Origin of the sequence: Bradyrhizobium sp. HKCCYLS2038 (genome assembly GCF_051167655.1) — a bacterium.
Classification (GTDB): domain Bacteria; phylum Pseudomonadota; class Alphaproteobacteria; order Rhizobiales; family Xanthobacteraceae; genus Bradyrhizobium.
This window is the reverse complement of the sequence record NZ_JBNPTM010000016.1, coordinates 1-56,489: the sequence shown is the minus strand read 5'-3', so window position 1 is coordinate 56,489 and position 56,489 is coordinate 1. Positions and strand designations below refer to the sequence as shown.

Here is a 56,489-nt window from a genome sequence, read left to right as displayed (position 1 = left end):
GGTGAAGTCATTGATCAGACTCGTTCGCCAGTCGACCACGGTGCCGAAGACGTCGAACACCAGCGCCTTCACGGCACAATCATCCCCGGTCATTTGCAACCCCTTGCTTTATTCGTTGACGCACTCAGGGAACCAGCACCAATCTCCCGCGCGGGCCGCGCCATGATGCCGGCTAGTAATCCGCCCGCTCCATCTTTCTCTGCAATTGCTGGACACGCAATCAACATGTCGAACCTGAGTGCGATCAAAGCCATCGCCCTGCTGCAGGATCCCAGAGAGATTAATCTGGAAGGGCTCGTTGACGTACTCCGGGCTCGATATCCCGATCAGGCGTGGAGCCTGATCGCGGACGCCGGCACCAAGCGCATCCGATGCGGAGAGCAAGCCGTCGTTTTGGTGACCGACGACTGGCCGCAGGCGCTCGCCAGCGGTGTCGTCGAACGTGCTGAGGCCTTCTCGCCTGGCGTTGCCGAGGATCTGAAGCGCCATCGCGCCATCGCCTTCGTCGCATTGACGGACGACGACGCAAGCCGATTGGACCAGGCGCGGATCGTGACCGCCGTCGTGGCAGGATTGATCGCTGTGCTGGGCAACGTCTGTGGCGTGCTCGTCAACGGCATCGTCGCTCGATCCCCCACGATGTGGCTCGAGAGGTCGCAGAGCGCTTTCGCACCGTACCCCAATTATCCGTTCCTTCTCTGGGTGGACCTCGTTCCGATTGAACAAACGCCGGATGCACTCGTAGCCGCCACCATGGGTCTCACGGCATTCCAGGGGCGCGAGATCGAGTTCGAAGTGCCCGGAATCACGGGCCATACGGCCCTCAAGCACCTCGGCGGGGCGACCGGTTATGTGCTCCAGCATGGCGACCAGATCAAGGACGGACAGACGATCGGTTCGACGGCCTCGGAGCGCTTCGAGATTCGCGAACGGACGTCCCGGTTCTTTGTCGGGCCCGTCCTGCGAATCGGTCCGGATCTTCCTGGCGGCCTCTTCAAGGCCTATGACCTCATCCCGGCAGAGATGGCACGCCACTATTCGGTGCTACAAACATTGGGCAAGCTCGGACTGTTCAATCCCACCGATCCCGCAAATCGCGTGGCCCTGCAACCCAGCCGATACGAGTCCGAGCAGCGGCTGGAGTCCTACGACTCCGGGATCAAGGACGCGCTGTCCCATATCGAGGATACGGATCAGCCTGCCGCTCAGAATGCATTGCAACTGCTGGCGCAAGGGAATGCACAGGCCGCCCGCGAGGCCATGATCCCGACCAGTGACCAGCTCCGCCACCTGCTCGCGACCATGAAGTTCGCCCTTATGAAAGGCGACCTGTTCATGTTCATACCGAAACAGTCCGCCGCCAAGCCATGGTACCTGCGATGGCTCGGCGGCTGAACTCTTCAGGTCGAGCGCCAGACTCAGTCGAGGTGGAACTTCTCCAGCTGGCGGTGCTCGGCGCGGATGTAGCGCACGGTGCCGGTGACGGAGCGCATCACGACGGTCTCGGTCTCGATGACGCCGTCCTTGCGGAACTTGACGCCGGAGAGCAGCGAGCCGGTGGTGACGCCGGTGGCCGCGAACAGGCAGTCGCCGCGGGCCATGTCCTCGATGCCGTAGATCATCTTGGGATCGCCGACGCCCATCTTGTGGGCGCGCTCGCGCTTCTCCTCGGTGTCGAGGATCAGGCGGCACTGCATCTGGCCGCCGATGCAGCGCAGCGCCACCGCGGCCAGCACACCCTCGGGGGCGCCGCCCGTGCCGAGATACATGTCGACGCCGGTGTTGTCGGGATCGGCGCAGTGGATCACGCCGGCGACGTCGCCATCGGTGATCAGCCGCACGGCCGCGCCGGTCGAGCGCACGCCCTGGATGATGTCGGCATGGCGGGGACGGTCGAGCACCAGCACGGTGATCGCGGAGGGATCGACGCCCTTGGCCTTGGCGAGACGGCGGACGTTGTCAGCCGGCGTGGCGTCGAGATCGACCACGCCCTTGGCATAGCCGGGACCGATCGCGAGCTTCTGCATGTAGACGTCCGGGGCGTGCAGCAGCGTGCCTTCATCGGCCATCGCCATCGTGGCGATCGAGCCGGGCATGTTCTTGGCGCACAGCGTGGTGCCCTCGAGCGGGTCGACGGCGATGTCGACCTTGGGGCCGGCGTTGAGGCCGACCTTCTCGCCGATGTAGAGCATCGGCGCTTCGTCGCGCTCGCCCTCGCCGATCACGACCGTGCCCTCGATCGGCAGCTTGTTGAGCTCGCGGCGCATGGCGTCGACCGCAGCCTGGTCGGCCGGCTTCTCCTGGCCGTGCCCGCGCAGCCGCGCCGCCGAGACCGCCGCCCGCTCGGTCACACGCACCAGCTCCAGGGTCAGGATGCGCTCGAGCAGCAGCTGTTGCGGGACGGAAATCTGCGTCGACATCGGTCAACTCCTCAAGACGTCATGGCGGACACCCGCCTTCAAAATCTACCGCTCGCACGGCGCCTCCAACGGCAGCCTGCGGGTCGGGCGGTCGGCCCGAATGGCCGGTCCTCGCCCCTCGACTCTCCCGGTTTGAGCATGAACCTAACCCAAACGCCACGCGTTTGTTTGAGTAGGGACAACCGGTTCCCCGGGCATCACAGGCTAATTCTTCTCGATCCGGATGACCTGGGGCTTGCCGCTGATGACCTTGTCGCGCTGCACGGCCTGCAGCGCGCGATACACCGCGTCCTCGTGGGTCGCGTAGGTGATCAGGATGACCGGCACCGGCCCGCCCTTGGCGCCGGATTTGCCCGGCTCGCTGCCGTTGGGATGGCGCTGGACGATCGATTCGATCGAGATCTTCTGCTCGGCCAGCCGGGTCGCGATGGTCGCGGCCGTCCCGGCGTGGTCGCGCGCCATCAGGCGGATGTAGTAGCCGCCCTCGTGCCGCTCCATCGGCGCCTTCTCGGTCGCCTGCAGCTTCTCGACCGGCCGCCCGAACGGCGCCGCGCGGATGCCGCGGGCCACGTCGGCGATGTCGGCGACGACCGCGGACGCCGTGGCGGCGCCGCCTGCCCCCGGACCGACCAGCGTCAGCGGCGGAATGCCGTCGCCATCGATCGTGACCGCGTTGGTGACGCCCATCACCTGCGCGATCGAGGACGATTTCGGCACCATCGTCGGATGCACGCGCTGCTCGATGCCCTTGGCGGTGCGCACGGCGACGCCGAGCAGCTTGACGCGGTAGCCGAGTTCGGCAGCCGCCTTCAGGTCCTCGGGCGCGATCGAGGAGATGCCTTCGACATAGATCGATTTCTCGGCCACCTGGGTGCCGAAGGCGAGGCTGGCGAGGATCGCGAGCTTCTGCGCGGTGTCGTGGCCGTGGATGTCGAACGACGGGTCGGCCTCGGCGTAGCCAAGGCGCTGCGCGTCCTTCAGGCACTCGTCGAACGACAGCCCCTCCTGCTCCATGCGGGTCAGGATGTAGTTGCAGGTGCCGTTGAGGATGCCATAGACGCGGCTGATGCCGGTGCCGGCGAGGCCCTCGCGCAGCGTCTTGATCACCGGGATGGCGGCGCCGACGGCGGCCTCGAAGTTCAACGCGGCGCCGTGCTTCTCGGCCGCCTTGGCGAGCTTGAGCCCGTGCTTGGCGATCAGCGCCTTGTTCGCGGTCACGACCGACTTGCCGGCCTTCAGCGCGGTGTCGATCGCCGACAGCGCCGGATCGCCGGCGCCGCCCATCAGCTCGACGAGGCAGTCCACCTCCGGATCCGAGGCAAGCGCCAGCGCGTCCTTGGCCCATGTCACACCGGACAGATCGATGCCGCGCTTCTTGGCCTTCGACCGCGCCGTGACGGCCACGACCTTGACCGGACGCCCTGTCCGCTCCGTGAGCACGCGCCCCTGACGCTCGATGAGACGAACGACCTCGACACCCACGGTGCCGAGGCCCGCGATGCCCACTCTCAGGGGTGCGACCATGGAATCAAAGAACCTGTCGAAAGGAAAGTAGCGGAGGGTTTAGCGCCGGTTGGCGATGGGAACGACGTTGTGCAACGTTTCGATGCCGCTTTCAAGGAAGCGGCGGACGCCGCGCGCGGCCTGGCGGATGCGCTGCTCGTTCTCGACCATCGCGATGCGGACGAAGCCCTCGCCATGCTCGCCGAAGCCGACGCCGGGCGACACCGCGACGCCGCACTTCTCGACCATCAGGGTCGCGAACTGCATGCTGCCGAGGCTCTTGAACTTCTCGGGCAGCGGCGTCCAGGCGAACATCGACGCCTCCGGCGACGGGATGTCCCAGCCGGCGCGACCGAACGACTCGACCAGCGTGTCGCGGCGTTTGCGATAGACGTCACGCATCTCGCGGATGCAGTCGTCAGGGCCGTTCAGGGCGGCGGTGGCCGCGACCTGCACCGGCGTGAACGCGCCGTAGTCGAGATAGGACTTCACCCGCGCGAGCGCTGCGATGATGCGCTCGTTGCCGACGGCAAAGCCCATGCGCCAGCCGGCCATCGAATAGGTCTTCGACATCGAAGTGAACTCGACCGCGACATCCATCGCGCCCGGCACCTGCAGCACCGACGGCGGCGGGTTCTTGTCGTCGAAATAGACCTCCGCATAAGCGAGGTCCGACAGGATCAGGATCTCGTGCTTCTTCGCGAATGCGACGAGGTCGCGATAGAAGTCGAGGCTCGCGACATAGGCGGTCGGATTGCTCGGATAGCAGACGATCAGCGCCAGCGGCTTCGGGATGGAGTGGATGATAGCGCGCTCGGCCGCCTCGAAGAATTGCGGCGTCGGCTCGGCCGGCACCGAGCGGATCACGCCGCCCGCCATAAGGAAGCCGAAGGCGTGGATCGGGTAGCTCGGATTGGGACAGAGAATGACGTCACCCGGCGCGGTGATCGCCTGCGCGACGTTGGCAAACCCTTCCTTGGAACCAAGCGTCGCCACGATCTGGGTATCGGGGTTGAGCTTCACCCCGAAACGGCGATCGTAATACGCCGCCTGCGCCCGGCGCAGGCCGACGATGCCGCGCGAGGCGGAGTAACGGTCGGTGCGCGGCTTGCCCAAGGTCTCCTTGAGCTTCTCGAGCACATGCGCCGGTGCCGGCAGGTCCGGATTGCCCATGCCGAGATCGATGATGTCGGCGCCGGCGTTCCGCGCGGCCGCCTTGGCCCGGTTGACCTGCTCGAACACGTAAGGCGGCAGACGGCGGATGCGGTAGAAATCTTCCATGGGTCTCTCGGCTCCGACAACCGGCGGCGGATTCACCGGCAGCGCTGGCGCGGTGGCGCCCCTGCCCTGAAATCCACGCTAAAACATGAACTTAGCACGGCCTTACGGCCTGGTTGGCGACGACACTCTGCGGTGCGGTTGATTCCGGTGTTTTATCATGGACACCGCGCCGCGCCAGACAATTACGTCCAATCCGGCCCTTACCGCTGTCTCGTGGCCGGTCCCGCCGAGGCCTGGCGGTCGCGGGCGGCTTTCAGCTCGGTTTCGATCCTGGCGCGCTCCTCCGGCGAGATGACCGGCCTGTCGCGGTCGCGCGGCACGTCGTTCACGGGAAGATATTCGCCCGGCTCCTTGGGCCGGACGACCGCCTCTACATCCTGGGACTGCATGTCAGCAACCGGCAGCGAGCAGCCGGACAGCGCGAGCGAGCTGCCAAGCACGACGCCCGCCGCCGCAAGGGCGCGCGCACGCGTCTTCCAGACTCGGCTCACCGACGTCACGCGAAAGTCCCCACCCCACCAGCCGATCAATCGCAACGCGACGCATTTTGCCGCAGCACAACCATTTGTCACCCGAAACGTTGGTGGGGTGAACAGGAATCTCGCCTGGATCCGGGGAGCGCGTGCATTATGTCCGGCGTGAGAGGCTTTTTCGCAACGCAGCACGGCGGATACCGAATTAACCGCGAACGCGCGGATTGTTGATCTCGCGCGGTGACGAAACGGTTTCGACAAGATAGTGTAAGAAGGCCATGACCGACGTTTCGAACAACACCACCCAATCAACAAAATCATTCGACGCCGAAGCCTTCGCGACGAACGTCGCGCGAGCGATGGAAACCAGCGGCAAGGCTCTCGCGGCCTATCTGAAGCCCCGGGAGACCGGCGAGGTTCAGGATCGGCCGCCGGCCGAGCTCAGCGAGGTCGTCAAATCCTTCACGGCCGTCGCCGACTATTGGCTGTCGGACAAGGACCGCGCCAGCGACATCCAGAACAAGATCGCCAAGGGCTATCTTGACCTGTGGGGCTCGGCCGCGCGACGTCTCGCGGGCGAGGAGGCGCCGCCGGCGATCTCGCCGTCGCCGCGCGACAAGCGCTTCGCCGATCCGGAATGGAAGTCGAACCAGTTCTTCGATTTCGTCATGCAGGCCTACCTGCTGACGACGCAATGGGCACAGGACCTCGTCCACAACGCCGAGGGACTCGATCCGCACACGCGCAAGAAAGCCGAGTTCTACGTCAACCAGATCACCAACGCGCTGTCGCCGTCCAACTTCGTCCTGACCAATCCGGAGGTGCTCCGCCAGACGGTCGCGTCGAGCGGCAGCAACCTCGTACGCGGCATGCAGATGCTCGCGGAGGACATCGAGGCCGGCAAGGGCAACCTGAAGATCCGCCAGTCCGATCCGGCCAATCTGGAGGTCGGCGTCAACATGGCGATGACGCCGGGCAAGGTGATCTTCCAGAACGACATGATGCAGCTGATCCAGTACACGCCGTCGACGGAGAACGTGCTGCGCACGCCGCTCCTGATCGTGCCGCCCTGGATCAACAAGTTCTACATTCTCGATCTGCGCCCGGAAAAATCCTTCATCAAATGGTGCGTCGATCAGGGCCTCACGGTGTTCGTGATCTCCTGGGTCAATCCCGACAAGTCGTTGGGGACCAAGACCTGGGAAGACTACATGAAGGAAGGCCCGCTCACCGCGATGGACGTCATCGAGAAGGTGACGGGCGAGATGAAGGTGCACACGATGGGCTATTGCGTCGGCGGCACCATGCTGGCGACGACGCTGGCCTGGCTCGCCGACAAGCGCCGCCAGCGCGTGACCTCGGCCACCTTCCTCGCGGCGCAGGTCGATTTCACCCACGCCGGCGATCTGCTGGTGTTCGTCGACGAGACGCAGATCTCCGCGCTCGAGCGCGACATGCAGGCCGCCGGGGTGCTCGAAGGCAGCAAGATGGCGATGGCCTTCAACATGCTGCGCTCCAACGACCTGATCTGGTCCTATGTCGTCAACAACTACCTGAAGGGCCAGCCGCCCTCCGCATTCGACCTGCTGCACTGGAATTCGGACGCGACGCGGATGTCGGCGGCCAACCATTCCTATTACCTGCGCAACTGCTATCTCGAGAACCGGCTGTCGACCGGAACCATGGTGCTCGACAACACGCTGCTCGACCTCTCCAAGGTGAAGGTGCCGGTCTACAATCTGGCCACGCGCGAGGACCACATCGCTCCGCCCGACTCCGTGCTGTACGGCTCGCAGTTCTTCGGCGGTCCGGTGAAGTATGTGCTGTCCGGCTCGGGTCACATTGCCGGCGTCGTCAACCCGCCCTCGTCAGGCAAATACCAGTACTGGCTCAACGACCAGATCCACGACATCTCACTGAAGGACTGGATCAAGGGCGCCCAGGAGCACAAGGGCTCGTGGTGGCCCGACTGGCGCGCGTGGCTTGGCGAGCTCGATCCGGAAGAGGTTCCCGCGCGGAGCGTCGGAAGCGAGGCCTATCCACCGCTCGAGGATGCTCCGGGGTCCTATGTGCGCGTCCGTGCGTAGCATGATCTGCCGCGATTGATTATAACCGCTCCGTCCCGCCGGGACGGGACGGACATCAGTTGAGGGGATCTCGATGACGCGCGAATTGTTCTGGCTGACGCTGACGGTCATTCTGACCGGCCTGCTGTGGGTTCCCTACATCCTGAACCGCTGCCAGGTCCGCGGCCTCACCGGCGCCATGGCCAACCCGTCGCGCAACGACAAGCCGCACGCGGCCTGGGCGAGCCGGCTGATGTTCGCGCACGACAACGCGGTCGAGAACCTCGTCATCTTCGCGCCCCTCGTCCTGATCCTGAACGCGATCGACTACTCGACCAAATGGACCGTGCTCGCCTGCGCCGTGTACTTCTGGTCGCGCGTCGCCCACGTCATCGTCTATGCGATCGGCCTGCCCGTGTTCCGCACGCTGGCCTTCGTGGTCGGCTTCATCGCCCAGGCAGTGCTGGCGCTGGCGATCTTCGGCTGGCTGTAGTCAGCTCCTAGGGCAGGTTATCGCGCAGGAAGATGTCGATGCGGATGCGCTCCTGATCGGGGCTGATCGGCTCGCCCGAGCAGTGCGCGAGCAGGACGCGCGCCGCGGACCGCGCCTCATGGCCGGGATCCTGGTTGATGATGGCGTCCAGCGTGCCGCGCACCAGGAAGCGCCGCGTGTACTGGGTCAGCTCGTGGGTGATCCACACCACCTCGCGCGCCCGGCCCGACGCCTCCAGGGCGTCGGCGATGCCCCGGTTGCCGGCGCCGCAGCAATAGATGCCGCGCAGATCGGCCTGGCGCGCCAGCAGCGCAGCGGTGAGTTCGCGAGTCAGTTCGCTGTCGTCACGGCCTTCGATCACCGGCAACGCGCGCAGGCCCGGATATTCGCTCGACAGGATCTGGTTGAAGCCGAACTGCCGCTCGGCGTGATCGCGCAGCGACAGCGATCCTGCGATGACGGCGACGGTGCCATCACGCCCACCGAGATAGCGTCCCATCAGCGTGGCCGCCGTCCGCCCGGCGGCTAGGTTGTCGATCCCGACGTAATGCAGGCGGCGCGAACTCGGGGCGTCGGACACCAGCGTCACCACGGCGACGCCGCGCGCGACAAGCTCATCGATTGCGGCCCGCACCCGCGGATGATCCAGCGCGATCACGGCGACGCCCTGATAGGCCGGCGACAGCGTCTCCAACGTGCCGGCCAGGACGGCCGGATCGAACACGTCGACATGAAGGATGTCGATGAAGCCACGCTGGCCGGCCAGCCACTCCGCGGTGCGTTGGACCTGCTCGGTCAGATTGGTCATGAAGCTGTTGCCGCCGGTCGGCAGCACGAATGCGAAGCGAAAGCTCTGCCCGCGCGCGAGACGCGCGGCCGCCACGTCGGCGCGGTAGCCTAGCTTGGCGACGGCCGCCTCGACGCGCGCGACGGTCTTGGCGCGCACGCCTTCGCGCCGGTTGATGACGCGGTCGACGGTGGCAAGCGACACGCCCGCCGTCCGCGCCACATCCTCGAGCGTGGCGCGCACGGGCAGCGGTGTCTCTGCGCCCGTCACGCGCGCGCGGCCCATAGCATGCCGCGGGTCATCAGGGTGCGGATCTCCGGAACATCGAGCTCGTAGGCGCGATGGCCGAGCGACGAATAGAACACCCGGCCCTCACCAAAGCGCTTCTTCCACACCACCGGCATCACGACACCTTCGATCCAGGGTGCGTGCTCGCCGCTGAAGGTCGTGGTCGCCAACACCTCGTTGGCCGGGTCGACATGCATGTAGTACTGCTCGGACCGATGCTCGAAACTCTTCAGGCCCTTCATGATGGGATCGTCCGGCTTGGTCAAGTCGACCTTGTAGTCGATGATGTTGCCGGGATGCGCGACCCACTGGCCGCCGCAGAGGAATTGATAATCCACCGAATCCCGGAAGGCGTCGCACATGCCGCCATGGTGGCCGGCAAGCCCGACCCCGGCGCGCACCGCCGCGCACAGATTGAGCGCTTCCGCCTTTTCAATCTTAGACATCGTGTAGATCGGGATGATCAGCGACAGATCATGAATCGCGGGATCGGCGAACGCGGCCGTCGTGGTCTCGATCCGCACGTCGAAGCCTTCGGCCTTCAGCCAGCCTCGGATCATCGAGGCACAGAGATCGGGATCGTGTCCGGGCCAGCCGCCCCATACAATCATTGCCTTGCGCATGTCTCTGCCCTCAGTCGATCTGTCCGGTGTCGCGTCCGACGGGCAGCATCGCTGGCCGTTCGACGCGGCTCTCGATTTTGATGCGCCGGCCTTCGTTGGCGGAGGTCTGGAATGCCTCCATCACCTCCAGCACATGGAAGGCGAGCGCGCCGCTGGCGCGATGCGGCCGGTCGTTCAGGATGGCGGTTGCCATGTCGGCGACGCCGATGGAGCGGAATTCGCCGTCGACATGGCCATGCGTCAGCGGCACCGTTTCCCACTCGCCGCCAGTCTTGGCGACTTGCACCTCGCCGCCGAACCGGTTGGGGTCCGGCACCAGCATGCTGCCCTTGTCGCCGTAGATCTCGATCGGCGCGTGCCGGTGCTTTGGCACGTCGAAGCTCATCGTGACCGACACGACCGCCCCGCTTTCGAACTCGAGTGTCCCCGACACGTGAGTGGCAACCTCGACCGGAATCAGCGCGCCGTTCATCGGCTCGCTGGTGACGAGGCGCTCGGAGCGCGGGCGCGCCGTCGAGCCCATGACGCTGGCGACGGGCCCGAGCAATTGCACGAGATCGGTGATGTAATACGGCCCCATGTCCAGCATCGGCCCGCCGCCACGCAGATAATAGAAGCCGGGCGCCGGATGCCAGCGCTCATGGCCGGGGCAGCCGAAGAAGACGCTGCCCGCGACAGGCGTGCCGATCGCGCCGTCGTCGATCAGCTTGCGCGCGGTCTGATGGCCGCCGCCGAGGAAAGTGTCGGGCGCACAGCCGACGCGCAGGTTCTTCTGCGCGGCCAACTCGATCACCTTGCGCGCCTCGGTGACGTCGATGCCGAGCGGCTTCTCAGAATGGACGTGCTTGCCGGCATTCAGCACCGCCAGGCTCACGTCGGTATGGGCGAGCGGCACGGTGAGATTGACGACGATCTCGACGTCGTCGCGCTTGAGGAGTTGATCGACCCGCATGCCAGGCAGGCCAAACGCCGCGCCCTGACGCTCGGCCGCGTCACTGCGCATGTCGGCGAGCGCCTTCACCTCCAGCACCGGGAAGCGCTGCGCCGCCTTCAGATAGGCCGTGCTGATGACGCCGCAGCCGATGATGCCTATGCCTACTCGTCTCATGGTGGTCTCCGTGATGTCCAGTTCATCCCTTGACCGCGCCCGACGTGAGGCCGGCGACGATGTGCTTCTGCGCAAGCAGGAAGAGGATGATGGTGGGCAGGATGGTCAGGGTGATGAAGGCGAGGATCAGGTGCCACTCGGACGAATACTCGCCCTGATAGACCATGATGCCGAGCGGCCATGGATACAGCGCATCGGTGTTGAGCATGACCAGCGGCAGCAGATAGGCGTTCCAGCTGTTGACGAAGGTGATGGTGCCGACGGTCGCCAGGATCGGGCGCGACAGCGGCAGCGTCACGTAGCGGAAGAATTTGACGTAGCTGCAGCCGTCGACCAGCGCCGCCTCGAGCAGCTCGTAGGGAATGTCCTTGAAGAACCGCCGCAGCAGCAGCACGCTCATGGCGAGGCTGAAGGCGACCTGCGGTAGCGCGACCCCGAAATAGGTGTCGAGCAGACCGAAATCGCGCACCCTGATGAACAGCGGTAGCACCGCGGTCGCCGCCGGAAACAGCAGCCCCAGCGTCAGATAGCTCAGAAGCATCGAGCTGCCGAAGAAGCGGACATGGGCGAAGGTGAACGCCGCCATCGAGGCGACGATCAGCGTCAAGAACACCGTCAAGGTCGAGATGATCAGCGAGTTGCGCAGCAGCTGCCAGTAGCGGCCGGACAACAGGATGTCGGCATAGTTCTGCCATTCCCAGTGCCGCGGCAGGCCGAACGGGTTGACCCGCAACTCGCCGAGCGACTTGAAGCCGCCGAGCAGGGTCGCCAGCAGCGGCACCAGCACGAACACAGCGACGATGAACAGGAACGCCGCCTTGAACAGCATAGCGGGATCGAATGGCGCCCTGGCGGTGTCGGCCCTATTCATCGCGCATGAACCATCGCTTGTAGGTGAAGGCAAAGGTCACGCAGATCACGAACAGGATGACGCCGATGGCACTGCCGTAACCGACCCGCATGCGCGAGATGCCGTTGTTGTAGAGGAAGCTCACCATGGTGTTGGAGGAATCGGCCGGGCCACCACGCGTCAGCGGCATCACCAGGTCGAACAGCTGCAGCGAGCCGATGATGGCAAAGAACACCGAGAGCCGGATGGTCGGATAGAGCAAGGGGATGACGATATGACGCAGGCTTTGCGTTCGCGTCGCGCCGTCAATCCGCGCCGCCTCGATCAGGCTCCTGTCGATGCTCTGCAGCGCCGCAATGAACAGCATCATGTGGAAGCCGAAATACTTCCAGACGATCACGATCAGCACCGCCAGCATCGCCGTGTCGGTCGAGGCCAACAGGTACGGCGGCTCGGCGCCGAAGCTGCGCCAGATCGAGGCGACCAGACCGTAGTCGCCGTCGTAGACGAAGCTGAAGATCAACCCGGTCGCGATCTCCGCGAGAATGTACGGCATGAAGAACAGCATGCGCAGCGCCACGGCGCCGCGAAACCGTTCCGCGAGCATCAAGGCCAGCGTCAATGCCAGCGGCAGCTGCACGCACAGCGAGACCGCGATGATCAGCCCATTATTGCGCAGCGCCAGCCAGAACGCCCGTGTCTCCAGCACGAACCGGTAGTTGTCGAAGCCGATCCAGTTGGTCGGACTGCCGAAGCCGTTCCAGTTGAAGCCGGAGTACCAGGCGGCCTCACCGATCGGCAGCACCACGAACAGCGTGAACAGCAGCAGCGCCGGCGGCAGGAACAGGACCAGGACGGTGAAACGGCCATCCCAGCTCGGCCCACGGCCCGCGCGCGCGGCAACCGGCGGCCGCGCGACACGGATCGCCGGCGAACTCGCGAGCGGACGCGCCACGTCAGTTGCCCTGCTTGCGCGCCGCCTCGATCGCCTTCGCCGCGTCCTGCGGGCTCATGCTGCCGCCTGCGATCTCGGCGCTCACGTCATTGACGACGCGCCCGACCGAGGGACCGAGGCTCTGATCATAGAAGTTCTGGTGATAGTTCGACTTCGCCAGGTTGGACGCGATCAGCTTCATGAAGCCGTTGGTGAGGCCGGTCTCGGCGCCCTGCACCACCGGAATGATGAAGCTTCCCGCCGCCAGCCGCGTCTGCACGTCCTTCGAGATAAAGTACTTCAGGAAGTCGACCGCCTCCTTCGGCGACCCCTTGGTGACCAGCCAGCCGGTGATGCCGCCCAGCGTGTCCGTCGGCTCACCCTTGCCGCCCGGCACGGTGGGGAAATCGAACCAGCAGACCTTATCCTCGGTCAAACCGACCTTGTCGGCCGCAAGCGCCCGCTGCAGATTGTAGATCGAGCTGATCGCGAGCGTCATCGCGGCTTTACCGTCGCCAAAATAGCCGACGGACGGCGAATATTTTGACCCGAGGAAGCCGCTCTGGAACGGCTGCAGATCGACGAGCTGCTTGAACAGTTCGCCGGATCTCTGGAAGACGTCGCCGGCAAAACCGCCATTCTCACCGCGCAGCGCCGCCTCAAAGGCAGGCTTTCCGCCGACGCGCACAGCGAGATGCGTCCAGTAGAAGTGCAGCGGCCATTTGTCGGCGCCGCCGACCACGATCGGTGTCACGCCAGCCGCCTTCAACGTCTTCACTGCCGCCAGCAGATCGTCCCAGGTCTTGATCGCTGCCGGATCGACCTTCGCCTTGGCCATCAGGTCCTTGTTGCAGACAAATCCGACCTGCGAGAGCGAGACCGGCAGGCCGTAGACGTGGCCGTTGTCCGTAAAGGCCGCCAGCGCGGCCGGCGTGATGCTGTCGCTGTAGCCCTTGACCTGGTCGGTGATGTCTTCGAGGACGCCGGCCTCGATCTGCGCCTTCAGCACACCTCCGGCCCAGCTGTAGATGATGTTCGGCCGGTCCTTGGATTGCAGGATGGTCGGCAGCTTGGCCTTGTAGGCTTCGTTCTCGAGGAACTGCATCTCGACCTTCACGCCCGGATGCGACGCCTCATAGGCGCGAGCGACCTCCTCCCAGATCTTCACCTGCGCGGGATTGACCTCGATGTGCAGCCATTTGACCGTGGTGTCGGCACTGGCGGCATTGGTCCAGAGCAGGCATGCGGCCGCGGCGAGGCCCAGCTTCGCTAGCAGTCTCATCACAATCCTCCCGATGATCTTCTTTTGTTGCGGTAATCTTGTCCTCAAAATCTGAGGTACGCAACTAAAATTCCGACCTATACACCTCAGGTTGGAGCGGCTAGGGTTTGAGCGCGCGTTGGGCGGCGCGTCGCGGCCCACAAAAACAAAACTGGGGAGATGCTCATGGCCGCCACCTATTCCGACCTCGCCGGCAAGGTCGTCCTCGTCACCGGCGGCGCCTCGGGGATCGGCGCCGCGATCGTGCGGCGCTTTGCGCAGCAAAAATCCAACGTCGTCTTCTTCGATATCAAGGACGAGGAGGGCCGAGCGCTGCAACGCGAGCTGTCCGATCAAGGTCTCAGCGCGCATTTCCAGAATGTCGACCTCACCGACACTGCAGCGCTACGGGCTGGCGTCGTCGAGGCGCGCAACAGGCACGGCGCGATCAGCATCCTCGTCAACAATGCCGCCAATGACGAGCGCCACAGCACCGAAGAAATGACGCCCGAATATTGGGACGACCGCATCGCGGTGAACCTGAAGCACCAGTTCTTCGCAGCGCAAGCCGTGCTGCCGGACATGAAGGCCGCGAACGCCGGCGTGATCATCAACTACGGTTCGATCTCATGGATGGCCGGACAAGGCGGCATGGCCGCCTACACCGCCAGCAAGTCCGGCGTGATCGGCCTCACCCGCTCGCTGGCGCGCGATTTCGGCCCCTACAACATCCGCGTGAACGCGATCGCACCGGGATGGATCATGACCCAGCGCCAGCTGGACAAATGGATGACGCCGGAAGGTGAGGCAGAGCTGATGCGGCGGCAATGCCTGAAGCGAAAGCTCGTGCCCGACGAGCTGGCGAAGTTCACCGTCTTCCTCGCCTCCGACGAGGCCTCGGCCTGCACCTCGCAGCACTATGTCGTGGACGGCGGCTGGGTGTGAGCTGTCGGGACTGACGTCGGCTCAACCAGCCATCGCCCTCCGCGGTGCTCAGCCGTCGAGAGCATCGATGAGCGTTTCATCAACCAGCGGCCGCAGGCTGAAATCGTCCTTCAGGCGCGTGCGGCCATACCATTCGAGCAAGGTCACCTCCTTGCCGAGGTAGCGCTGCATCGCGAGACCGAACAGTGGGTGATCCTTGTTGGCGATGGCGAAGCTCTTGCGGTCGAGATCGCGACCCTGCTCCCACATCGCCTCGATCTCATCCAGGAACCCAGCGAGCATGGTCTTGAGGCGCGCCTCGACCTCGTTGACGGCGGCGAGATCGATGCCGGCCTCGACCAGATGGCCCTTGACGTCGTCGAGCTCCTCGTTGAGCGCGAGCCAAGCGATGTCGCGCTCGCGCAGGAACGACAGGCTGCGATGGATGCGCAGATACCAGGGGCACTTGACCTTGACCATGTCGCCGCTGGCGAACTGGATGACGTAGCCTTCCCTGCCCTCCATGTCGGCCAGCGACTCGATGGCGGCTGCGAGTGTCAGTCCATCGAAGCGATGCACCAGTGCGATGCCATGCTTTTGGATCAGCTCATGCACCGCATGGCCGGGATCGAGCATGACATAGCGGCCGGTCAAATTGTCGCGCACATGCAGCAGCCGCAGCTGCGGCTGCTGCTGCGCCACCACGATCCGGGCGTCCGGATGGGTGAGCTCGAAGATCGCCGTCAGCCCGTTGCGCGCGACCTCATGCGCGAAGGCCGATATGCCGGCATGCACCGGATCGTCCAGCAAATGCTTGGCCAGCTTGACCACGTCCGAATTGAAGGACTTCTTCGACCGCCATGTCAGCTCGCCATCGACCCAGGCCGTGGCGAGCATGCTGCCGTCCAGCTTGTCGTAGATGGCGACGATATCGTCGCGCGAGACGAGACGGTCGGGCGCCAGCCACTCCTTTTCGCCGACGTTAAAGAACTTGTGCAGCGGACGGGACACGACGTGGCCGGCGCGATCGAACGCGATGCCGCGGCACTCCAGCGCCTCCGGTGAATCGAAGGTCTTGGAATCCATGAACAGGTAGCAGCCCAGCGTGATGCCGTTGGGCTGTGCGAGAAAACGGATCTCCTTCTTGCCGGCAACCGCGGGCTCGACGTCGGAAATATGTCGGATGGTCTTGAACATCACGGACACCTGCAATCAATGAAACGGGCAGCGCTGTCAGGTGCAGCGCGCCTTGAAATCGGCTGCGACCAGCTTCGCCATGACCTCGTTGAGATGCACCTGGTCGCGCGTCTCGATGACCAGTTCGAGCAAGGTCGCCTTCGCCGGCAGCGCGGAGAAGGTGCGCTGGTGCGACACCTCGATGATGTTCGCGCCCGCCTCGGCCAGCAGGGCCGAGACCGCGGCAAGCTGCCCGGGACGATCGACGATATCGATCGACAATTGTGTCAGTCGCCCCTCACGCGCGAGCTCGCGCGTCAGCACCGAGGCGATCAGCCTTGTGTCGATGTTGCCGCCGCTCAGCACCAGCCCAACATTGCGCCCGGCGAACTCTGCGGGATGCGCGAGCACCGCGGCCAGACCGACCGCGCCGGCGCCTTCGACCACGGTTTTCTCGATCGAGATCAGCGTGGCCAGCGCGCGCTCGATCTGCGGCTCGGTGACGAGCAGAATGCGGTCGACGAGGTGGCGGATGATCTCGGTGGTGATGCGGCCCGGCGATTTCACCGCGATGCCCTCGGCCAGCGTATCGCCGCGCATCGGCAGCTGCGTATCGCGGACAGCGTTGTACATCGACGGATAGAGCTCGGCCTGCACGCCGATGATCCGCAAGCCGGGCTTCAGCGCACGCGCCGCCACGGCGATGCCGGAGATCAGTCCGCCGCCGCCGATCGGCACCACCAGCGTGTCGAGCTCCGGGACAACCGCCAGCATCTCCAGCGCGACCGTGCCCTGCCCTGCGATGATCAGCGGATCGTCGTAAGGGTGGATCAAGGTCATGGCATGAGCCGCGCCGTGCTGGCGCGCGAAGGCGCCGGCCTCCTCCAAGGTCGCGCCCGACATGATGACCTCGGCGCCGTGCCGGCGGGTGTTCTCCACCTTCACCATCGGCGTGCCCACCGGCATCACGATGGTCGCGGGAATGCCGAGGCGCCGGGCGTTATAGGCCACGCCCTGCGCGTGGTTGCCGGCGGACATCGCGATCACGCCGCGCTCGCGCTGCTCAGACGAGAGCGCATTCAGCCGGTTGAGTGCGCCGCGCTCCTTGAACGAGGAGGTGAACTGCAGGTTTTCGAATTTGAGCCAGATGTTGCAGCCGCAGATCTCGCCAAGCGTCCGGCTCTGATTGCAGGCCGTCGCGAGCACCGCGCCGCCGATGGTCTCGGCGGCCGCACGCACGTCGTTCACGGTCACGGGCAGCGCATTCAGGTCATAAGTGGTCATGGCTGTGCCCATCTTCGGCATGCATCACGGCGTGGCGACGCCGGCGTAGTGCCGGCCGCGGCTGCGGCCGGAGGATTCGGTCTCAGTTGCCGAGATCGGGCAGCCCAAGCATCAGCCGCATGTTCTGCACGGCCGCACCCGAGGCGCCCTTGCCGAGATTGTCGAGCCGCGCCACCAGCACCGCCTGGTGATATTTGTCGCTGGCGAACACATGGAGCTCGAGCTGGTTGGTCTCGTTCAGCGCCTCCGGCTCCAGCCGGCCGCTCTTGGCCACGGCGCCATCGAGCGGCATCACCGACACATACTTGCTGCCGGCATAGTGCTTCGACAGCGCTGCCTGCAGGTCCGCGCCCGAGGGCTTGCCCGGTAGCGTATCGAGCTGCAGCGGCACCGAGACCAGCATGCCCTGCCGGTAGTTGCCGACCGAGGGAATGAAGATCGGCCGCCGCGTCAGCTGCGAATACAGCTGCAGCTCCGGCAGATGCTTGTGCTCGAGGCCGAGACCATAGAGCTCGAAGCTCGGCGCGGTGCCGTTCTCATAGGCCGCGATCATCGTCTTGCCGCCACCGGAGTAGCCGCTCACGGCATTCACGGTGACGGGATAATCCTGCGGCAGCAGGCCGGCATCGACCAGCGGCCGCAGCAGCGCGATGCCGCCGGTCGGATAGCAGCCGGGATTGGAGACCTTGCGCGCGTTGCGGATCTTGTCGGCCTGGTCGGCGGCCAGCTCCGGGAAGCCATAGGCCCAGTCCGGCGCGACGCGATACGCGGTCGACGCATCGAGCACCTTCGGCGCGGATGCGCCCATGCTGTCGACCAGCGCGACCGTCTCCTTGGCCGCCTCATCCGGCAGGCAGAGGATGACGAGATCCACCTCGGCCATCAGCGCCCGCTTGGCGGCGGGATCCTTGCGCTTGTCCTCGGCGATCGTCTTCACGACGATGTCGCTCTGGTGCGCGAGTCGCTCGGCAATGCCGAGGCCGGTCGTGCCCGAGCCGCCGTCGACGAACACGGAGCGGGTCGCAGCGCCGGCTGCAGTGTGAGCCTTCGGCGGGTTGCTATCGATCACGGACATGACACGCTCCTTCAGGTCTGGGTTTCGCCGGCAAAGGCCTGGGGCCGCGCCTGCCGCATGAGAGAGGAAATCTGTTGCGAGCCGATGTCTGGCCGCTCGCCGAGCCGGTTGGCGACGGCCGCGTAGTCGGCCTCCGACTTGTGCTGGTTCAGCTTGAAGCTGCCCTCGACCTCATCGATGGTCATGACGATGCCGACGATCGCCTTGCGCATCGCCTCCAGACGGCCGGCAGTCATCTTGTCCGAGGTCCACGGCGTCTTCGGCAACAGCCATTGCTCGAACTTGGCGCTGAGCGCGTCGGCCTGCGCCGACAGCTCGGCCTCGGACAACAGCCGCGCCGGGCCCGTCAGGTGCACCGCCTGGTACAGCCAGGTCGGAACCTGCTCAGGCGAAACGTACCAGTCGGCCGACACATAGGCGTCGGGACCATTCACGGCGAGCAGCCAAGGCGTCGCGCCGTCGGCGAGCTTCGCCAGCGGATTGTTGCGGGCGACGTGAAAGAAAGCCTGCGGCGTGCCGTCGGCCAGCGCCCCAAGATGGAATGGCAGCGAGGATGCGATCGGCCTAGCGCCGTCCCACGCGCAGACCGTGCCGAAGCCGCGCGCGTCCGCGAAGCCGAGGCTCGCGGCACGGTCGGGCTTGAAGGGCGGTGGCGTGTACATCGCAAACTCCTGCTGGACGAAGGAGCCGCCTGATCAATCGCGCTGCAAGGAGAAAGTTTGCCGCGGGACCGGATCCGGCGGCAAGGGCTGTGATCTCAAACGCAGATCATCGCCCGTACCGCGGGGGTACGACGGCGCATTTCGGCGATCATGTTGGTCGCTGCGTTGATCATGGGCGCAGGCCTATAAGGCCGCGGAGTTCCTGCGTCAAGGTTGCATCCAGCCGGCGCGGGTCACACCGTCCGCCACAGCCATTCGATGATCCGGCCGATGATGTCGCCGAACAACAACAGCACGGCCGACCACACCAGCGCCGAGACGAAATTGGCGACCTGGAACAACATATACGGCATCTCGAAGATACCCGCCGCCAGCGGCACCGAGGCGCGCAGCGGGCCGAAGAAGCGGCCGATGAAGATGCTCGGCACACCCCAGTCGCGCACGAACGCTTCGCCGCGCGGCAGCAGTTCCGGGTAGCGCGACAGCGGCCACATCTGGGCAACGCGGTCCTTGTAACGGTAACCGAACCAGTAGGACACCCAGTCGCCCAGCGCCGCGCCGATGCCGCCAGCCAGCCACACCGGCCAGAAGCTGATCCCGGTGGCGCCGATCAGGGCACCAATGGCGACCAGGGCGCCCCAGGCCGGAATCAGCAGCGAGATGAAGGCCAGCGACTCGCCGAAGGCCAGCAGCAGGACGATCGGAGCAGCCCAGGCCTGATGGTCGCGCACGAAATCGGCGACCGCGCGGCCAAATTCTTCCATCTGCTCGACGCCTTTCTGCTCCGTTCCGCTTAAGTGCTTGAAGGCTTTCGCGGTTCCCTGCCCCAATCTGGTACGCCACGGAGCATGCCGACTTCAAGTCACAACAACCGGCTGTTGCGCGTGAACGACGACCAGAGACGGCGGCCGCGACGGCCCCCCGGAAAACTCCGCTCAGCCCTGGGTCATTGTTTTATGCGGGGGCATGGCATAGTCAGGCGCAACGATTCGTTCCATCTTGCGCAAGCGCAACATCCGATTCCATGGGTAAACCGTTGAAATCAGCTGCAAAAGCCAAGGCCAAGGGGGTCGCTGACCCGCTGGCGGCGTTCGCCGCCAAGGGCAAGGCTCCCGCCAAGCCAGCCGCCCGCGCGTCGGGTTCCGAGGGCGACTATACCGCCCGTGACATCGAGGTCCTCGAGGGCCTGGAGCCGGTGCGCCGTCGTCCAGGCATGTATATCGGCGGCACCGACGAGAAGGCGCTGCATCATCTCTTCGCCGAGGTCATCGACAACTCGATGGACGAGGCGCTGGCCGGCCACGCCACCTTCATCGAGGTCGAGCTCGACGCCGAGGGCTTCCTGACGGTCACCGACAACGGCCGCGGCATCCCGATCGATCCGCATCCGAAGTTCCCGAAGAAGTCGGCGCTCGAGATCATCATGTGCACCCTGCACGCCGGCGGCAAGTTCGACTCCAAGGTCTATGAGACCTCCGGCGGTCTGCACGGCGTCGGCATCTCCGTGGTGAACGCGCTGTCGACCCGGCTCGAGGTCGAGGTCGCGCGCAACCAGAAGCTCTACCGCATGATCTTCGAGCGCGGCCATCCGAAGGGCAAGCTCGAGGAGGTCGGCAAGGCTCCGAACCGGCGTGGCACCAAGGTGCGCTTCCAGCCCGACCCGACCATCTTCGGCGCCAAGGCGACGTTCAAGCCGCAGCGCCTGTTCAAGATGGCGCGCTCCAAGGCCTACCTGTTCGGCGGCGTCGAGATCCGCTGGAAGTGCGATCCGTCGCTGCTCAAGGGCATCGAGGACGTCCAGCCCGAGGCGACCTTCCACTTCCCCGGCGGCCTGAAGGACTATCTGGCGGCTGCGATCCACGCCGACACGCTGGTCCACCCCGACATCTTCGCCGGCAAGTCCGGCCGCACCGGCGGCCATGGCGGCTGCGAATGGGCGGTCGCCTGGACCGCCGACGCCGACGGCTTCCTCTCGTCCTACTGTAACACGATCCCAACGCCCGACGGCGGCACCCACGAATCCGGCATCCGCAGCGCCCTGCTCCGCGGCCTCAAGGACCACGCCGAGCGTGTCGGCCAGGGCAAGCGCTCGGCCAACATCACCTCCGAGGACATCATGGCGGGCGCCGCCATCATGCTCTCGGTGTTCGTGCGCGAGCCGGAATTCCAGGGCCAGACCAAGGACCGCCTCGCCACGGCGGAGGCCCAGCGTATCGTCGAGCAGGCCGTCAAGGATCCGTTCGATCATTGGCTGTCCGGCAATCCGGTGCAGGCGAACCGGCTGCTCGACTTCGTCGTCGAGCGCGCCGAGGAGCGCATCCGCCGCCGCCAGGAGAAGGAGACGGCGCGCAAGACCGCGACCAAGAAGCTGCGCCTGCCAGGCAAGCTCGCCGACTGCACCGACGCCGGCACCGAAGGCTCCGAATTGTTCATCGTCGAGGGCGATTCGGCCGGCGGCAGCGCCAAGCAGGCGCGCGACCGCAAGAGGCAGGCGGTGCTGCCGCTGCGCGGCAAGATCCTCAACGTCGCCTCCGCCGGCAAAGACAAGCTGACCGCCAACGCCCAGCTCGCCGACCTCGTGATGGCGATCGGCGCCGGCACCAGCGCATCTTATCGCGAAGAGGATCTGCGCTATCAGCGTATCATCATCATGACCGACGCCGACGTCGACGGCGCCCATATCGCCTCGCTCCTGATCACCTTCTTCTACCGGCAGATGCCGCGGCTGATCGACGAGGGACATTTGTACCTCGCCGTGCCGCCGCTGTACCGGCTGACCCACGGCAGCAAGACCTTCTACGCCCGCGACGACGCCCATCGGGACGAACTGCTGAAGCGCGAGTTCAACGCCAACGCCAAGGTCGAGATCGGCCGCTTCAAAGGCCTGGGTGAAATGATGCCGGCGCAGCTGAAGGAGACCACCATGGACCCGGCCAAGCGGACCCTGCTCCGGGTCGTGCTGCTGGCGGACGACCGTGACGGCACCGCCGACTCGGTCGAGCGGTTGATGGGTACCAAGGCCGAGGCGCGCTTCTCGTTCATCTCGGAAAAGGCGGAATTCGCGAGTGACGAGTTGCTCGACGTCTAGCGTTTGAGGCGGGTTTCAAGCGTCGATTGCAGGTTCCACGCTTTCGCGTGGACCTGCATTTTTCTTTTATTAACAATTGTTTAGCGGGAAATTAGGCGTCCCGCACCGCACTTTCCCCTCCACTGTGGTGAACCTGCAACAGCTTTTGGGCGCCATTCGGCTATAGTTCAGGCACAACTGGCGAGGGAATCGCCGCCGCATTCTGGCTTTTGCGACCACGTCGATCCTGGGGAATTGAATATGAAAAAGCTTTTGCTTGCTACGACCGCGGTGGTCGCGATGACGGGCGCAGCGTCGGCTGCCGATCTTGCTGCTCGCCCTTACGCCAAGGCTCCGATGATGGCGCCGGTTGCGCCGAGCTGGACCGGATTCTACATCTTCGGCGGCGGCGGCGGTGGCCTCTGGAACGCCGACACGACGATCGTCAACACCGTGGGCGGCGCGCCGATCCTCGGCGTCAACCAGAAGCAGGGTGGCGACGGCTGGTTCGGTACCGTCGGTGCTGGCTATGACTGGCAGGTGACCCCGAGCTGGGTGGTCGGCATTCTGGCCGATGGTCAGTTCGGCAGCATCAAGGGCACGATCCAGGATCAGGGCCCCCCCGGAATCGCGGGATCGATCAAGAACGACTACTCGTGGGCCGTCGGCGGCCGCGTCGGCTATCTCGTCGCTCCGAACGTCCTCTCCTACGTGAACGCGGGCTACACCAGCTCGCATTGGACCGGGACCACGCTGGTGAACACGGCAACGGGTCTCGCCTCGGGCGTCCATACCAACGGCTTCGACCGTGGCGGCTGGTTCATCGGCGGAGGCGTCGAGAACAACCTGAACATCTTCGGCATTTCTGCGCCGGGCTGGTTCATGAAGACCGAATACCGTTCGGCCTATTATGACCGCCGCAACCTCTCCGAGCTCAGCGACATCGGCAACATCCCGAACGGCCGCGACATCACCTTCAAGCCGTGGGTGCAGACCATCAGCACCTCGCTGGTCTACCGCTTCAACTGGACCGGCCCGGTGGTTGCCAAGTACTGAGCAAGTACTGAGCAACGCCACTCTGCATCTCTGATCTAAAGGCGAAAAGCCCCGGTTGATCCGGGGCTTTTTGTTTAGGCCGCGCGATCCGCTGGTCATTGATCCCATCCGAGGCTAGCTTTCGTCCTCACGAACTCACAAAAATGACGGCAGCCGCGTCTCTGATGCGAGCAAGCCGATCGTCGAGGGGAGGAATTGGCCATGCGGAGATTCTTGATGATCGGCGGCTTGCTGCTGCTGGCCGTGGGCCTGCTCTGGGTCGGCCAGGGTACCGGCGTCGTGGCCTGGCCGCGGGCGAGCTTCATGATCAACCAGCTGCAGTGGGCCGGCTATGGCGTCGGCATGGGTGCGCTGGGTCTGGTGATGATCTGGCAAGGCACCTGCTGAATTCCTTTGCTCGATCAGGAGAACGACACATGGCAGGCCATTTCGACCTGAGCGGCAAGGTTGCGATCGTCACCGGCGGCAATGGCGGCATTGGGCTCGGCATGGCGCGCGGTCTCGCCGATGCCGGCGCGGACATCGCCGTCGTGGGCCGTAACGAGGCAAAGTCACAGACCGCTGTCGCCGATCTCGCAGCGCGCGGTGTACGGGCCATCGCGGTCAGGGCCGACGTCAGCAACAAGGACGATGTCGCCGCAATGGTCGCGCGCGTGACCGAGTCGTTCGGGCGCATCGACATTCTCATCAACAATGCCGGCACGAACATTCGCAAGCCGCCGCATGTGGTCGAGCTCGAGGAATGGCGCGAGGTGATCGACACCAACCTCACCAGCGCCTTCCTGTGCTCGAAGGCCGCCTACCCGGTCCTCAAGGCGAACGGCGGCGGCAAGATCATCAACATCGGTTCGATGCTGTCGATCTTCGGCGCCAGCTTCGCGCCGGCCTACGCCGCCAGCAAAGGCGGCATCGTGCAGTACACGCGCGCCTGTGCCTGCGCCTGGGCGCCGGACAACATTCAGGTCAACGCGATCCTGCCGGGCTGGATCGACACCGACCTGACCCGCGCGGCGCGCCAGCAGATCGACGGCCTGCATGACCGGGTGCTGGCACGCACGCCTTCGGGCCGCTGGGGCAATAGCGACGACTTCGCCGGCATTGCCACGTTTCTCAGTTCGCCCGCGTCGAACTTCGTCACCGGCACCGCGATTCCCGTCGATGGCGGCTATTCGATCATGGCGTGATCAGGGCTGCTCAGCGCCGGAAGCTCTTGATCTCCGAAACGCTGCCATCGCGATAGGTCAGCTCGACCGAGACGAACTTCGTCGTTGGCGGCAGCTTGAGATAGGGCATGGCGTTGGACGGGATCGCGCTGGGGTCGCGCATGTCGCAGCCTGGCATGTTCAGCACCTTGTCCGGCACGGCGCTGTCGATGCCGATGCGGACTTCGCGGATCGCGCAGCGATACGACATCAGATGCGTGTAGTAGACCAGGAGGCCGTTGAAGTCGCGGAACGACAACCAGCTGGTCGCGGTCATGTCGAGGATCTTGCGCTGGTCGCGCACCAGCGCCGCCTCCGGCTCGAAGCGGATCGGAAACGGTCCCTGCATCTCGCCTGCTGCATCGACGTAGCGGACCTGGATCGTGCCCGCCGGCTCGTCGGCCGGCAGCTGGATCGACGGATTGGGCATGCGCTTGCGCGTGCGCGGATCCAGCACATCCATGAAGCCGGTCTCGCGGAACTCTCCGCTCTCGCCCATTCGCCAGGAAATGCCGAGGGTCGGGTCGGCGATCGAGAAGGTGACGGTCCAGCCGCCATTGTGGCGCGAGAACATTGCGATCGGCGCGTTCAGGATCTCGTTCGCCGGCGGGATTTTCGGCGCCGAGACGGGAGGCAAGGCGGCCAGCTTCTGCTGCGGCTCAGCCGGCTTGTCGGCGACGGCAGGTCCCTTCGCCATGCCGTTCAGGAAAACGTCGTCGACCATCTGGTCGAAATAGACCGGGATCTGCTTGTGGCGCACCGTCTCGGCAAGCTCGCTGACCGCGCGCCGCGTACGTTGCGCGACCTGCACCAGGTTCGCGCCCGGTTGCGTCAACTCCCTGGCGAAGGTGCGCGTGAACACTGAGTTCGGATTGGCGTCATCGTTCGACAGCCTGTCGAGCGCGGTCTGCCGCGGCCCTGCCGAAAACACCGAGAACACGCCTTCCGGCAGCTGCGTCAGCGGCGCAAGCCCGCCACCGCCGGCCACGGCGCGCGTGCCGGCCCGCTCGAACGGGTTGTTGCGGCAGGCATCGAACACCAGAATCGAGGTGCGCGCCTTCTTGTTCTGCAATCGCTCGATGATGCGATCAGCCAGAACCGAGGCATCGCGCACCAGTTCCTCCTGCCCTTCGGTCGCAGCCGGCACGTCGGTCGGCAACAGGAAGTTCTGCCCTGCGATCTCGAAGCCGTGGCCGGCATAGAAGAAGAACGCGGTGTCACCGGGCTCGACGGCGTTGTCGAACGCGAGCAGCGCTTGGCTGAATTGCTGACGGTTGAGGTTCTCTGCGACCATGACGTTGAAGCCGAGCTGCTTCAGCGTGTCGCCCATCGTGCGCGCGTCGTTGACGGCCTTCTGCAGCTTAGGAACATAGCGATAGTCGTTGTTGCCGACCACGAGCGCCACGCGCTTCTCGGCATGAGCCGGCGTCAGGGTGGCCGCCGCGATCGCCAACCAGGCCAGCACCAGCGTCAATATCGGTCTGCGCATGCGTCGTTCCTGTCATGGATCGCCCGACAGACCTCTTGGTCCACCCAGCGGGGCATTGTTGGAATAGTCGAAATCCGCCGAAAGCTGGTTCAATCGGCGGTGGCCTGCTGCTTGTCCCAGCTGCCGCTGAAGGGCGCAAGCGAGGTGAGTGCAAAGGCCCAGAGCGACTGCGGCGGATTGAAGAAGCTCACCAGGATCGCCAGGACCGAAGAGGCCGCGATCAGCATCGCCGTCCACACCTGCCGATCACGCAGCTGATCGCCCGGCTCGAGATGAGGCGTCACGGTGATCATTCGCCAGCTGATCAGCGCGATGAGCAGCGTATGCCCGGCATACAGCCAGATGGCCGGGGCGAAATGAGCGAAGCGCCCGACGACAGTGGTGGTGAACGGTACGAAGGTGATCAACATCAGGTACAGCAAACACCATCGGACATACTCTTGCGGCACGTCATCCGCGCGGCTGCGCATCTGGGCATTCGAGAGCCAGCGCAGCCCGAGCACGGCGAAGCTGAGAACGTACGGGAAGAATTTCGGCCAGAGATTGGCGATGCCGTCCAAGAGCTGATGAGCGTCCCGAGGATGAAAATCGTCGGGGAGCCGGACGTCGAGCGCCAACAGCGTCATGGCCACCCCGAAGATGCTGTCGCTCAGGGTGTCCAGCCGCGCCTTGGAAAACATCCGGTGTCCTTTCGAATTAAGCCAAACAGGGGTCTAAGTGCCTGCTTTTTCGGCAAAAACATTAAGCTTTTTCGGAGCTTCGGCCGTCGGCTCCTTGACTTTGGGCGAATTGACCCTATTTTCTGGCCATCGCGGCTTGGAAACGCTACTCGATTCTATCAAGCACTGGCCGCGGGTCAGCGTCCGTCAGAAAACCCCCAGCTTCCTTAGAGCATGCCGTTTCGGGGTTGAACGCGACCACAGCCTTTTACCCCTCGATTCCTAACGGCGGCGTCGAATAGAGGCCCCGTCGCCTGTTGGCGCGTGACACAGAGGCTCGATGTCCTTTTCCCATCTCGGCTTGTCCGACAAGGTGTTGGCTGCAGTTGCGGCCACCGGCTACACCACCCCTACGCCTATTCAGGAACAGGCGATCCCTCATGTGCTGGCGCGCCGTGACGTGCTCGGCATCGCCCAGACCGGCACCGGTAAAACTGCCGCGTTCGTCCTGCCGATGCTCACCATCCTCGAGAAGGGCCGCGCCCGTGCGCGAATGCCCCGGACCCTGATCCTCGAGCCGACCCGTGAGCTCGCCGCCCAGGTCAAGGAGAACTTCGATCGCTACGGCGCAGGCCAGAAGCTCAACGTCGCCCTCCTGATCGGCGGCGTTTCCTTCGGCGACCAGGATGCCAAGCTGACCCGCGGCGTCGACGTTCTGATCGCCACGCCCGGCCGGCTGCTCGATCACACCGAACGCGGCGGATTGCTGCTCACCGGCGTCGAGCTCCTGGTGATCGACGAAGCCGATCGCATGCTCGACATGGGCTTCATCCCGGACATCGAGCGCATCTGCAAGCTCGTCCCGTTCACCCGCCAGACGCTGTTCTTCACCGCGACCATGCCGCCGGAAATCCGGCGCATCACCGAAGCCTTCCTGCACAATCCGCAGAAGGTCGAGGTCTCCAAGCCGGCCACGACCGCCGTCACCGTGACCCAGCTGCAGGTGCCGTCGGGACGCGAGGCGCATCAGAAGCGCGACGTTCTGCGCAGGCTGCTGCGGGACGCCAAGGACCTCAACAACGCGATCATCTTCTGCAATCGCAAGCGCGACGTCGCCATCGTTCACAAGTCGCTGCAGAAGCACGGCTTCAGTGTCGGCGCCCTGCACGGCGACATGGATCAGTCGGCCCGCACCGCCGCACTCGATCAGTTCCGCAAGGGCGAGCTGCCGCTGCTTGTCGCATCCGACGTCGCTGCGCGCGGCCTCGACATTCCCGAGGTCAGCCACGTCTTCAACTTCGACGTCCCGCATCATTCGGATGACTACGTTCACCGCATCGGCCGCACCGGCCGCGCCGGACGGACCGGTACTGCCATCTCGATCGTGTGCCCGGCCGACCAGAAGTCGATGGTCGCGATCGAGAAGCTGATCGGCCAGAGCATCCCGGCCATCGAAGGCGACTACGACGTCCAGGAGGCCTCGCGCGACGAGGAAGCGCGCGAGCGCCGTCCGCGCGACAGCTCGCGCCGCAGCCGCGGCAAAACGCCTCGCGAGCGCGAGCCGCGTGAACCGCGTGAGCGTGAGGCTCGTGAACGCGAACCGCGTGAGCCTCGTGAGCGTGAGCCGCGTCCGGCCGCGGCAGCCCCGCGCGCGGCCCAGCCCTCCTCGCCGCGGTCTGCGCCGAGCCCCCGTAACGAGCAGCCGCGCCACGAACAGCCGCGCAACGAGTCCCGGCGGCCGCGGCGTGAGGACAACGAACCGGCTGATCATTCACATCTTCCGGCGTTCCTACTACGTCCGGTGCGCGCGCCGCTGCCGTAAGCCCCCGGCGGATCAGCGCACCGCTCGTCATATTGCGGCGATCGCAGCCCCATCCGCCCAAGCGTGCAAAGGTGACCGCAGTTCGACATCGAGCGCGGTCGCTGGATGCACTCACCCTCCGTTGGTGATGTCTGCACGACGATGAGCACTGCTGCATCGTCGCCGCGCCTTATGTAGCTCAACAAGCATATGAAATGACGACCGTCCTGTGAGAGTCGCTTGACGCGACCCGGAACTTTACGGCCGTATTTACCCCTGGTTCACACACGTCCTTTAGCTTGGCCGTCATTGTTTATTCATTGCTGTGGCGACGGCGACGCGGGCGATTGGGGGGAACCTGTTGTGGTCAATGCGCTTGACGAACACGAACGCACGATGGGCTTTGCCGATATCGCGCTCAGCCAGATCAAAGCCCTGCGTCACTCGGCTACGCCGCGCAACTACGAGATCTGGTACGTCTATGCGACCGGCTATAACGCCGCGCTGAACGAGATCATCAACGAGACACTGTCGCGCACCGGCGGGCTCTCGCAATCCGAGCTGGACCAGCTCTACGAATCCTACCTCACGCACCTGAAGACGTCCGACCGGATCGACAAGGTGGGCGCGCGCGTGGTCGGCGAGATCGACGATCTGATGGCCATGATCACCGACGCCCTCGGCCGGACGGCGAGCTACGACGCGAGCCTCGCCGGCGCCGATCAGCAGCTCGCCACAGCAACGAGCCGCGAGCAGTTCGTCGACATCATCGAAGCGCTCGCGCATTCGACCAGACAGATGCGAGAGACCAACCGGACTCTCGAAGAGCGCCTGACGCTGTCCAAGGACGAGATTAGCGGCCTGCAGCATAGCCTCGAGGTGATCCGCGCCGAGAGCCTGACCGATCCGCTCACCGGCCTGGGCAACCGCAAATATTTCGATCGCATGATCGAGACCACGGTGCAGACCGGGCTTGCGACCAGCCAGCCGCTGTCGCTCCTGATGTTCGACATTGACCACTTCAAATCGTTCAACGATTCCTACGGCCATCTGACCGGCGACCAGGTGCTGCGCCTGGTCGGGCAGTCGCTGAAGAACGCCATCAAGGGCCAGGACATCGCGGCACGCTATGGCGGCGAGGAATTCGCCGTTGTGCTGCCGAATACGCCGTTGCGGCAGGCGCTGACCGTCGCCGACCAGATCCGGCGCGCGGTGACGGCGCGGGAGTTGAAGAAGAAGTCGACCGGCGAGATCCTCGGCCGGGTGACGATCTCGGTCGGCGTCTCCATGCTCAGAACGAGCGACGACACCGATACGCTGATCGAGCGGGCGGATGCCTGCCTCTATGCCGCCAAGCGCAACGGCCGCAACCGCGTCGTCTGCGAGAGCGATCCGGAGTATGCCGCGCAAACGCGCGGCCAGGTGGCCTGACGGGAACTCGCGAAGAGATCAGCGCTTTGCTCGCGTCTTAGCAGCGCGCGGCGCGGCCTTTCGGCTGCGCTTCGGCGCGGAAGGAGACTTCGCGGCTGGCTTGGTGGCTTTCGACGTCTTCGCCTTCTTGGCAGCTGTCTTGACCGTCTTGCGCGGAGCGCTGCTTCGTCCGGCCTCCGCAGTATCGCTTCGGGAACTCGCGCGCTTCCTGGTCCGCTTGGCCATGGCCGCGGTTTGCGCGGCCACGAAAGCCTGCCGCGCCCACAGCGTGAACTCGTCAGTGTCGTCGAACAGATGTGCCGGCACCTGCCAATACGACCGCACGGTCATCGTGCGCGCCCGCGTCTCGTAGGAGAACGGCTTCGACCCGGCAGCCTCGAATTTGGCGAAGCTTGCCTCGTCGGCGCGGAGATACAGCCCGCTGCGCAGGGCGAGCGCGAAATTGATGCCGTCAGCAGAGATGCCGAAGCCGGAAAACATCCGGCGGATGGTGACCGGACCGAAGCCGGCAAACAGGTCGCTCAGGAATTCGCGGTCCATGCGTCGCTCTCCGCCCGGCACCGACTGGGCCTGACGGGATTTCTCGGACTTGAGATGGTCGCGTGTCAATGTCCGGAACGCGACAAGGCCGTTTTGCCGGCGATGTCGTCGATCAGACCTCGGCGGGCTTCAGCTGCACCGATTCGCCGCAACCGCAGGCGCTGATCTGGTTCGGATTGTTGAAGACGAACTGGGCCTGCATCTTGTCGGTCTGGTAGTCCATCTCGGTGCCGAGCAGGAACAGCACGGCCTTCGGGTCGACCAGGATCTTGACGCCCTTGTCCTCGACGACCTCGTCGGTCGGGCGGATGTCGTGGGCGTATTCCACCGTGTAGGACTGGCCGGCGCAGCCGCCGTTCTTGACGCCGACGCGCAGGCCGATGATCTCGGACTCCGCGCGCGAGGTCAGCTCGCGAATCCGCGTGGCCGCGGCATCGGTCAGCCGCATCACCTGCGGACGGGGCCTTGGCTTGGGCTTGCTGGCGACTGGCGCGTTGGTCATATCGGTCATCTGGTCAATCCCGGCGGTCGATCAATCCCGCACACCATTCAAACTTCGTGCCTCACCACATATTGAGAACGAGACGGGCCTCGTCGCTCATCCGGTCCGGCGTCCATTGCGGCTCCCAGACGATGCTGACGCTGACCACGCCGACACCCGGAACGCTGGCGATGGCGTTCTCGACCATGGTCGGCAGCTCGCCGGCCGCCGGGCAGTTCGGCGTCGTCAGGGTCATCAACACGTCGACGCTGCGGTCGTCCTTGATGTCGACCTTGTAGATCAGGCCGAGCTCGTAGATGTCGGCCGGAATCTCCGGATCGAACACCGTCTTCAGCGCCGCGATGATCTCGGCGGAGAGCCGCTCGGTCTCCTCCGGCGGCAAAGCCGATTGCGTTTCGACGGTCTGGTTTTTGACTTCGGCCGTGTCGGTCATGCAAACAAATCCCGCGCCTTGATCAATGCCTGTGCCAGCTGATCGACCTCTTCCCTCGTATTGTACATGCCAAACGAGGCCCGGCAGGTCGCTGTGACGTTGAATCTCTCCAAAAGCGGCATCACGCAGTGCGTGCCCGCGCGCACCGCGATACCCTGCCGGTCGATCACGGTCGCGACGTCGTGCGCATGCGCGCCCTTCATCTCGAACGAGATCACCGGGCCCTTGCCCTTGGCGGTGCCGATCAGACGAAGCGCGTTGATCTCGCGCAGCCGCTCCTGGGCGTAGGTCACCAGATCGTGCTCGTGCGCGGCGATGCGCTCCTTGCCCACTGAATTGACGTAGTCGATCGCGGCACCCAGCCCAATGGCTTCGACGATCATTGGCGTGCCCGCCTCGAAGCGATGCGGCGGATCGCCATAGGTGACGACATCGCGCGAAACCTCGCGGATCATCTCGCCGCCGCCGTTGAAGGGGCGCATCGCGGCCAGCAGATCGTACTTGCCGTAGAGCACGCCGATGCCGGTTGGCCCATACAGCTTGTGGCCGGTGAAGACGTAGAAGTCGCAGTCGATGTCCTGGACGTCGATCGCGAGATGCACCGCCGCCTGGCTGCCGTCGACCAGCACCGGGATGCCGCGCGCGTGCGCCAGTCGAACGACTTCCTTCACCGGAACCAGCGTGCCCAGCATGTTCGACATCTGGGTGATGGCGACGATCTTGGTGCGCGGCGTCAGCAGCTTCTCGAACTCGTCGATCAGGAAGTTGCCGTCATCATCGACCGGAGCCCACTTGATCACCGCACCCTGGCGCTCTCGGAGGAAATGCCACGGCACGATGTTGGAGTGGTGCTCCATGATCGAGAGCACGATCTCGTCGCCCTCGCCGATGTTCGGGCCACCCCAGGACGACCCGACCAGGTTGATCGCCTCGGTCGCGTTGCGCGTGAAGATGATCTCCTCGCTGCGCCTTGCATTGAGGAAGCGAGTCACGCGCTCGCGGCCGCCCTCATAGGCTTCCGTCGCGGCGTTGGCGAGAAAATGCAGGCCGCGATGCACGTTGGCGTATTCGCTGGTGTAGGCCTGCGTCATGCGGTCGAGCACCGCGCGCGGCTTCTGCGCCGAGGCGGCGTTGTCGAGATAGACCAGCTTCTTGCCGTAGACCTGCAGCGCCAGCGCCGGAAAATCCTCACGGATGCGGGCAACGTCGTAGGAGCCGTTGGCGACGGCCGGATGCGTGCTCATGCGCGTGCCTCCAGCCAGTCCTGCGCCGCGGCGATGACGCGCTCGCGCAAACCGTCGTCCTCGATCGCCTCGATCGCCTCGCCGACGAAGGCCTGGATCAGCAGCGCCTGCGCCTGCTTCTCGGGCAGGCCACGCGCACGCAGATAGAACAGCAGGCTGTCGTCGAGCGCGCCGGCGGTGGCGCCGTGGCCGCAGGAGACGTCGTCGGCGAAGATCTCGAGCTCAGGCTTGGCGTCGGCCTCGGCCTCGTCGGACAATAGCAGCGCGCGCGTCATCATCTTGCCGTCGGTCTGCTGCGCGTCGGGGCGGACGATGATGCGGCCCTGGAACACCGAATGAGCGCGATCGTCGAGCACGGCGCGGAAATTCTCCCGGCTGGTGCAGCCGGGGACGGCGTGGTCGACCACCAGCGTCATGTCGCCATGCTGCTTGTCGCGCAGCAGGTTGACGCCGTTGACGATCAGCTCGCTGCCCTCGCCGGCGAGCGTGAAGAACGCCTGCAGCCGGCTGACGGCGCCGCCGCTGGTCATGTTGAAGAGACTGAGCTTGGACTTGGCGCCGACCGTGAACAACTCGGAGGCGATGTTCACGGCATCGACGGCATCGCGCATCAGGCGGATGTGGGACAGCGCAGCCTCGTCACCGACCGAGATCACGGCGGCATCATTGGCTTGGTAGGTCGCGGCGCCATCGGCGGCAATGCAGCTCTCGACCAGGGTCGCGCGTGCGCCCTGCCCTATCCGCACATGCGAGCGGCTGTAGCGCGCCGTCTTCGAGGCCGTGGCAACGTGGATGAGCTGCAGCGGTAAGGCGAGCTGCGTGCCGTCGGCGACCGTGACGACGACGCCATCGGTGGCGAGCGCCGCGTTCAGCGACAGCATCGGATCGCTGGCCTTGGTCAGCAGCAGATCGCCACGTGCTTCATTGGACGGTTCGTCGAGCACCGCGCGCAACGTCCGCACGGTCACACCGGACGGCAACGCCGCCAGATCGGACAGCTCAGCGGCGACGACGCCATCGACCAGCACCAGCTTGGCCGCACCCTCGATTGCCACAGCAGCGATGGCGCCCTTGGCCCGCGCCAGTGCCGTCGCGTCGGGCGCGCCGGCAAGCGGCAGCACCTCGCGCACGAGCGTGCGCAGGTCGGTGTACTTCCATTCCTCGATCCGGCGGTGCGGCAGGCCGGTGCGCTCGAAAGCCGCAAAGGCCTCGCGCCGGATCTCCGCCACCTTGCCGGTGCCGGGCAGCCGTCCCTGGGCTGCAGCAAACACGCTGCTCGCCGCCGGACCACTGTCGTTCTTGACCAAAGCTACGTTCATCACAGATCCATTCACGACGGGCGCGATCAGGCCGCGTCTTCGAACTGGGCGTAGCCGGACGCCTCCAGCTCGAGCGCGAGCTCCTTGCCGCCGCTCTTCACGACACGGCCCTTTGACATCACGTGAACGACGTCGGGCACGATGTAGTTCAAGAGCCGCTGATAGTGGGTGATCACGATCATCGAGCGCTCCGGCGAACGCAGCGCGTTGACGCCGTCGGCGGCGATGCGCAGCGCGTCGATGTCGAGGCCGGAATCCATCTCGTCGAGGATGCACAGCGAGGGCTGGAAAAGCGCCATCTGCAGCACCTCGTTGCGCTTCTTCTCGCCGCCGGAGAAGCCGACATTGACGCCGCGCTTGAGCATGTCCTGCGGGATGCTGAGCGACTTGGAGATCTCGCGCACCTTCTTCAGGAAGTCGGGCGTCGAATACTCCTCCTCGCCGCGCGCCTTGCGCTGTGCGTTCAGCGCCGTGCGCAGGAACGTCATGGTGGCAACGCCGGGGATCTCGACCGGATACTGGAACGCCAGGAACACGCCCTTGGCGGCGCGCTCGTCGGGCGCCATCGCCAGCAGGTCCTCGCCCTTGAACAGGATCTCGCCGCCGGTCACGTCATAGCCCGGCTTGCCGGCGATGACGTGGGACAAGGTCGACTTGCCGGAGCCGTTCGGCCCCATGATCGCGTGCACCTTGCCGGCATCGATCGTGAGCGTCAGCCCGTGGAGAATCTCGCGCTCCTCGACGCGGACCTGCAGGTTCTTGATTTCGAGTAGTGCCATTGTTTTCTCTTCTATCTGTGCCTCGTCCTGAGGAGCGCCGCAGGCGCATCGCGAAGGACCGAGGCTCACAAAGCTGATGCTGGAGAAGGCCGCGCGGCGGCCCTCTCGGAAGGCGGCCTAGCCGACCGACCCTTCGAGGCTGATCGAGATCAGCTTCTGCGCCTCGACCGCGAACTCCATCGGCAGCTGCTGCAGCACGTCCTTGACGAAGCCGTTGACGACGAGCCCGACCGCTTCTTCCTGCGAAAGCCCGCGCTGGATGCAGTAGAACAGCACGTCCTCGGAGATCTTGGACGTGGTCGCCTCATGCTCGAAGGTGGCCGAGGAGTTCTTGGCCTCGATGTAGGGCACGGTGTGCGCGCCGCACTTGTCGCCGATCAGCAGCGAGTCGCAGGCGGTGAAGTTGCGCGCGCCGGTGGCTTTGCGATGCGCCGTCACCAGACCACGATAGGTGTTCTGCGAGCGGCCTGCAGCGATGCCCTTGGAGATGATCCGGCTCGACGTGTTCTTGCCGAGATGGATCATCTTGGTCCCCGAATCGACCTGCTGGAAGCCGTTCGAGATCGCGATCGAGTAGAACTCGCCGCGCGAATTGTCGCCGCGCAGGATGCAGCTCGGATATTTCCAGGTGATCGCCGACCCGGTCTCGACCTGGGTCCAGGAGATCTTGGAGTTGGCACCACGGCAGTCACCACGCTTGGTGACGAAATTGTAAATGCCGCCCTTGCCTTCCGAATTGCCCGGATACCAGTTCTGCACCGTCGAGTACTTGACCTCCGCGTCGTCCATCGCGACCAGCTCGACGACCGCCGCATGCAGCTGGTTCTCGTCGCGCTGCGGCGCCGTGCAGCCTTCGAGGTAACTGACGTAAGCGCCCTTGTCGGCGATGATCAGCGTGCGCTCGAACTGGCCGGTGTTGCGCTCGTTGATGCGGAAATAGGTCGACAGCTCCATCGGGCAGCGCACGCCCGGCGGCACGTAGACGAACGAGCCGTCGGAGAACACGGCGGAGTTCAGGGTCGCGTAGAAATTGTCCGAGGTCGGCACCACGCTGCCGAGATATTTCTGCACCAACTCGGGATATTCGCGGATGGCTTCCGAGATCGGCATGAAGATCACGCCGGCCTTCTTCAGCTCCTCCTTGAACGTGGTCGCCACCGACACCGAATCGAACACGGCGTCGACCGCGATCTTGCGCGTCTCCGGGCTGCCGGCGCCGGGCTTCGGCTCGACGCCCTCGAGGATCGCGACCTCGCGGAGCGGAATGCCGAGCTTCTCATAGGTCTTCAGGATCTCCGGATCGATCTCGTCGATCGAGGAGAGCTGCTTCTTCGGCTTAGGCGCGGAATAATAGTACAGATCCTGGAAGTCGATCTTCGGGTAATCGACGCGCGCCCAGGTCGGCTCCTGCATGGTCAGCCAGCGGCGATAGGCCTCCAGGCGCCATTCGAGCATCCAGGCGGGCTCGTTCTTCTTGCCCGAGATGAAGCGGATCGTGTCTTCGGAAAGCCCCTTGGGGGCCTTCTCGGATTCGATGACAGTCTCGAACCCATAACGATATTGATCGACGTCGATCCGCCTGACGCGGTCGACCGTCTCTTGTACGGCTGGCATTCCATCCTCCGCTCGCGGTTTCAAGGACCGCGGTGGACACGTTCTGGAACCGTCTTACGACGTTTCGTGGACGAAATCACGCCCTTAGAATCGCTCAAGCGCTGTTTCGTCGCGTCCTTTAAGTAGGGTCATCGATAGCTTTCGCCAAGCCTCCAGGGCCCGATCGACCTCCGCCGAGGTCGTGGACCAGCCCAGACTGAGGCGCACCGCTCCCTGGGCGGCGGCGGAACCGACGCCCATCGCCTCCAGCACGTGGGACGGCTGGACCTTGCCGGACGAGCAGGCGGAGCCGGACGATACCGCGATACCTGCGAGATCGAAGCCGATCACGGCCGTTTCGGCCTTCATGCCGGGCGCGGTGAACAGCGTGGTATTGGGCAGCCGGGCTGCCTCGGCGGAGAACACCGTCAGCTCCGGCGTGCCGCGAAGGCCGGCCTCCAGGCGATCGCGGAGGCCGGCGATCCGCGTCATATCCACCTCGAGTGTGGCCAAGGCCGACGCGGCGGCGGCGCCAAATCCGGCAATTCCGGCCACGTTCTCGGTTCCGGCCCGCCGCCCGCGCTCCTGGCCCCCGCCGCGGAGAAGCGGGACGACATCCTCGATCCCGGTGCCCAGCACCAGCGCGCCAACGCCCTTGGGACCACCGATCTTGTGCGCAGAAAGGGTCGCAAGGTCAGCGCCCATCTCGTTGATATCAAGCGGGATTTTCCCGAACGCCTGGATCGCATCGACATGCAGCAGGCCGCCTGCCTGGCGCACGATGTCAGCCAGTTGAGAGACCGGTTGAAGCACCCCGGTCTCGTTGTTTGCGGCCATCACCGACACCAGGGCCGGGGGCCCGCCGGCCAGCAGATCTTGCAGCCGGCGCAGATCGACCACACCGGAGGAATCGACCGGGATCGTCTGCACGGCGCCAGGTGCGAACCGGCCGCCGGAGAGCACCGAGGCATGCTCGACGGCCGAGACCAGCAGCCTTTCGACTGGCCCGGGCGGCGCCTTCAACCCCGGAGTCAGCGCCAGCACATTGGCCTCGGTTCCGCCGGAGGTGAACACGACGCGGCGGGCGGCGGCGCCGAGCCCGCGGGCGATGACCTCGCGCGCGTCCTCCATCAGCCGCCGCGCCTTGCGGCCCTCGGCATGCACCGATGACGGATTGCCGACCAGGTCCATGGCGGCGATCATCGCCTGCCGCGCCTCGGGGCGCAGCGGCGTCGTCGCGTTCCAATCGAGATAGATCCTGTCGGCCATCGCTCGCTCTTAGCAAGTTGCGCCGCGACCGGCCACGCTCGTCCGCGCCGTGATGATGCTGGAGGCGCGGCGTGGTATGGTCGGACGCAAATGTGAGATAGCGGGTCCGGTGCCATGAACAAGCTCGTCGGCTCGATGCTGCGTCCGGGTGACCGGACCTTCTACGCGGTCATGGCCGGGCTCTCGCTCGGCATCGGGCTCGTCAACGCCTTCTCGGCCGCCCACGACGACGTCAGACGCGGCGCGGCCTACGATCTCGACAAGCAGTTGGTGTGGGAGATGACGAGCATCGTCGTCATCATCCTGCTGGCGCCGCTGCTGGCCGCCACCGTTCGCTCGATCCGGCGCGGTCCGGCCGCCACACTCCGTCACGTCGCGGTCGCCGTTGCCGCAATCGTGATCTTCTCTGCGCTTCACATCATCGGCATGGTGACGCTGCGCAAGCTTCTGGTGTGGAGTGCGGGCGGCGCCTATGACTTCCAGCTCTCGCTCGCCACCATCGTGTACGAGTTCCGCAAGGACCTCATGACGGCGCTGCTCATCGGCGCCACGCTCTGGCTGTATGACGGCTATCGCACGAGCTGTACCCCGGAGCCCGCGCCCCAGTCCCAACCTCCTGCCCCCGCGACGCTCTGGCTGCGGGACGGCACGAGCCGCATCCGCGTCGCCCCGTCCGACATCCTGTGGGTCGCCTCCGCCGGCAACTACGTCGAATACGGCATGGCCGACGGCAAGCAGCATCTGATCCGCGGGACGCTGGCAGCAGCCGAGCGCGAGCTCGAGCGCTTCGCGCTGGTTCGAATCCATCGTGGCCGGCTGGTCAACTTGGCCAGGGTGACCGCAGTGTCGCCGCTGCCATCGGGCGATTTCGGCCTGACCTTCGATACCGGGCACACCGTCCAGGGCAGCCGCCGCCATCGCAGCGCTGTCCAGCAGCTGGAGCAGGCGCCGCACTGAACCGGGCGTTCAGAAAAACTCCAGCATTTTCATCGGATTGCGGGAGTATCCCGATCCCTCCCCGCGGCCCCGCCATCGCGCATCCGTTGCGCAAGCGCGGGCCCGCCGCCCGCCGCAGCCCTGTCGCCCGGCGTTGAAAATCCTTGCTTTTTGCCCTGCGCTCCATGTTAGAAGGCCAACTTCCAGTCACGCCCGCGCTGCTCCGTCCAAGCGAACGGAGGGCGCTCGATCACCACTTTTCCTGCGGATGTACCCTGCTGATCTTCGGCGAGGCGCCAGATGAAGCACGGACGAAGTCGGTCGATGCCCTGCCAAGGATTCTCTGATGCCTGAAGTCATCTTCAACGGTCCGGCCGGCCGCCTCGAGGGCCGTTACCATCCGGCGAAGCAGAAGAACGCGCCGATCGCGATGATCCTGCATCCGCATCCGCAGTTCCACGGCACGATGAACCATCAGATCGTGTACCAGTGCTACTACGCGTTCGCGCATCGCGGCTTCTCGGTGCTGCGCTTCAACTTCCGCGGCGTCGGCCGCAGCCAGGGCTCGTTCGACCACGGCACCGGTGAGCTGTCAGACGCCGCGTCGGCGCTCGACTGGGCGCAGACCATCAACCCCGAGGCCCGCGCCTGCTGGGTCGCCGGCTTCTCGTTCGGCGCCTGGATCGGCATGCAGCTCCTGATGCGCCGTCCCGAGGTCGAGGGCTTCATCTCGATCGCCCCGCCGGCCAATCTCTACGACTTCTCGTTCCTGGCACCCTGCCCGTCGTCGGGCCTGATCGTGCACGGCGAGAAGGACGCGGTCGTCCCGCCGAAGGACGTCAACACCCTGGTCGAGAAGCTGAAGACGCAGAAGGGCATCGTGATCGACCAGCAGGTCATCCCCGGCGCCAACCACTTCTTCGACGGCAAGCTCGAGCCGCTCATGGAGACCATCACGGCCTATCTCGACATGCGCCTCGCCAATGTGAGGTGAGGCTGCGTGCGTCATGCCTGGATTGGCTGGAATCTGAAGCCGCGGATTTTCTCCGCCCGCAATGCGTCGACGATGATGTCGTCGACGATGAGTCTGGTTGTTGCGTAGATCAGGCGAAATGCATGAGCGGAGCCTACGACCTCCGGCCGCATCCTGACATCACCAAGTCCCAGATAGTTCTTAATGCCTGGTGGATCGTCCTGGTATCGGATCACCGAGCGCTCCTCGTCGACACAATCGAGCGTCCGCATGATGTAGACAAACCAGTACGCGGGTCCGGCCTCCGGGAAACGGCTGTAGTCGACGATTACGGGCTGGAATACGAAAGCCTCCGCGTCCAGTTGCTCAATGAGGTTTTTGAGCCGGTCAGAAATCAGCCAGATGCCAAGCGTGACCGACTCCGCGTCCCGCAGAGCACTCAATTTGCGGGACCGCACGAATTCAATCTGCGGCGGTTCGGCAAACCTCAATCCACGAAAGGGCTGTTCGTGAGCCGGATGGAATCCTTTCATCTGCTCGGACTTGTTCACCCACTGATGTATCGCAAGCCTGCTTGCTCCAGCGTAGTCGATTTCGAGGGTGTAGTATTTTCGCTCGCCGGCGGGGGGGTTCGCCCTGTCTCCACCAAGCATCTCGGCGTCTCCTTTTCGATGGCCATTGTTGTCCATCCGGACCGGGCTTTCAATGGCTCCTTCGGAGAGCAAACAACGAAGCACAACCGTCAATGAATCCCATTGCCTATCTGACGGCTTCAGCAGGGTGAGACGAGGCCGCGCGATGCTGCGGCCAGAGCCCCCAGGGTGGGCAGAGGCGCGGGAGATGCTCGATCAACTCAGACGGTCATCGAAGCGCCGTACCCACCATGCCCATCGCTCGCGCGGACCCAACGGTGGGCACGCCTTCGATCGCAGCTTCGCGCCGATCTGCGGCTTTGCTTCTAAGCCGCCTGCTTCAACAAAAAGGCATCGTGTCGCGCGAGGAATGCGCGGAGCAACTCCGGATAATCTTCGCTGACCGCCGTCATCACACTCGGCCGCTGCGCGAGCCGATCACGCCAGGCTCGCACCTTCGGTGTTGATACAAAGATGCCGAGATCGCCGTACGTGTCGAACACATCGAAGTAGCGGAAGATCGGCGCGAACACCGCGTCCACCAGGCTGAACTGTGCGCCGGCGAAATACGGCCCTTCGATCAACGCGGCCTCGACGCGGGCGAACTTCGCCACCAGCGCCTCGCGCTTGGCTGCGAAGACCGCGGCGTCCTGGGTCGTCTCCAAGCCCCAGAGATCGCCGAGGATCGCCGAGCCGAACTCCATCCAGGCGCGATGCTGCGCGCGCGCCAGCGCGTCCTCCGGATGCAGCCTGGTGCCGCCTTGCGTGTCCTCGATGTACTCGCAGATCACATTGCTCTCGAACAGCGCCACCTCGCCTTGTGGCGTCGGCACCACCAGCACCGGCACCTTGCCGAGCGGCGAGATCTTCAGGAACCAGTCGGGCTTGTTGGCGAGATCGATGTCGATACGCTCGAACGCGACGCCCTTCTCGGTGAGCGCGATGACCGCGCGTTGCACGTAGGGGCAGAGCTTGTGGCTGATCAGCTTCAGGGAGGGCGACATGACATCCTCGGCAGTTTGATGCAGATGCATCAAACTAGATGCATTAGCATTCATCTGTCAAGGTTCATGCAGATGCATGCATCAGGGCCGCGCGATCACCCCGCCCGTCATCGGCATCGGCACGCCCGTGGTGGTCGGATAGCTCAGCGGCAGCCCCTTCATGCCGCGCACCGCCAGGAAGCCGAATGCCTGGGCCTCCATGGCATCGGCGGACCAGCCGAGCGCGTCGGCCGATTCGACGCTCGCCGGCGCGAGCCGCTCTCTGAGCATCCGCATCATGGTGTGGTTGCGGGCGCCGCCGCCACAGACGATCCAGGTCGCCGGCGGCTTCGGCAGCAACGGAACGATGCGGGCGATGGCGGCGGCGGTGAACGCGGTCAGAGTGGCGGCCCCGTCGCCTGGCGAGACGTCGCCGAGCCGCAGAGCGGCGAAATCATTGCGGTCGAGCGATTTCGGCGGCGGCAGGCTGAAGAACGGCAAGGCCAGCGCGCTGGCAATCCAGGCCTCATCCGCAGCGCCCTGCTCCGCCACCCGGCCGTCCTGATCGAACGCCTGCCCGGTGGTCCGCAGCATGAAGTCGTCGAGCAGCGCATTGCCGGGACCGGTGTCGCAGGCGATCAGCACGTCGTCGCCGTCGATATAGGTGATGTTGGAGACGCCGCCGATATTGACCACGGCGATCGGGCCCTGGCGCGACAGCGACTGCGCCAGCGCGCGGTGATAGACCGGCACCAGCGGCGCGCCCTGCCCGCCGAAATCGACGTCGGCGGCGCGGAAATCGTGCATCACCGGAATGTGGATGGCTTTGGCCAGCGCGGCGGCATCACCGATCTGCACGGTCAGGCGGCGCTCGGGGCGATGCAGCACGGTCTGCCCGTGGAAGCCGACGATATCGATGTCTTCCGGCATCAGGCGGTGCTGCGACAGGAACGCGGCGATGGCCTCCGCGTGCGCGGCCGTGACCGCCAGTTCAGCGTCCCGGACCCGCCCAGGCCTGGCCTCACGGCGCTCTATCTGCACCGCAGCCGCCAGCGCCTCGCGCAACAGGCTGCGCTCGGCGGGGCTGTAGGGACGGTAGCCGGAGGGGCCGAGGCTCTTGACCTGCCGACCGTCGGTCTCGATCAGGGCCACGTCCACCCCGTCTAGCGAGGTGCCACTCATGAGGCCAAGTGCGGTCAGAATCATTGCGATCGAACCCGAAAACCCTGCCCTGCGAGCCAAGTACGGCCGATTTGAGGTCCCACCGGAGCCGTGCACATGCTTGTACAAGCCCGGCGCATCTTATAATGCCACAACGCCCGCTGCCGTGGCATGTGCGCTCCGGCACCTCGCCGCGACATCAGGTCAATACCGTAAACAAAAGCTCAGAGCTGCCCGACAATGACTGGCTTCAAGTCTGATTTCCTGAACGTGCTGCAGAGCCGTGGGTTCATTCATCAGTGCTCGGATTTCGAGGGCCTGGATGCGCTCGCCGCCAAGGGCCAGGCGACCGCCTATGTCGGCTATGACTGCACCGCACGCTCGCTGCACATCGGCAACTTCCTGACCATGATGATGCTGTACTGGCTGCAGCAGAGCGGCAACAAGCCGATCACCCTGATGGGCGGCGGCACCACGATGGTCGGCGATCCCTCCGGCAAGGACGAGACCCGCGCGATGCGCACGGTCGAGGAGATCGAGGCCAACAAGGCCTCGATCCGCGGCGTGTTCGCAAAAGTGCTGCGCTATGGCGACGGCGCCAGCGACGCGATCATGCTCGACAATGCCGAGTGGCTGACCCAGCTGAAGTGGATCGAGATGCTGCGCGACATCGGCCGGCACTTCTCGGTCAATCGCATGCTGACGATGGATTCGGTGAAGCTCCGGCTCGAGCGCGAGCAGGAGATGAGCTTCATCGAGTTCAACTACATGGTCTGCCAGGCCTACGACTTCGTGGAGCTTGCGCGGCGCACCGGCTGCCGGCTGCAGATGGGCGGCTCCGACCAGTGGGGCAACATCGTCAACGGCGTCGAGCTCGGCCGCCGCATGGGCACCGAGCAGCTGTTCGCGCTGACCACGCCGCTCTTGACCACCGCTTCCGGCGCCAAGATGGGCAAGACCGCGCAGGGCGCGATCTGGCTCAACGCCGACCAGTGCAGCCCGTATGAGTTCTGGCAGTACTGGCGCAACACCGAGGACGCCGACGTCGTCAAGTTCTTAAAACTGTTCACGACGCTGCCGCTGTCCGAGATCGAGAAGCTCGGCGCGCTGCAGGGAGCGGAGATCAACGAGGCCAAGAAGGCGCTGGCGGATGCGGCGACCACCTTGCTGCACGGCGAGGAGGCTGCGCGGACCGCCGCCGAGACGGCGCGCCGCACCTTCGAGGAAGGCGCGATCGCCGAGAACCTGCCGACGGTCGAGGTCATCAGGTCCGAGCTCGATGCCGGGCTCGGCGTGCTCAACGCCTTCGTCAAGGCCGGGCTCGTCGCGTCCAACGGCGAGGCGAGGCGGCAGATCAAGGGCGGCGGCCTGCGCGTCAACGACGTCGCCGTGACCGACGAGAAGATGGCGTTGACGGCAGCACAATTGACCAGCGAGGGCGTGATCAAGCTGTCGCTGGGCAAGAAGCGTCACGTGCTGATCAAGCCTGCATAGGGGCATTCGCGTTTGCCTGCTTGTCAGGGCGCGCCGAAGAGCGCTCCCTGACGGCCATGACGATCAGCGCACCACAAGAGCCAGCGCAAGCCGAGGACACCTCAAACACGCCGCGTGCGCGCATGGCGTTCGTCGTGCTGGGCCTGTGCTTTGCGCTGTCAGTGCTCGGCCGCGGCCTCGGCGAGAGCTTCACCGTCTTTCTCAAGCCGATCTCCGACAGCTTTGGCTGGGACCGCGCCGAGGTGGTCTCGATCTACTCGCTGACAGCCTTGGCGGGCGGCCTCGCCGCGCCTGTCATCGGCCGGCTGTTCGACCATTCCGGACCGCGAACGGTCTATGCGCTGGGGCTCCTCTCGCTGGGCTCGGCGTTCACGGCGGCCGCGCATGCGCAGGCGCTGTGGCAATTCCAGCTCAGCATCGGGCTGTGCGTCGGCATCGGCATCGCGCTGATCGGCAACGTGCCGAATTCGATCCTGCTGGGCCGCTGGTTCGGCAAGAAGCTGCCGACCGCGATGGCGGTGATCTATTCGGCGACCGGCGCCGGCGTGCTGCTGCTGCTGCCGGGCTCGCAGCTCCTGATCGACGCCATCGGCTGGCGCAGCGCCTATCAGCTGTTCGGCGCCGCCGCCTTCATCCTGCTGGTGCCATTGGCGCTGCTGCCATGGCGGCTGTTTGCCGCCGGCGCGCCTCACATCATCAGGCCGATCGCCGACGAGTTCGCCGAAGACGCCTGGACGTTGTCGCGGGCGCTGCGCCATCACGCCTTCTGGGCGCTGTTCTCGACCTTCTTCTTCACCGCTGTCGGCATGTATGCGATCGCGCCGCAGGTCGTCGCCTATCTGATCGATGCGGGCTTCGCGCCGCTGCAGGCCGCCACCGCCTGGGGCTTTTCCGGCGTCGTGCTGCTGTTCGGCATGCTCGGCGTATCCTGGCTCGACGGGCTGATCGGGCGCAGGCCATCGGTGCTGTTGTCCTACGCAGTCTCGATCGCTGGCATCATCATGCTATGGGCCCTGCAATTCGCGCCCAACATGGTGCTGCTCACCGGTTTCGTGATCTGCTTCGGCAGCATGATCGGCTCGCGCGGGCCGCTCTTGTCGGCGACTGCGATGAAGATCTTCCGCGGCAAGCGGGTCGGCACGATCTACGGCGCGATCACGATCGGCAGCGGACTCGGCTCGGCGCTGGGGTCATGGAGCGGCGGCGTCATCCACGATCTCACCCACGGCTACGACGCCGTGATCGCGCTCGCGCTGATCAGCGTCGTCATCGGCATGATCCCGTTCCTGGTGGTGCCGGCGCTGCGGCGCTGACGCGCGAGCTCAGTTGTTCGGCGCGACTTCTGGGGGCGGATAAGGCTGCTGGCCGGTATTGAACCTGAAGATGTTGCGGAACACGCCGGGCATGATCGCGGAGACCGGATTGAGGTTCACCACCGGCTTGCCGGGCGTGCCGACCACTTCGAAGGTGACGCCGAACACGCCTTCGCGATTGCCGTTGCCCAGCAGCAGGCCAATCAGGGGAATCTGGCCGGGAATGTTGTTCAGCCCGCAAGCCGGGATCATGGTTCCGCTCATGCGGACCTGGCTCACATTGTAATCGATGTTGCCTTCGATCGTCAGGCAGATCGCCGGCCCCTGCACCGAACCGTCGCGGACCGACAGGAAGCCGGGTTGCCGGGTGAACTCGGCGCGCGCCGTGGTGAAGCCGACAGCCTGTCTACCGGCGCCGCCTCCACCGGCAAGGGCACGATCCAGCGCGGGCTCGTCCTTGACGCTGAAGTTGCGCATGTTGACCAGGCCCTCCTTCGGCGTGGAGTCCGCCGTCGGCGGCTCCACTGCAAGCTCCAACTGGCCTCCGATCACCTTGGCGTAAGTGTCGGTGAATTTGAGAAGGGCACCGGCATCGTCGGTCAGGAGATAGATCACTTCGCGGCCCTGGCGCCGTCCGCTGCGCTGGTCCGCGGCAGGCGCATCGCGGCCGACGCGCAGATCGGCGGTGACCGGCGTGTCGCGACCGATCTTGCCGGCGAGGTTGAAGCTCTTGAACGCGCCGCCGCGCCGCGACAGCTTCACGTCGACGCCGCGCATCGTCTCGCCGTTGAAGCCGGTGACCACGCCGAGCTTGACCTCGGCATCGAAGTCGACGTTCGAACGCGACTTGTTCTTGTCGGCATCCTTGTTGGTGCCCGAGATCGCCGACTTCAGGAAACCCTTGCCGTCGAACAGGTCGCCGCGCATCGACAGCTTCAGCACGCCGTCCTGGCCGCGTTCCGCCTTGATCTGCGTCTTGTCGCCATCCGACGGCGCGTAGGTCGGGAAGTTGGCGTTCATCAGGTCGCCGTTCTGGTCGACCTCGAGCGAGCCCTTGATGGAGACGCCGCCGCCCTCGATGTTGATGTCCTCGAAGCGGGTCGACTGCGGCTTCGACACCACGTTGAAGGTCGCCTTGCCCGACTTGCCCGGATTCTTCACCCAGCCCGGCAGCAAATTGTCGAGCTTCAGCTTGGTGAGATCAGCCTCGACGCCGATCCGGCTGTCGCGATCGGGGCCCGACGCGATCTTGCCATTGAGCTTCAACGGCACGTCGCCGGCCATCGCGGTGCCGAGGTCGAGGCCGAGCCGGGCCCGGCTGGCGTCGTCGAGCGTCGCCTGCATCCGGATGTCGGCATCGCCGTCGGTCGGCTTGCGATAGTCGAGCGTGGCCGGCTGACCGTTGATCTTGACGTCGCCCTTGACCTGGTAGCCGGCGGTGTTGGCCACGATCTTGAGCGTATTGGCCTCGAGCTTCTGCCCCATCACCAGCTTGTCGGCGGCAAAGCCGTTGAGATCCGCCGTGACCGCGTAGTTGGTATCTGCCTTGGTCAGCTCGCCCTTGACCGGCATCGCCAGGTTGACGGTGGCCTGGAACGTTCCCTTGGTCTGGTTCGGATCGATCGGGATCGCCGTGGTGTCGCTGAGCCGGTCGGACGCCAGGATCTCCGCGGCGGCCGCGACCGGGCCGTCGACGCGCATGCGCACCTTCGACGGCGACGGCTTCGGCGCCATGTCCGGCACTTCGAACACGGCATCGGAGACGTTGAGCTTGCGTCCCGCCGGCGTATCCGCGACGCCCTGCCCGAGCGTCACCGTGGCGGTGCGACCGGTCACATGCACCTTCATATCCGCATCGCGCACCGACGGCAGGCCGTCCACGGGATGGACGGTGACGCTGCTGGCGACAATGTTGACGTCGAGGCCGTCGTCCGGAATCGGCGGTCCCTTGCGCGGCAGGTTGCGGGTCGGCGAATTGACCGCGACGTCCATCCGCTGCACCGAGCCTTTCTCGATGCGCTCGATGATCCAGGCGCGCACCTCCGGCACGATCAGCGCCGGCCAGATCCGCTTCATCGCGAGCGCCGGCATCGGCGTCGTGGCGAAGCCGAGCTTGAGCCTGGGCTCGCCGGCATAGTCGATGCTGCCGGTGCCGGCGATGCCGATCTCGCCGTTGGACACCTCGGCCTGCGTCAGCAACACGCGCTTGCCTTCGGTGTCGAAGCGCACGTTGATGGAGATGCGGCTGAAGATCAGCGGCGGGTCGTTGGCGATGGCGCCGAGCAGGATCGTGCCGCTGCTTAAGTTGAGCCGCCAGTCGTTGTTGACATCGTTCGGCGGCTCGAGATGGGCGTTCAGCGTGATGCGGTTGGCGCCCGAGATCACTCGGAACGGCGCGACCAGCACGCGGCGGCCGGCGTCCCACTCCATGTTGATCTCGGCTGAATCGATCGCCATCGGATAGTCGGGCGTGTCGGTGTCGATGACGTTGCCGGCGCCGATGTTGATCTTGCCGCGCAGATAGGTCGGCAGCCCGTCGCGGCCGAGCTCGCCCTTGATCTCTCCCGTCAGCGGCAGATCCGCAAAGTAGGTGAGATCCTTCAGCCGCAACGCCAGCAGGATGTTGCTGGTCGAGACCTTATCGGCCTTGATGTCGAGGCTGCGCACGCCGTTGGCCGGCGGCCCGACCAGCACCCGCAGCAGCCACGGTTTGGCGCCCTCCTCTCCGACGCTGAGGGACACGCCGCCTCCGGATGGACGGCGCAGGCTGAGGCTGATGTTCTCGAACGTCCACTTGTTGCCGCGCTGCTGATCGTCGACCACCAGCACGCCGTTCTTCAGGCCGATCTCATTGAGGTTCTGGCCGTCGAGCCCGGTCAGGCTGAGGCTGTCGAGCCAGTCGAGCCCGGCGAGCAGGCCGTTCTGGGCGGTCGCGGGCGGATTTGCAGGGGCGGCCTGCGGCGCATTGGCCTGGGGCGCGGCCGCGGTCGGAGCCGGGCCCTGCTGACCCGGCCGCGGAAAAGTCGGCGGCAGGCCGGCCTCGCGCTTGCTCGCGACGCCGGTGGCCAGCGGCTTGGCGGTGTCGCCGGTGGAGACGGTGACGGTCCCGTCGGGGGTGATCCGGATCGAGAGTTCGGCGTCGACAAGCTTCAAACTCTCGGCGCGCAGCTGACCCATCAGCAGCGCCGGGCCGGACAGCCGAACCTCGGCCTTGGGCGCGCTGGCAACCACGGCACGATCCTGATCGCGCACGACGATGTCGCGGATCCGGACCGCGACACGGATCCGGCCGGCGCGTTCGATCTGGGTGCCGCCGACTTCGACCGTGTTGCCGTGACCGATATTGTCCGCGATCGCCGCCGCCAGCCACGGCGTTGCGATGTCGAGGCTGATCGGACCGACGCCGAGTCGCAGCCACAATCCGGCGAAGCCGATACCCAGAATCACGACCAGCAGCACCAGCGAGACCAAGGAGCGCCGTAGCAGCCGGCCTTTGCGCCGCTCGACCCGTTCCGGCCCGACCGCACCGGAACGCGACAACAGGCGGCGCGCGCGCGCGTCAGCGGCCTCGTCATGCTCGGCTGCGTCCTCAGGCAGGTCAGCGACGTCCCAGTCGGCGTCATCCCACTGTTGGCCCTGGGTGTCCGCTTGCAGATGGGGCCGGTGGGGTGATGTCTGTCTTGCCATTGCCTCTCGGTGCTGGCCCCTGGTGTCCAAAATGGTGGTGACAATCTGGCCTCGGCCAGATTGGTCGCCGATGTGGCCCCGACCGTTCACGGGGCGCGCCCTTCGCTCGCCGGCATCGCCCGCTTCCCGTCGACCCCCGTCACGCTGCAACGGGCGCTCTCAAATCGCCTGCCGCCGTCACGCCCGCAACGCGGCGCGGACGAAGCGCAAAATCCCCATCACTATAACCTGCCGCCGTCGGCTTTGCCCACCCGCTCGTGCCGGCGAACCGGCGCCTCCCGTCCGAGCAGATTTTGTAGCGGGGATGTCTGATCCGGAGATGGTACGAGAGTCGTCATTGCTTTGGTACTCACGCGTGCTGGGTACCCATGATTGTCCGGCCATCGCAAGAGGCATGGCCTCCGGCGCGCCGGACCACGGATGCAGGATCGATCCCGGGACACCGGACAAGAACCGAGATGGTTTCATTTTTGAGCCGCTGAAAGCGACGAAAGGAAGGCGTATGTCAAAGGAATCACGGAAGAAATCCTCCAACCCGGCGTCCTACGGAGCAGCCGCCGGGAACCGCCTGGCCATGGCGGCCAGCAAGGCGGCCAAGAAGACCAGCAAGCCCACAACGGCGAAGCCGGCCAAGAAGACCACCACCAAGGCCGCAAAGTCCCTGGCCGCCAAGACTGCTCCGGCCGCGCCGGGAACCGGCCTCGCCGACGGCGCCAAGGCGCCGGCCTTCAAGCTGCCGCGCGATGGCGGCGGAACCGTTTCGCTCGCCGACTATGCCGGCAAGAAGCTCGTGCTGTTCTTCTATCCCAAGGCCAACACGCCCGGCTGCACCAAGGAGGCGATCGACTTCACCCGGCTGTCGAAGGACTTCGCGGCCGCGGGCACGGCTGTGCTCGGCGTATCAGCCGATTCGGTCAAGGCGCAGGACAATTTCCGCGACAAGCACGATCTCGCCGTGCCGCTGATCTCCGACGAGACCCACGGCATGCTGGAGGCGTATGGCGCGTGGGGCGAGAAGTCGCTCTATGGCCGCAAGTTTCTCGGCATCATCAGGAGCACGGTCCTGATCGGCGCCGACGGCCGCGTCGCCAAGGTCTGGCGCAACGTCAAGGTCGACGGCCATGCCGACACCGTGCTGGCGGCGGCGCGCGACCTGTAGAAACACGCGGCGGGGTGTTGGGGAAAAATTAACCATGCAGGGGTCAAATCCCTCCCGTAAATGACGCCGCTGGACGTAACGAGCTCCAGCCGGCGCGGGAGTGCCGATGTCGCATCGTTCCGGCCATCACGCCGAATATCCCCAGCACCATCCTCATGACCGCGGCCACGCCCACCATCCCCGGCGTGCACCGGCGAGCCATCCGGCGCCTGCTGCCGCGGCGACAGCCTCGCAGAGCGACTACACGCTGGTGCATGCCGGCAAGCAGGTGCGCATCGGCCCTGTCGTGTTCTGGATCGTGGTCGGCACGGTCAGCCTGCTCGGCGCGTGGTCGGCGGCGACCGCGACCTATTTCGCGTTCCGCGACGACGTGCTGACCCGCCTGATCGCGCGCCAGGCCGAAATGCAATACGCCTATGAGGACCGCATCGCCGAGCTGCGCGCCAAGGTCGACCGCGCCACCAGCCGCCAGCTGCTCGACCAGGAGCAGTTCGACCAGAAGCTCGACCAGATCCTGAAGCGGCAAACCGCGCTCGAAGGCCGCGCCACCGCGCTCGGCAGCATGCCCGACATCACCGGCTCGATCCGTGCGCCGGCCCGTGGCCCGGCAATCGAGCCGCCCTCGGCGCCATCAACGCCAAAACCGTCGCCGATCAGCGACACCGTCATCTTCACCGCGCCGCCGGACCGCGAGGCCCGGCTCGAATCGCGCAGCCCCGTCATGGCCAATGTGCAGCCGAGCCAGTCCACCAAGCTCGCCGGTGTCGACAACGTGCTGACGCGGCTGACGCGCTCGCTCGATCAGGTCGAGGCGCGGCAGGTCGCGATGCTGTCCTCGGCCGAGGAGACGCTCGAATCGAAGCTGCGGCGGATGCGCGGCGTGATCACCGATCTCGGCCTCGACATGGGCCAGCTCGAAGCTGCAGCGCCGAAGGGCGGCATGGGCGGCCCGTTCGTGCCGGTCAAGCTCGGCGCCGAGTCCGGCCCGTTCGAGCGCCAGCTCTATCGCATCAACATCACCCGCGCCCAGGTCGAGAAGATGAACCGGACGCTGTCGCTGGTGCCGTATCGCAAGCCTGTCATCGGCGAGGTCGAGTTCACCTCCGGCTTCGGCGTGCGCTCGGATCCGTTCCTCGGTCGCCCGGCGATGCACACCGGCCTCGATTTCCGCGCCGCCACCGGCGATCCCGTGCGTGTCACCGCCAATGGCAAGGTCGTCAATGCCGGCTGGTCCGGCGGCTATGGCCGCATGGTCGAGGTCGATCACGGCAACGGCCTCTCCACCCGTTACGGCCATCTCTCCGAGATCAACGTCAAGATCGGCCAGCAGGTGAAGATCGGCGACATCATCGGCGAGGTCGGCTCGACCGGCCGCTCCACCGGCCCGCATCTGCACTACGAGACCCGCATCGACGGCGAAGCCGTCGACCCGCAGAAGTTTCTGCGCGCCGGCGTCCGGCTGAGTGCGGGTTAGCTATCAGATGCAGTCCCGCTGAAGCCGGGCCATCACGCGACGTATAAGCTTCGTTTGAGTCCGACTTTCTCCAAACCGTCATTCCGGGGCGCGCGCAGCGCGAGCCCGGAATCCATAACCACGATGGGTGCGAGAGAGCGCGATCGATATTCCGCCATCTCGCTCTCCCCACTACGGCCTGTGAGTATGGATTCCGGGCTCGCGCTGCGCGCGCCCCGGAATGACAGCGAGGGGAGAGGTTCGGCCTCGAAGTGCTACCTCGCTGAGTGCTCTAAGCCACCAGCCCATCCAGGAACCGCGATAGGTCCGCCCACAGCTCGCCCGGCTCTTCGAGGCCGATGCTGAGTCGCACCAATCCTTCCGCCGCATTCCATGGCCGCATTGTGCGGTCGGCCATGACGTCCATCGGCACGATCAGGCTGTGGGTGCCGCCCCAGGAGGCGCCGATCGCGAACAGGCTGAGATGCCCGAGCGCGGAATAGATCCGCGCCGAGAACTCCGGCCGGATCACGACGCTGAACACCGCGCTCGCGCCGGAAAAGTCGCGTGCAAACACCTCGTGCCCCGGACAGGACGGCAGCGCCGGGTGCAGCACGCGCGCGACCGCCGGCGCCTGCTGCAGCCGCTCGGCAAATTCGCGCGCGACGCGGCCGCTATGCGCCATCCGCACGCCCATCGTCTCGATGCCGCGCAGCGCCAACGCCGCCTCGTCGGGCGACACGCCGATGCCGAGCACACCCAGCACCTCCTTCAGCGCCTTGCGCAGCGCGAGATCCTTGACGGTGATGGAGCCGAGCAGCAGGTCGGAATGGCCGCCGACATATTTCGTCAGCGCCTCCACCGCGAAGTCGACGCCATGCGCCAGCGGCTTGAACAGCAGCGGGCTGGCCCAGGTGTTGTCGCAGCCGGTGAGTACGCCCCGTGCCTTCGCCGCGCGCGCGATGGCCGGCACGTCCTGTACCTCCATCGTTCCCGAGCCCGGCGATTCCAGCCAGATCAGCCTGGTGCTCGCGTCGATGATGTCGGCGATGCCGGCGCCGATCAGCGGATCATAGACCTGATGCGCAATGCCGCGCGATGCGAGATAGTTGGCGCAGAGGTGACGCACCGGCGGATAGACGTGATCGGGAATCAGCACCTTGTCGCCCGGCTTGAGCACGGCGAGCATCGGGATCGCGACCGCAGCCTGTCCCGATGGAACCAGCACGGTGCGCTCGCCGCCATGCAGCGCCGTGATCTGCGCCTCCAGGGTCCGCGTCGTCGGCGTGCCGTGCAGGCCATAGGTGTAGCCGTCGAGGCCGCGCTCGGCGCGCCGTGCAAAATCCTGCGGATCGTCATAGACGATCGTCGAGGCGCGATGGGTCGGCACCGCCAGCGACTTGAAGCCGTCCTGGGACACGACAGGATGCTGAACGCAGCGGGTGAGATCGTGCATGGAAACCTCGTGAGAGAACGGTCAAGATTATCGTAGCGCAATCGCGCGCGAGCATCGCTCGGAAACACGTCAACGCAGGGCCGACATTCGCCCTGCTCACGCCGCCGCGGTCAGCGCCTGCGCCAGGCGCTGCAGCGCCTCGTCGAGCTCGGGCAATGCGAGCATGCCGAAGCCGAGACGGAACACGCGCGCTTCGTCGCCGAACCACGGCCCCGGCGCGACGCGCGTCTCACGCGCCGTCAGCTCGTGATGAAAGCGGGCCACCGCCGCATCGTCGAACACTTGCCGCTTCAACCTGACACAGCACAGCGCGCCGGCATCCGGCCTGACCCATTCGATCAGCCTGGCTTGATCGGCGACGAACGCTTCGGTGCGCGCCAGGCCCGCGGCCAGATGACGGCGCCGGTCGCGCATGATCGCATTCATATCGCGCAGGATGCGCCGCGAGATCGCCTCATCGACGACCGAGGTCGAGATCGTCGTGTTGAACTTGGCGAGCACGAGTTGCGCGCGCAGCGCCGCGTCGCGCGTGATCACCCATCCGGTGCGGATGCCCGGCGCGCCATGGCATTTCGAGAGCGCCGCGCAACTGACGATCCGCCGATCCTGCGCAACGAAGCTGGGGCGCGGCTCTGCCTCGCCATGCACGGCCTCGCGATAGGTCTCGTCGACCAGCAGGAACGCATCGGGACAGACCTCGTCCATGGCCGCAAGGATCTCGTGCAGCTCGCGCTCCGACAGCGCGACGCCGGATGGATTCTGCGGCGAGGCCAGGCTGACCAGCCGCGTGCGCGCCGTCAGCAGCGACCGCAATCGGTCCACATCGAGACGATAGCCGTCGTCGAAACACAGCGGCAGATCGACTACGCGCAGGCCAACCGCGGCGAGCACGTTGCGCGCGTTGGGAAACGCCGGCCTTGCGATCACCGCCTCGGCACCCGCCGCGTTGAGAATGAAGGCGAGCAGGAACAGCGCCTGCATGCTGCCGACGGTGGTGATGACATCGTTGGCATCAACGCCATGTCGCGCGGCGATCAGCCGGCGCAGCGCGACGTCGCCCTCGGTGGTGCCATAGCTCAGCGCGAGATCCTTCAGCTCGTCGCCGAGCTCGCCCGCGAGCAGGTCGCCGAGCCGCAAATCCGGGCCGACGCTTTCGGCGAGATCGTAGCGCACCGGCGATGTCAGGCTGATGATGTCATTATGCGGAAAGCGGCTGGGCAGATTGAGCATGGCGAAACTCCGGTGGATGCCGGACGCTACGCGGAGCGACCTCCCGATGACAGATACAGACCAGCCCGATTGCCACCAGCACAGATCTGCGCTTGGATGATCTGTATGGACCAGCGCACACCAGACCTGCCGCTCTATGAGGCGCTCGCCGAGCGCGTCACGGCGCTCATCGACGACGGCGTGTTGCGCGTCGGCATGCGCGCGCCCTCGGTGCGCGCCTTCGCGTCCCAGCATCACGTCAGCCTGACGACGGCGGTGCAGGCCTATCGGCTGCTGGAGGATCGCGGCGTGCTGGAGGCCCGGCCGAAATCCGGCTTCTACGTCACGCACCGGCCGCACCGGCAGCGCGCCCTGCCGACAGCGTCCCAGCCGCCGCGGCGGGCCAGACCCGTCGCCGTATCAAGTCCCGTGTTCAGCGTGCTCGCCTATGCCGGCGACCCGGCCTATGCGCCGCTGGGCTGCGCGCTCCCGAGCGCCGGCCTGCTCGCGGCCGAGCGGCTGGACCGCCACCTCGCGCGTTGCGCCCGCGTTCATGGCCGCGCCTACAACATCTATGCCGATCCCCATGGCGATGCCGAGCTGCGCCGCCAGATCTCCGCACGTGCGCTGCGGCTCGGGCACGCCGTGCCGCCCGAGGGCGTGCTCATCACCAATGGCTGCACCGAGGCACTGAACGTTGCCCTCAGCGTCACCGCCCGGCCGGGCGACACCGTCGCGATCGAATCTCCGACCTATTTCGGCCTGCTGCAGGTGCTCGAGGCCCGCGGCCTGCGCGCGCTGGAGCTGCCGACCGATCCGGCCAGTGGCGTCGACGTCGCCGCGCTCGACAAGACGCTCGGCGCCCGCCGCGTCGCCGCCTGCCTGCTCGCCTCGAGCTTCAACAATCCGCTGGGCACGCGCATCGACGAGGCGAAGAAGGCCGCGATCATCCGCGTGCTCACGCGTCATGGCGTGCCGCTGATCGAGGACGACATCTACGGCGACATCAGCTTCGGCGACGACCGGCCACGCCCGTTCGCCGCGATCGCTCCAAAGGCCGACATCATCCTGTGCAGTTCGTTCTCGAAGACGATCGCACCTGGCTATCGCATCGGCTGGCTCGCCGCCAACCGCCGCCACGACGAGATCCTCGCTGCAAAATTCGCGCTGTCGCTGAGCGGCGCGGCGTTGCCGCAGAAGGCGATGGCGGACTTCCTGAACTCAGGCGGCTACGACGCCCATCTGCGGCGCATCCGCAAGGTGTTCGCCGACAACATCGACCGCATGCGCCGCACCGTCGACCGCAGCTTCCCACGGGAGACGCGCATGACCGACCCCAAGGGCGGCTTCGTGCTGTGGCTGGAGCTGCCCGCGGGCTTCGATTCCAACGCGCTCTATGCGCGCGCCATCCGCGAGCGCATCTGCTTCGTGCCCGGCGGACTGTTCACGGCGACGTCAGGTTATCGCAACTGCCTGCGGCTGAGCTGCAGCCACGACTGGGACGCGCGGATCGAGCGCAGCGTCGAGCGGCTGGGCGAGCTGGCCGGCGAATTGCTGAGTTAGCTTTGCAGTGCGAACGTCTCGGCCTTTTGTCATAATGGGAAAATCGTGGCGAGGCAAAGTTGGATAATGACGAGGATTTCAGAAACGCACACGTCCCTGAGATTTTCCGGCGATAATCTCAACCCCGGCGCGCTGACTGCCCTTCTCGGCGGGACGCCTTCAACATGCGCGAGCAAGGGCGATGTGATAGGTGGCGGACGGATCGCCAAAACGGGCAGTTGGATCGTGCGTGCGGAGCGTCGCGCGCCTGGAGATATTGACGCGCAGGTCGAGGAAATCCTTTCGCCGCTGAGTCAGGACCTGTCGATCTGGCGCAGCCTCGGAAAATATCGACCGTACCTGTTCGTCAGTTTGTTCTTGCAGGAAACCAACGAAGGTCTTGAGATCAGTCCTGACTGCCTTTCCTTGCTCACAGAGCGCGGAATCCTGCTCGGCCTCGATATCTATAGCCCGCGTTCAGAATGGAGAAACATTCAGATCATCGACGGCGCGGATAACGCCACGTTCAGTGTGTTTCGGGCCACCGAGGACGAATTTTGTCAGATATTTTCACCCGGTGATCAGGACATGGAAATCTCGGAGGACTTCGTTCAGCGCGTGGGCGAAGCCCATGCGGACTTCGTTCTCAGCGCGATTTGGCAGCGCCCGATCCTCAAGCGCAACGTCAATGGGATTCATGGTACGCTCTACTTCAACTACCAATCCAGACGCCAGCATCTACCGTCCTCGAAGCGCGAGGTCGATCTGGCCGAGAGTTCGATCAACGCCGCTCAGCGGGTGCTGTTCGCAAAACACCGATAATGACCTTGCCCCTCGGGCTTAATCCAGTTTGAAGTTCGTTCTGGCCCAACGAGGACCAGAGCATGAAGCGCAGCCGC

General features: G+C 65.4%; 50 protein-coding genes (1 of these 50 running past the window's edge). 18 read left to right on the top strand and 32 right to left on the bottom strand.

Annotation, left to right across the window (positions count from 1 at the left end; all coding sequences use genetic code 11):
- A protein-coding gene (locus ACQR1I_RS35355) for a haloacid dehalogenase type II (RefSeq protein ID WP_434870854.1) crosses the window boundary here: on the bottom strand, positions 1–93 show its beginning. It extends 630 nt beyond the left edge of the window; 93 of the gene's 723 nt are visible here — the first part of the coding sequence; it begins with the start codon at positions 91–93; the stop codon falls past the left edge of the window.
- 132 nt (positions 94–225) lie between these two features.
- Between ACQR1I_RS35355 and ACQR1I_RS35350 the strand changes: the two genes are divergently transcribed.
- Positions 226–1,395, top strand: coding sequence for a DUF4261 domain-containing protein (locus tag ACQR1I_RS35350; protein ID WP_434870855.1), 1,170 nt, complete (start codon positions 226–228; stop codon positions 1,393–1,395).
- 23 nt (positions 1,396–1,418) lie between these two features.
- Here the strand turns inward: ACQR1I_RS35350 and glpX are convergent, their stop codons facing one another.
- The 4 genes from glpX to ACQR1I_RS35330 all read right to left on the bottom strand — a co-directional run bounded on the left by glpX (position 1,419) and on the right by ACQR1I_RS35330 (position 5,704).
- On the bottom strand, positions 1,419–2,420 hold the full coding sequence (gene glpX, locus ACQR1I_RS35345) for a class II fructose-bisphosphatase (RefSeq protein WP_434870856.1): 1,002 nt from the start codon (positions 2,418–2,420) through the stop codon (positions 1,419–1,421).
- Positions 2,421–2,624: 204 nt separating this feature from the next.
- Positions 2,625–3,944: a homoserine dehydrogenase gene (locus ACQR1I_RS35340; RefSeq protein WP_434870857.1), complete on the bottom strand. Its 1,320-nt coding sequence runs from the start codon at positions 3,942–3,944 to the stop codon at positions 2,625–2,627.
- Between the two features lie 39 nt (positions 3,945–3,983).
- Positions 3,984–5,204 carry an LL-diaminopimelate aminotransferase gene (locus ACQR1I_RS35335; RefSeq protein ID WP_434870858.1) on the bottom strand — a complete coding sequence of 407 codons (1,221 nt, stop codon included), beginning with the start codon at positions 5,202–5,204 and terminating at the stop codon, positions 3,984–3,986.
- A 200-nt stretch (positions 5,205–5,404) separates the two neighbouring features.
- The gene (locus ACQR1I_RS35330) at positions 5,405–5,704 is read right to left on the bottom strand and encodes a hypothetical protein (protein WP_434870859.1); all 300 of its coding nucleotides are present in this window, start codon (positions 5,702–5,704) and stop codon (positions 5,405–5,407) included.
- A gap of 251 nt (positions 5,705–5,955) precedes the next feature.
- Here ACQR1I_RS35330 and ACQR1I_RS35325 point away from each other — a divergent pair, with 251 nt between their 5' ends.
- Both ACQR1I_RS35325 and ACQR1I_RS35320 read left to right on the top strand, forming a co-directional pair.
- The gene (locus ACQR1I_RS35325) at positions 5,956–7,764 is read left to right on the top strand and encodes a PHA/PHB synthase family protein (protein WP_434870860.1); all 1,809 of its coding nucleotides are present in this window, start codon (positions 5,956–5,958) and stop codon (positions 7,762–7,764) included.
- Positions 7,765–7,837: 73 nt separating this feature from the next.
- Positions 7,838–8,236: an MAPEG family protein gene (locus ACQR1I_RS35320; protein ID WP_434870861.1), complete on the top strand. Its 399-nt coding sequence runs from the start codon at positions 7,838–7,840 to the stop codon at positions 8,234–8,236.
- 7 nt (positions 8,237–8,243) lie between these two features.
- Here the strand turns inward: ACQR1I_RS35320 and ACQR1I_RS35315 are convergent, their stop codons facing one another.
- Genes ACQR1I_RS35315 through ACQR1I_RS35290 form a run of 6 tightly spaced genes read right to left on the bottom strand, consistent with a single transcriptional unit; the run spans position 8,244 to position 14,108 of the window.
- The gene (locus ACQR1I_RS35315) at positions 8,244–9,293 is read right to left on the bottom strand and encodes a LacI family DNA-binding transcriptional regulator (protein ID WP_434870862.1); all 1,050 of its coding nucleotides are present in this window, start codon (positions 9,291–9,293) and stop codon (positions 8,244–8,246) included.
- Complete coding sequence (locus ACQR1I_RS35310; protein ID WP_434870863.1) at positions 9,290–9,934, bottom strand: ThuA domain-containing protein; 645 nt, start codon at positions 9,932–9,934, stop codon at positions 9,290–9,292. Before ACQR1I_RS35310 ends, ACQR1I_RS35315 begins: the two co-directional genes overlap by 4 nt.
- Positions 9,935–9,944: 10 nt before the next feature.
- Positions 9,945–11,042, bottom strand: coding sequence for a Gfo/Idh/MocA family protein (locus tag ACQR1I_RS35305; RefSeq protein ID WP_434870864.1), 1,098 nt, complete (start codon positions 11,040–11,042; stop codon positions 9,945–9,947).
- Between the two features lie 22 nt (positions 11,043–11,064).
- Positions 11,065–11,913, bottom strand: a complete 849-nt coding sequence (locus ACQR1I_RS35300) for a carbohydrate ABC transporter permease (RefSeq protein WP_434870865.1) — start codon at positions 11,911–11,913, stop codon at positions 11,065–11,067.
- On the bottom strand, positions 11,906–12,847 hold the full coding sequence (locus ACQR1I_RS35295; RefSeq protein WP_434870866.1) for a carbohydrate ABC transporter permease: 942 nt from the start codon (positions 12,845–12,847) through the stop codon (positions 11,906–11,908). The genes ACQR1I_RS35300 and ACQR1I_RS35295 overlap by 8 nt, the downstream gene beginning before the upstream one ends.
- A gap of 1 nt (position 12,848) precedes the next feature.
- Positions 12,849–14,108: an extracellular solute-binding protein gene (locus ACQR1I_RS35290; RefSeq protein ID WP_434870867.1), complete on the bottom strand. Its 1,260-nt coding sequence runs from the start codon at positions 14,106–14,108 to the stop codon at positions 12,849–12,851.
- A 165-nt stretch (positions 14,109–14,273) separates the two neighbouring features.
- Between ACQR1I_RS35290 and ACQR1I_RS35285 the strand changes: the two genes are divergently transcribed.
- On the top strand, positions 14,274–15,032 hold the full coding sequence (locus ACQR1I_RS35285; RefSeq protein ID WP_434870868.1) for an SDR family NAD(P)-dependent oxidoreductase: 759 nt from the start codon (positions 14,274–14,276) through the stop codon (positions 15,030–15,032).
- Positions 15,033–15,080: 48 nt separating this feature from the next.
- Here the strand turns inward: ACQR1I_RS35285 and ACQR1I_RS35280 are convergent, their stop codons facing one another.
- The 5 genes from ACQR1I_RS35280 to ACQR1I_RS35260 all read right to left on the bottom strand — a co-directional run bounded on the left by ACQR1I_RS35280 (position 15,081) and on the right by ACQR1I_RS35260 (position 19,972).
- Positions 15,081–16,208, bottom strand: a complete 1,128-nt coding sequence (locus tag ACQR1I_RS35280) for an RNA ligase (RefSeq protein ID WP_434870869.1) — start codon at positions 16,206–16,208, stop codon at positions 15,081–15,083.
- A 36-nt stretch (positions 16,209–16,244) separates the two neighbouring features.
- A complete protein-coding gene (locus ACQR1I_RS35275; RefSeq protein WP_434870870.1) occupies positions 16,245–17,471 on the bottom strand; it encodes a threonine ammonia-lyase in 1,227 nt (408 codons plus the stop codon).
- Between the two features lie 82 nt (positions 17,472–17,553).
- Positions 17,554–18,546 (bottom strand): N-acetyl-gamma-glutamyl-phosphate reductase, encoded by a 993-nt coding sequence (gene argC / locus ACQR1I_RS35270; protein WP_434870871.1) that lies wholly within the window; start codon positions 18,544–18,546, stop codon positions 17,554–17,556.
- 11 nt (positions 18,547–18,557) lie between these two features.
- Complete coding sequence (locus tag ACQR1I_RS35265) at positions 18,558–19,208, bottom strand: FMN-binding negative transcriptional regulator (RefSeq protein ID WP_434870872.1); 651 nt, start codon at positions 19,206–19,208, stop codon at positions 18,558–18,560.
- Between the two features lie 233 nt (positions 19,209–19,441).
- A complete protein-coding gene (locus tag ACQR1I_RS35260; protein WP_434870873.1) occupies positions 19,442–19,972 on the bottom strand; it encodes a DedA family protein in 531 nt (176 codons plus the stop codon).
- A gap of 260 nt (positions 19,973–20,232) precedes the next feature.
- Here ACQR1I_RS35260 and parE point away from each other — a divergent pair, with 260 nt between their 5' ends.
- The 4 genes from parE (at position 20,233) to ACQR1I_RS35240 (ending at position 24,515) form a co-directional block, all read left to right on the top strand.
- Complete coding sequence (gene parE, locus ACQR1I_RS35255; protein WP_434870874.1) at positions 20,233–22,296, top strand: DNA topoisomerase IV subunit B; 2,064 nt, start codon at positions 20,233–20,235, stop codon at positions 22,294–22,296.
- Between the two features lie 240 nt (positions 22,297–22,536).
- A complete protein-coding gene (locus ACQR1I_RS35250; RefSeq protein WP_434870875.1) occupies positions 22,537–23,331 on the top strand; it encodes an outer membrane protein in 795 nt (264 codons plus the stop codon).
- Between the two features lie 201 nt (positions 23,332–23,532).
- Positions 23,533–23,718 (top strand): hypothetical protein, encoded by a 186-nt coding sequence (locus tag ACQR1I_RS35245; protein WP_434870876.1) that lies wholly within the window; start codon positions 23,533–23,535, stop codon positions 23,716–23,718.
- Between the two features lie 29 nt (positions 23,719–23,747).
- Positions 23,748–24,515 (top strand): SDR family NAD(P)-dependent oxidoreductase, encoded by a 768-nt coding sequence (locus ACQR1I_RS35240; protein ID WP_434870877.1) that lies wholly within the window; start codon positions 23,748–23,750, stop codon positions 24,513–24,515.
- Positions 24,516–24,525: 10 nt separating this feature from the next.
- Here the strand turns inward: ACQR1I_RS35240 and ACQR1I_RS35235 are convergent, their stop codons facing one another.
- Both ACQR1I_RS35235 and ACQR1I_RS35230 read right to left on the bottom strand, forming a co-directional pair.
- On the bottom strand, positions 24,526–26,022 hold the full coding sequence (locus ACQR1I_RS35235; protein ID WP_434870878.1) for a caspase family protein: 1,497 nt from the start codon (positions 26,020–26,022) through the stop codon (positions 24,526–24,528).
- Positions 26,023–26,111: 89 nt separating this feature from the next.
- On the bottom strand, positions 26,112–26,702 hold the full coding sequence (locus ACQR1I_RS35230; protein WP_434870879.1) for a TMEM175 family protein: 591 nt from the start codon (positions 26,700–26,702) through the stop codon (positions 26,112–26,114).
- Positions 26,703–27,021: 319 nt separating this feature from the next.
- Between ACQR1I_RS35230 and ACQR1I_RS35225 the strand changes: the two genes are divergently transcribed.
- Complete coding sequence (locus tag ACQR1I_RS35225; RefSeq protein ID WP_434870880.1) at positions 27,022–28,503, top strand: DEAD/DEAH box helicase; 1,482 nt, start codon at positions 27,022–27,024, stop codon at positions 28,501–28,503.
- Positions 28,504–28,845: 342 nt separating this feature from the next.
- Positions 28,846–29,913, top strand: coding sequence for a GGDEF domain-containing protein (locus tag ACQR1I_RS35220; RefSeq protein WP_434870881.1), 1,068 nt, complete (start codon positions 28,846–28,848; stop codon positions 29,911–29,913).
- Between the two features lie 18 nt (positions 29,914–29,931).
- On the opposite strand, the gene ACQR1I_RS35215 is transcribed toward ACQR1I_RS35220, so the two are convergent.
- The 8 genes from ACQR1I_RS35215 to ACQR1I_RS35180 all read right to left on the bottom strand — a co-directional run bounded on the left by ACQR1I_RS35215 (position 29,932) and on the right by ACQR1I_RS35180 (position 37,592).
- Entirely contained in the window at positions 29,932–30,453 is a 522-nt protein-coding gene (locus tag ACQR1I_RS35215; RefSeq protein WP_434870882.1) for a TfoX/Sxy family protein, read from the bottom strand.
- Between the two features lie 112 nt (positions 30,454–30,565).
- Positions 30,566–30,955: a HesB/IscA family protein gene (locus tag ACQR1I_RS35210; protein WP_434870903.1), complete on the bottom strand. Its 390-nt coding sequence runs from the start codon at positions 30,953–30,955 to the stop codon at positions 30,566–30,568.
- Between the two features lie 61 nt (positions 30,956–31,016).
- Positions 31,017–31,388, bottom strand: a complete 372-nt coding sequence (locus ACQR1I_RS35205) for an SUF system Fe-S cluster assembly protein (RefSeq protein ID WP_434870883.1) — start codon at positions 31,386–31,388, stop codon at positions 31,017–31,019.
- Entirely contained in the window at positions 31,385–32,632 is a 1,248-nt protein-coding gene (locus tag ACQR1I_RS35200) for a cysteine desulfurase (protein WP_434870884.1), read from the bottom strand. Before ACQR1I_RS35200 ends, ACQR1I_RS35205 begins: the two co-directional genes overlap by 4 nt.
- Positions 32,629–33,951, bottom strand: coding sequence for a Fe-S cluster assembly protein SufD (sufD, locus tag ACQR1I_RS35195; protein ID WP_434870885.1), 1,323 nt, complete (start codon positions 33,949–33,951; stop codon positions 32,629–32,631). The genes ACQR1I_RS35200 and sufD overlap by 4 nt, the downstream gene beginning before the upstream one ends.
- A gap of 26 nt (positions 33,952–33,977) precedes the next feature.
- Complete coding sequence (gene sufC, locus ACQR1I_RS35190) at positions 33,978–34,730, bottom strand: Fe-S cluster assembly ATPase SufC (protein ID WP_434870886.1); 753 nt, start codon at positions 34,728–34,730, stop codon at positions 33,978–33,980.
- A gap of 117 nt (positions 34,731–34,847) precedes the next feature.
- Positions 34,848–36,344: a Fe-S cluster assembly protein SufB gene (gene sufB, locus ACQR1I_RS35185; protein WP_434870887.1), complete on the bottom strand. Its 1,497-nt coding sequence runs from the start codon at positions 36,342–36,344 to the stop codon at positions 34,848–34,850.
- An 84-nt stretch (positions 36,345–36,428) separates the two neighbouring features.
- Positions 36,429–37,592: a cysteine desulfurase family protein gene (locus ACQR1I_RS35180; protein ID WP_434870888.1), complete on the bottom strand. Its 1,164-nt coding sequence runs from the start codon at positions 37,590–37,592 to the stop codon at positions 36,429–36,431.
- A gap of 114 nt (positions 37,593–37,706) precedes the next feature.
- Between ACQR1I_RS35180 and ACQR1I_RS35175 the strand changes: the two genes are divergently transcribed.
- On the top strand, positions 37,707–38,549 hold the full coding sequence (locus tag ACQR1I_RS35175) for a LytTR family DNA-binding domain-containing protein (RefSeq protein ID WP_434870889.1): 843 nt from the start codon (positions 37,707–37,709) through the stop codon (positions 38,547–38,549).
- 325 nt (positions 38,550–38,874) lie between these two features.
- Positions 38,875–39,522 carry an alpha/beta hydrolase gene (locus tag ACQR1I_RS35170; RefSeq protein ID WP_006614822.1) on the top strand — a complete coding sequence of 216 codons (648 nt, stop codon included), beginning with the start codon at positions 38,875–38,877 and terminating at the stop codon, positions 39,520–39,522.
- 11 nt (positions 39,523–39,533) lie between these two features.
- Here ACQR1I_RS35170 and ACQR1I_RS35165 read toward each other — a convergent pair whose 3' ends face one another.
- From ACQR1I_RS35165 to ACQR1I_RS35155, 3 genes are all read right to left on the bottom strand, one after another.
- Positions 39,534–40,238 carry an imm11 family protein gene (locus ACQR1I_RS35165; RefSeq protein WP_434888881.1) on the bottom strand — a complete coding sequence of 235 codons (705 nt, stop codon included), beginning with the start codon at positions 40,236–40,238 and terminating at the stop codon, positions 39,534–39,536.
- A 221-nt stretch (positions 40,239–40,459) separates the two neighbouring features.
- Positions 40,460–41,137, bottom strand: coding sequence for a glutathione S-transferase family protein (locus tag ACQR1I_RS35160; protein ID WP_434870891.1), 678 nt, complete (start codon positions 41,135–41,137; stop codon positions 40,460–40,462).
- A gap of 81 nt (positions 41,138–41,218) precedes the next feature.
- Complete coding sequence (locus tag ACQR1I_RS35155; protein WP_434870892.1) at positions 41,219–42,322, bottom strand: anhydro-N-acetylmuramic acid kinase; 1,104 nt, start codon at positions 42,320–42,322, stop codon at positions 41,219–41,221.
- A gap of 195 nt (positions 42,323–42,517) precedes the next feature.
- On the opposite strand from ACQR1I_RS35155, the gene tyrS reads away from it, so the two are divergent.
- Together tyrS and ACQR1I_RS35145 are read left to right on the top strand one after the other, a co-directional pair.
- Entirely contained in the window at positions 42,518–43,771 is a 1,254-nt protein-coding gene (gene tyrS / locus ACQR1I_RS35150) for a tyrosine--tRNA ligase (protein ID WP_434870893.1), read from the top strand.
- A gap of 56 nt (positions 43,772–43,827) precedes the next feature.
- Entirely contained in the window at positions 43,828–45,084 is a 1,257-nt protein-coding gene (locus tag ACQR1I_RS35145) for an MFS transporter (protein ID WP_434870894.1), read from the top strand.
- Between the two features lie 9 nt (positions 45,085–45,093).
- Here the strand turns inward: ACQR1I_RS35145 and ACQR1I_RS35140 are convergent, their stop codons facing one another.
- Entirely contained in the window at positions 45,094–48,771 is a 3,678-nt protein-coding gene (locus tag ACQR1I_RS35140) for a YhdP family protein (protein WP_434870895.1), read from the bottom strand.
- A 502-nt stretch (positions 48,772–49,273) separates the two neighbouring features.
- Here ACQR1I_RS35140 and ACQR1I_RS35135 point away from each other — a divergent pair.
- Together ACQR1I_RS35135 and ACQR1I_RS35130 are read left to right on the top strand one after the other, a co-directional pair.
- Entirely contained in the window at positions 49,274–49,930 is a 657-nt protein-coding gene (locus ACQR1I_RS35135) for a peroxiredoxin (RefSeq protein ID WP_434870896.1), read from the top strand.
- A gap of 106 nt (positions 49,931–50,036) precedes the next feature.
- Positions 50,037–51,404, top strand: coding sequence for a peptidoglycan DD-metalloendopeptidase family protein (locus tag ACQR1I_RS35130; RefSeq protein ID WP_434870897.1), 1,368 nt, complete (start codon positions 50,037–50,039; stop codon positions 51,402–51,404).
- Between the two features lie 271 nt (positions 51,405–51,675).
- Here ACQR1I_RS35130 and metC read toward each other — a convergent pair whose 3' ends face one another.
- The gene (gene metC, locus ACQR1I_RS35125; protein ID WP_434870898.1) at positions 51,676–52,839 is read right to left on the bottom strand and encodes a cystathionine beta-lyase; all 1,164 of its coding nucleotides are present in this window, start codon (positions 52,837–52,839) and stop codon (positions 51,676–51,678) included.
- A gap of 96 nt (positions 52,840–52,935) precedes the next feature.
- Positions 52,936–54,069, bottom strand: coding sequence for a pyridoxal phosphate-dependent aminotransferase (locus ACQR1I_RS35120; protein WP_434870899.1), 1,134 nt, complete (start codon positions 54,067–54,069; stop codon positions 52,936–52,938).
- Positions 54,070–54,174: 105 nt separating this feature from the next.
- On the opposite strand from ACQR1I_RS35120, the gene ACQR1I_RS35115 reads away from it, so the two are divergent.
- Positions 54,175–55,611 carry a PLP-dependent aminotransferase family protein gene (locus tag ACQR1I_RS35115; protein ID WP_434870900.1) on the top strand — a complete coding sequence of 479 codons (1,437 nt, stop codon included), beginning with the start codon at positions 54,175–54,177 and terminating at the stop codon, positions 55,609–55,611.
- 66 nt (positions 55,612–55,677) lie between these two features.
- A complete protein-coding gene (locus tag ACQR1I_RS35110; RefSeq protein ID WP_434870901.1) occupies positions 55,678–56,412 on the top strand; it encodes a DUF4279 domain-containing protein in 735 nt (244 codons plus the stop codon).
- Positions 56,413–56,489 lie beyond the last annotated feature (77 nt).

Excerpts from the sequence above, each read along its gene's own strand:
- ACQR1I_RS35340 (WP_434870857.1), bottom strand. The coding sequence starts at position 3,944 with ATGGTCGCACCCCTGAGAGTGGGCATCGCGGGCCTCGGCACCGTGGGT.
- ACQR1I_RS35175 (WP_434870889.1), top strand. The coding sequence starts at position 37,707 with ATGAACAAGCTCGTCGGCTCGATGCTGCGTCCGGGTGACCGGACCTTC.
- metC (WP_434870898.1), bottom strand. The coding sequence starts at position 52,839 with ATGCACGATCTCACCCGCTGCGTTCAGCATCCTGTCGTGTCCCAGGAC.
- ACQR1I_RS35225 (WP_434870880.1), top strand. The coding sequence starts at position 27,022 with ATGTCCTTTTCCCATCTCGGCTTGTCCGACAAGGTGTTGGCTGCAGTT.
- ACQR1I_RS35215 (WP_434870882.1), bottom strand. The coding sequence starts at position 30,453 with ATGGACCGCGAATTCCTGAGCGACCTGTTTGCCGGCTTCGGTCCGGTC.
- ACQR1I_RS35265 (WP_434870872.1), bottom strand. The coding sequence starts at position 19,208 with ATGTACACGCCACCGCCCTTCAAGCCCGACCGTGCCGCGAGCCTCGGC.
- ACQR1I_RS35200 (WP_434870884.1), bottom strand. The coding sequence starts at position 32,632 with ATGAGCACGCATCCGGCCGTCGCCAACGGCTCCTACGACGTTGCCCGC.
- ACQR1I_RS35245 (WP_434870876.1), top strand. The coding sequence starts at position 23,533 with ATGCGGAGATTCTTGATGATCGGCGGCTTGCTGCTGCTGGCCGTGGGC.
- sufD (WP_434870885.1), bottom strand. The coding sequence starts at position 33,951 with ATGAACGTAGCTTTGGTCAAGAACGACAGTGGTCCGGCGGCGAGCAGC.
- parE (WP_434870874.1), top strand. The coding sequence starts at position 20,233 with ATGGGTAAACCGTTGAAATCAGCTGCAAAAGCCAAGGCCAAGGGGGTC.
- argC (WP_434870871.1), bottom strand. The coding sequence starts at position 18,546 with ATGTCCGTGATCGATAGCAACCCGCCGAAGGCTCACACTGCAGCCGGC.
- ACQR1I_RS35170 (WP_006614822.1), top strand. The coding sequence starts at position 38,875 with ATGCCTGAAGTCATCTTCAACGGTCCGGCCGGCCGCCTCGAGGGCCGT.
- ACQR1I_RS35205 (WP_434870883.1), bottom strand. The coding sequence starts at position 31,388 with ATGACCGACACGGCCGAAGTCAAAAACCAGACCGTCGAAACGCAATCG.
- ACQR1I_RS35260 (WP_434870873.1), bottom strand. The coding sequence starts at position 19,972 with ATGGAAGAATTTGGCCGCGCGGTCGCCGATTTCGTGCGCGACCATCAG.
- ACQR1I_RS35160 (WP_434870891.1), bottom strand. The coding sequence starts at position 41,137 with ATGTCGCCCTCCCTGAAGCTGATCAGCCACAAGCTCTGCCCCTACGTG.
- sufC (WP_434870886.1), bottom strand. The coding sequence starts at position 34,730 with ATGGCACTACTCGAAATCAAGAACCTGCAGGTCCGCGTCGAGGAGCGC.
- ACQR1I_RS35180 (WP_434870888.1), bottom strand. The coding sequence starts at position 37,592 with ATGGCCGACAGGATCTATCTCGATTGGAACGCGACGACGCCGCTGCGC.
- ACQR1I_RS35285 (WP_434870868.1), top strand. The coding sequence starts at position 14,274 with ATGGCCGCCACCTATTCCGACCTCGCCGGCAAGGTCGTCCTCGTCACC.
- ACQR1I_RS35275 (WP_434870870.1), bottom strand. The coding sequence starts at position 17,471 with ATGACCACTTATGACCTGAATGCGCTGCCCGTGACCGTGAACGACGTG.
- ACQR1I_RS35310 (WP_434870863.1), bottom strand. The coding sequence starts at position 9,934 with ATGCGCAAGGCAATGATTGTATGGGGCGGCTGGCCCGGACACGATCCC.
- ACQR1I_RS35325 (WP_434870860.1), top strand. The coding sequence starts at position 5,956 with ATGACCGACGTTTCGAACAACACCACCCAATCAACAAAATCATTCGAC.
- ACQR1I_RS35115 (WP_434870900.1), top strand. The coding sequence starts at position 54,175 with ATGGACCAGCGCACACCAGACCTGCCGCTCTATGAGGCGCTCGCCGAG.
- ACQR1I_RS35230 (WP_434870879.1), bottom strand. The coding sequence starts at position 26,702 with ATGTTTTCCAAGGCGCGGCTGGACACCCTGAGCGACAGCATCTTCGGG.
- ACQR1I_RS35155 (WP_434870892.1), bottom strand. The coding sequence starts at position 42,322 with ATGATTCTGACCGCACTTGGCCTCATGAGTGGCACCTCGCTAGACGGG.
- ACQR1I_RS35305 (WP_434870864.1), bottom strand. The coding sequence starts at position 11,042 with ATGAGACGAGTAGGCATAGGCATCATCGGCTGCGGCGTCATCAGCACG.
- ACQR1I_RS35135 (WP_434870896.1), top strand. The coding sequence starts at position 49,274 with ATGTCAAAGGAATCACGGAAGAAATCCTCCAACCCGGCGTCCTACGGA.
- ACQR1I_RS35145 (WP_434870894.1), top strand. The coding sequence starts at position 43,828 with ATGACGATCAGCGCACCACAAGAGCCAGCGCAAGCCGAGGACACCTCA.
- ACQR1I_RS35130 (WP_434870897.1), top strand. The coding sequence starts at position 50,037 with ATGTCGCATCGTTCCGGCCATCACGCCGAATATCCCCAGCACCATCCT.
- ACQR1I_RS35235 (WP_434870878.1), bottom strand. The coding sequence starts at position 26,022 with ATGCGCAGACCGATATTGACGCTGGTGCTGGCCTGGTTGGCGATCGCG.
- ACQR1I_RS35250 (WP_434870875.1), top strand. The coding sequence starts at position 22,537 with ATGAAAAAGCTTTTGCTTGCTACGACCGCGGTGGTCGCGATGACGGGC.
- ACQR1I_RS35280 (WP_434870869.1), bottom strand. The coding sequence starts at position 16,208 with ATGTTCAAGACCATCCGACATATTTCCGACGTCGAGCCCGCGGTTGCC.
- ACQR1I_RS35290 (WP_434870867.1), bottom strand. The coding sequence starts at position 14,108 with ATGAGACTGCTAGCGAAGCTGGGCCTCGCCGCGGCCGCATGCCTGCTC.
- tyrS (WP_434870893.1), top strand. The coding sequence starts at position 42,518 with ATGACTGGCTTCAAGTCTGATTTCCTGAACGTGCTGCAGAGCCGTGGG.
- ACQR1I_RS35240 (WP_434870877.1), top strand. The coding sequence starts at position 23,748 with ATGGCAGGCCATTTCGACCTGAGCGGCAAGGTTGCGATCGTCACCGGC.
- ACQR1I_RS35320 (WP_434870861.1), top strand. The coding sequence starts at position 7,838 with ATGACGCGCGAATTGTTCTGGCTGACGCTGACGGTCATTCTGACCGGC.
- ACQR1I_RS35120 (WP_434870899.1), bottom strand. The coding sequence starts at position 54,069 with ATGCTCAATCTGCCCAGCCGCTTTCCGCATAATGACATCATCAGCCTG.
- ACQR1I_RS35210 (WP_434870903.1), bottom strand. The coding sequence starts at position 30,955 with ATGACCAACGCGCCAGTCGCCAGCAAGCCCAAGCCAAGGCCCCGTCCG.
- ACQR1I_RS35335 (WP_434870858.1), bottom strand. The coding sequence starts at position 5,204 with ATGGAAGATTTCTACCGCATCCGCCGTCTGCCGCCTTACGTGTTCGAG.
- glpX (WP_434870856.1), bottom strand. The coding sequence starts at position 2,420 with ATGTCGACGCAGATTTCCGTCCCGCAACAGCTGCTGCTCGAGCGCATC.
- ACQR1I_RS35350 (WP_434870855.1), top strand. The coding sequence starts at position 226 with ATGTCGAACCTGAGTGCGATCAAAGCCATCGCCCTGCTGCAGGATCCC.
- ACQR1I_RS35110 (WP_434870901.1), top strand. The coding sequence starts at position 55,678 with ATGACGAGGATTTCAGAAACGCACACGTCCCTGAGATTTTCCGGCGAT.
- sufB (WP_434870887.1), bottom strand. The coding sequence starts at position 36,344 with ATGCCAGCCGTACAAGAGACGGTCGACCGCGTCAGGCGGATCGACGTC.
- ACQR1I_RS35300 (WP_434870865.1), bottom strand. The coding sequence starts at position 11,913 with ATGAATAGGGCCGACACCGCCAGGGCGCCATTCGATCCCGCTATGCTG.
- ACQR1I_RS35140 (WP_434870895.1), bottom strand. The coding sequence starts at position 48,771 with ATGGCAAGACAGACATCACCCCACCGGCCCCATCTGCAAGCGGACACC.